This is a genomic window from Gemmatimonas sp., from assembly GCF_031426495.1.
Lineage (GTDB): Bacteria > Gemmatimonadota > Gemmatimonadetes > Gemmatimonadales > Gemmatimonadaceae > Gemmatimonas.
In genome coordinates this window covers 57,672-114,238 of record NZ_JANPLK010000051.1, presented here as the reverse complement: position 1 = coordinate 114,238, position 56,567 = coordinate 57,672, and the positions used below count along the sequence as shown (strand labels likewise).

General features: G+C 65.6%; 57 protein-coding genes and 1 tRNA gene (1 of these 58 only partly in view). 25 read left to right on the top strand and 33 right to left on the bottom strand.

Features of this window, described 5'->3' with window-relative positions; all coding sequences use genetic code 11:
• Window positions 1–977 carry the 3' portion of a M28 family peptidase gene (locus RMP10_RS14025; protein ID WP_310570841.1) on the top strand. 649 nt of this gene lie to the left of the window's left edge, so 977 of the gene's 1,626 nt are visible here — the last part of the coding sequence; its start codon lies beyond the left edge, outside the window; it ends in the stop codon at window positions 975–977.
• A 91-nt stretch (window positions 978–1,068) separates the two neighbouring features.
• Here the strand turns inward: RMP10_RS14025 and ruvA are convergent, their stop codons facing one another.
• The 5 genes from ruvA to RMP10_RS14000 form a co-directional block, all read right to left on the bottom strand.
• A complete protein-coding gene (gene ruvA / locus RMP10_RS14020) occupies window positions 1,069–1,665 on the bottom strand; it encodes a Holliday junction branch migration protein RuvA (protein WP_310570840.1) in 597 nt (198 codons plus the stop codon).
• On the bottom strand, window positions 1,662–2,198 hold the full coding sequence (gene ruvC / locus RMP10_RS14015; protein WP_310570839.1) for a crossover junction endodeoxyribonuclease RuvC: 537 nt from the start codon (window positions 2,196–2,198) through the stop codon (window positions 1,662–1,664). Before ruvC ends, ruvA begins: the two co-directional genes overlap by 4 nt.
• Window positions 2,195–2,938 (bottom strand): YebC/PmpR family DNA-binding transcriptional regulator, encoded by a 744-nt coding sequence (locus RMP10_RS14010; RefSeq protein ID WP_309670591.1) that lies wholly within the window; start codon window positions 2,936–2,938, stop codon window positions 2,195–2,197. Before RMP10_RS14010 ends, ruvC begins: the two co-directional genes overlap by 4 nt.
• A 280-nt stretch (window positions 2,939–3,218) precedes the next feature.
• Window positions 3,219–4,061, bottom strand: coding sequence for a DnaB-like helicase C-terminal domain-containing protein (locus tag RMP10_RS14005; protein WP_310570838.1), 843 nt, complete (start codon window positions 4,059–4,061; stop codon window positions 3,219–3,221).
• Window positions 4,058–4,453 carry a hypothetical protein gene (locus RMP10_RS14000; RefSeq protein ID WP_310570837.1) on the bottom strand — a complete coding sequence of 132 codons (396 nt, stop codon included), beginning with the start codon at window positions 4,451–4,453 and terminating at the stop codon, window positions 4,058–4,060. The genes RMP10_RS14005 and RMP10_RS14000 overlap by 4 nt, the downstream gene beginning before the upstream one ends.
• A 105-nt stretch (window positions 4,454–4,558) precedes the next feature.
• On the opposite strand from RMP10_RS14000, the gene RMP10_RS13995 reads away from it, so the two are divergent.
• The 6 genes from RMP10_RS13995 (at window position 4,559) to RMP10_RS13970 (ending at window position 12,012) form a co-directional block, all read left to right on the top strand.
• Complete coding sequence (locus RMP10_RS13995) at window positions 4,559–6,112, top strand: response regulator (RefSeq protein ID WP_310570836.1); 1,554 nt, start codon at window positions 4,559–4,561, stop codon at window positions 6,110–6,112.
• On the top strand, window positions 6,109–7,929 hold the full coding sequence (locus RMP10_RS13990; RefSeq protein ID WP_310570835.1) for an ABC transporter ATP-binding protein: 1,821 nt from the start codon (window positions 6,109–6,111) through the stop codon (window positions 7,927–7,929). The genes RMP10_RS13995 and RMP10_RS13990 overlap by 4 nt, the downstream gene beginning before the upstream one ends.
• A gap of 3 nt (window positions 7,930–7,932) precedes the next feature.
• Entirely contained in the window at window positions 7,933–9,009 is a 1,077-nt protein-coding gene (locus tag RMP10_RS13985) for a glycosyltransferase (protein ID WP_310570834.1), read from the top strand.
• Between the two features lie 2 nt (window positions 9,010–9,011).
• Window positions 9,012–9,944 carry an ABC transporter permease gene (locus RMP10_RS13980; protein ID WP_310570833.1) on the top strand — a complete coding sequence of 311 codons (933 nt, stop codon included), beginning with the start codon at window positions 9,012–9,014 and terminating at the stop codon, window positions 9,942–9,944.
• A gap of 72 nt (window positions 9,945–10,016) precedes the next feature.
• Window positions 10,017–11,168, top strand: a complete 1,152-nt coding sequence (locus RMP10_RS13975; protein ID WP_310570832.1) for an aminotransferase class V-fold PLP-dependent enzyme — start codon at window positions 10,017–10,019, stop codon at window positions 11,166–11,168.
• A 49-nt stretch (window positions 11,169–11,217) separates the two neighbouring features.
• Entirely contained in the window at window positions 11,218–12,012 is a 795-nt protein-coding gene (locus tag RMP10_RS13970; protein ID WP_310570831.1) for a GNAT family N-acetyltransferase, read from the top strand.
• Between the two features lie 201 nt (window positions 12,013–12,213).
• Here RMP10_RS13970 and ilvD read toward each other — a convergent pair whose 3' ends face one another.
• A complete protein-coding gene (gene ilvD / locus RMP10_RS13965) occupies window positions 12,214–13,923 on the bottom strand; it encodes a dihydroxy-acid dehydratase (RefSeq protein ID WP_310570830.1) in 1,710 nt (569 codons plus the stop codon).
• Between the two features lie 45 nt (window positions 13,924–13,968).
• A complete protein-coding gene (gene tyrS, locus RMP10_RS13960) occupies window positions 13,969–15,258 on the bottom strand; it encodes a tyrosine--tRNA ligase (RefSeq protein ID WP_310570829.1) in 1,290 nt (429 codons plus the stop codon).
• Between the two features lie 68 nt (window positions 15,259–15,326).
• Between tyrS and RMP10_RS13955 the strand changes: the two genes are divergently transcribed.
• The 3 genes from RMP10_RS13955 to RMP10_RS13945 are packed head-to-tail and all read left to right on the top strand — an operon-like array spanning window position 15,327 to window position 19,492.
• The gene (locus RMP10_RS13955) at window positions 15,327–17,483 is read left to right on the top strand and encodes a PBP1A family penicillin-binding protein (RefSeq protein ID WP_310570828.1); all 2,157 of its coding nucleotides are present in this window, start codon (window positions 15,327–15,329) and stop codon (window positions 17,481–17,483) included.
• Window positions 17,484–17,490: 7 nt separating this feature from the next.
• On the top strand, window positions 17,491–18,858 hold the full coding sequence (locus RMP10_RS13950) for an amidohydrolase family protein (RefSeq protein ID WP_310570827.1): 1,368 nt from the start codon (window positions 17,491–17,493) through the stop codon (window positions 18,856–18,858).
• Window positions 18,859–18,913: 55 nt separating this feature from the next.
• Window positions 18,914–19,492, top strand: coding sequence for an HNH endonuclease (locus RMP10_RS13945; protein ID WP_309670605.1), 579 nt, complete (start codon window positions 18,914–18,916; stop codon window positions 19,490–19,492).
• Window position 19,493: 1 nt separating this feature from the next.
• On the opposite strand, the gene RMP10_RS13940 is transcribed toward RMP10_RS13945, so the two are convergent.
• The 6 genes from RMP10_RS13940 to RMP10_RS13915 all read right to left on the bottom strand — a co-directional run bounded on the left by RMP10_RS13940 (window position 19,494) and on the right by RMP10_RS13915 (window position 25,722).
• Window positions 19,494–20,126, bottom strand: coding sequence for a hypothetical protein (locus RMP10_RS13940; RefSeq protein WP_310570826.1), 633 nt, complete (start codon window positions 20,124–20,126; stop codon window positions 19,494–19,496).
• 38 nt (window positions 20,127–20,164) lie between these two features.
• Window positions 20,165–21,949 (bottom strand): BamA/TamA family outer membrane protein, encoded by a 1,785-nt coding sequence (locus RMP10_RS13935; RefSeq protein ID WP_310570825.1) that lies wholly within the window; start codon window positions 21,947–21,949, stop codon window positions 20,165–20,167.
• A 175-nt stretch (window positions 21,950–22,124) separates the two neighbouring features.
• On the bottom strand, window positions 22,125–23,519 hold the full coding sequence (locus RMP10_RS13930; RefSeq protein ID WP_310570824.1) for a sigma-54 dependent transcriptional regulator: 1,395 nt from the start codon (window positions 23,517–23,519) through the stop codon (window positions 22,125–22,127).
• A 12-nt stretch (window positions 23,520–23,531) separates the two neighbouring features.
• Window positions 23,532–24,101, bottom strand: a complete 570-nt coding sequence (locus RMP10_RS13925) for a hypothetical protein (RefSeq protein WP_310570823.1) — start codon at window positions 24,099–24,101, stop codon at window positions 23,532–23,534.
• Window positions 24,098–24,562 (bottom strand): hypothetical protein, encoded by a 465-nt coding sequence (locus RMP10_RS13920; RefSeq protein WP_310570822.1) that lies wholly within the window; start codon window positions 24,560–24,562, stop codon window positions 24,098–24,100. Before RMP10_RS13920 ends, RMP10_RS13925 begins: the two co-directional genes overlap by 4 nt.
• A complete protein-coding gene (locus tag RMP10_RS13915) occupies window positions 24,559–25,722 on the bottom strand; it encodes a HAMP domain-containing sensor histidine kinase (protein ID WP_310570821.1) in 1,164 nt (387 codons plus the stop codon). Before RMP10_RS13915 ends, RMP10_RS13920 begins: the two co-directional genes overlap by 4 nt.
• 193 nt (window positions 25,723–25,915) lie before the next feature.
• On the opposite strand from RMP10_RS13915, the gene RMP10_RS13910 reads away from it, so the two are divergent.
• The 3 genes from RMP10_RS13910 to RMP10_RS13900 are packed head-to-tail and all read left to right on the top strand — an operon-like array spanning window position 25,916 to window position 30,408.
• Window positions 25,916–27,544, top strand: a complete 1,629-nt coding sequence (locus tag RMP10_RS13910; protein WP_310570820.1) for an AMP-binding protein — start codon at window positions 25,916–25,918, stop codon at window positions 27,542–27,544.
• A 3-nt stretch (window positions 27,545–27,547) separates the two neighbouring features.
• Window positions 27,548–29,824 carry an NYN domain-containing protein gene (locus RMP10_RS13905; RefSeq protein WP_310570819.1) on the top strand — a complete coding sequence of 759 codons (2,277 nt, stop codon included), beginning with the start codon at window positions 27,548–27,550 and terminating at the stop codon, window positions 29,822–29,824.
• A gap of 14 nt (window positions 29,825–29,838) precedes the next feature.
• Entirely contained in the window at window positions 29,839–30,408 is a 570-nt protein-coding gene (locus RMP10_RS13900; RefSeq protein ID WP_310570818.1) for a DNA-3-methyladenine glycosylase, read from the top strand.
• A 45-nt stretch (window positions 30,409–30,453) separates the two neighbouring features.
• Here RMP10_RS13900 and RMP10_RS13895 read toward each other — a convergent pair whose 3' ends face one another.
• The 8 genes from RMP10_RS13895 to tdh all read right to left on the bottom strand — a co-directional run bounded on the left by RMP10_RS13895 (window position 30,454) and on the right by tdh (window position 37,580).
• The gene (locus tag RMP10_RS13895; RefSeq protein ID WP_310570817.1) at window positions 30,454–31,638 is read right to left on the bottom strand and encodes a SpoIIE family protein phosphatase; all 1,185 of its coding nucleotides are present in this window, start codon (window positions 31,636–31,638) and stop codon (window positions 30,454–30,456) included.
• 20 nt (window positions 31,639–31,658) lie between these two features.
• Window positions 31,659–32,579 carry a patatin-like phospholipase family protein gene (locus RMP10_RS13890; protein WP_310570816.1) on the bottom strand — a complete coding sequence of 307 codons (921 nt, stop codon included), beginning with the start codon at window positions 32,577–32,579 and terminating at the stop codon, window positions 31,659–31,661.
• Window positions 32,580–32,589: 10 nt separating this feature from the next.
• Window positions 32,590–33,438, bottom strand: coding sequence for a patatin-like phospholipase family protein (locus RMP10_RS13885; protein ID WP_310570815.1), 849 nt, complete (start codon window positions 33,436–33,438; stop codon window positions 32,590–32,592).
• Window positions 33,435–33,788, bottom strand: coding sequence for an STAS domain-containing protein (locus RMP10_RS13880; protein WP_310570814.1), 354 nt, complete (start codon window positions 33,786–33,788; stop codon window positions 33,435–33,437). Before RMP10_RS13880 ends, RMP10_RS13885 begins: the two co-directional genes overlap by 4 nt.
• A 2-nt stretch (window positions 33,789–33,790) precedes the next feature.
• Window positions 33,791–34,276 (bottom strand): ATP-binding protein, encoded by a 486-nt coding sequence (locus RMP10_RS13875; protein WP_310570813.1) that lies wholly within the window; start codon window positions 34,274–34,276, stop codon window positions 33,791–33,793.
• Entirely contained in the window at window positions 34,269–35,282 is a 1,014-nt protein-coding gene (locus RMP10_RS13870) for an ATP-binding protein (RefSeq protein WP_310570812.1), read from the bottom strand. Before RMP10_RS13870 ends, RMP10_RS13875 begins: the two co-directional genes overlap by 8 nt.
• A 65-nt stretch (window positions 35,283–35,347) precedes the next feature.
• Window positions 35,348–36,544 (bottom strand): glycine C-acetyltransferase, encoded by a 1,197-nt coding sequence (locus RMP10_RS13865; RefSeq protein ID WP_310570811.1) that lies wholly within the window; start codon window positions 36,542–36,544, stop codon window positions 35,348–35,350.
• Window positions 36,545–36,557: 13 nt separating this feature from the next.
• The gene (gene tdh, locus RMP10_RS13860) at window positions 36,558–37,580 is read right to left on the bottom strand and encodes an L-threonine 3-dehydrogenase (RefSeq protein WP_309670622.1); all 1,023 of its coding nucleotides are present in this window, start codon (window positions 37,578–37,580) and stop codon (window positions 36,558–36,560) included.
• Between the two features lie 734 nt (window positions 37,581–38,314).
• On the opposite strand from tdh, the gene RMP10_RS13855 reads away from it, so the two are divergent.
• Window positions 38,315–38,635: a hypothetical protein gene (locus RMP10_RS13855; protein ID WP_206044394.1), complete on the top strand. Its 321-nt coding sequence runs from the start codon at window positions 38,315–38,317 to the stop codon at window positions 38,633–38,635.
• Between the two features lie 104 nt (window positions 38,636–38,739).
• Here RMP10_RS13855 and RMP10_RS13850 read toward each other — a convergent pair whose 3' ends face one another.
• Together RMP10_RS13850 and RMP10_RS13845 are read right to left on the bottom strand one after the other, a co-directional pair.
• Window positions 38,740–38,916: a hypothetical protein gene (locus RMP10_RS13850; RefSeq protein WP_171225541.1), complete on the bottom strand. Its 177-nt coding sequence runs from the start codon at window positions 38,914–38,916 to the stop codon at window positions 38,740–38,742.
• A gap of 239 nt (window positions 38,917–39,155) precedes the next feature.
• Window positions 39,156–39,866 carry a hypothetical protein gene (locus RMP10_RS13845; protein ID WP_310570810.1) on the bottom strand — a complete coding sequence of 237 codons (711 nt, stop codon included), beginning with the start codon at window positions 39,864–39,866 and terminating at the stop codon, window positions 39,156–39,158.
• 261 nt (window positions 39,867–40,127) lie between these two features.
• Here RMP10_RS13845 and mutM point away from each other — a divergent pair, with 261 nt between their 5' ends.
• Window positions 40,128–40,916 (top strand): bifunctional DNA-formamidopyrimidine glycosylase/DNA-(apurinic or apyrimidinic site) lyase, encoded by a 789-nt coding sequence (mutM, locus tag RMP10_RS13840; RefSeq protein ID WP_310570809.1) that lies wholly within the window; start codon window positions 40,128–40,130, stop codon window positions 40,914–40,916.
• Here the strand turns inward: mutM and RMP10_RS13835 are convergent.
• The 8 genes from RMP10_RS13835 to RMP10_RS13800 all read right to left on the bottom strand — a co-directional run bounded on the left by RMP10_RS13835 (window position 40,913) and on the right by RMP10_RS13800 (window position 48,050).
• The gene (locus RMP10_RS13835) at window positions 40,913–42,025 is read right to left on the bottom strand and encodes a glycosyltransferase family 1 protein (RefSeq protein ID WP_310570875.1); all 1,113 of its coding nucleotides are present in this window, start codon (window positions 42,023–42,025) and stop codon (window positions 40,913–40,915) included. The two genes, mutM and RMP10_RS13835, sit on opposite strands and share 4 nt — an antisense overlap.
• A gap of 11 nt (window positions 42,026–42,036) precedes the next feature.
• On the bottom strand, window positions 42,037–43,113 hold the full coding sequence (locus RMP10_RS13830; RefSeq protein WP_310570808.1) for a glycosyltransferase family 1 protein: 1,077 nt from the start codon (window positions 43,111–43,113) through the stop codon (window positions 42,037–42,039).
• A 2-nt stretch (window positions 43,114–43,115) separates the two neighbouring features.
• Window positions 43,116–44,300 carry a class I SAM-dependent rRNA methyltransferase gene (locus RMP10_RS13825; protein WP_310570807.1) on the bottom strand — a complete coding sequence of 395 codons (1,185 nt, stop codon included), beginning with the start codon at window positions 44,298–44,300 and terminating at the stop codon, window positions 43,116–43,118.
• Window positions 44,297–45,319, bottom strand: a complete 1,023-nt coding sequence (gene mltG, locus RMP10_RS13820; RefSeq protein ID WP_310570806.1) for an endolytic transglycosylase MltG — start codon at window positions 45,317–45,319, stop codon at window positions 44,297–44,299. Before mltG ends, RMP10_RS13825 begins: the two co-directional genes overlap by 4 nt.
• Window positions 45,320–45,781 carry a Holliday junction resolvase RuvX gene (gene ruvX / locus RMP10_RS13815; protein WP_310570805.1) on the bottom strand — a complete coding sequence of 154 codons (462 nt, stop codon included), beginning with the start codon at window positions 45,779–45,781 and terminating at the stop codon, window positions 45,320–45,322.
• 22 nt (window positions 45,782–45,803) lie between these two features.
• Window positions 45,804–47,102, bottom strand: coding sequence for a transcription termination factor Rho (gene rho / locus RMP10_RS13810; RefSeq protein ID WP_345785798.1), 1,299 nt, complete (start codon window positions 47,100–47,102; stop codon window positions 45,804–45,806).
• Window positions 47,096–47,169: transfer RNA gene (locus RMP10_RS13805), tRNA-Arg, on the bottom strand. Before RMP10_RS13805 ends, rho begins: the two co-directional genes overlap by 7 nt.
• Window positions 47,170–47,225: 56 nt before the next feature.
• Window positions 47,226–48,050, bottom strand: a complete 825-nt coding sequence (locus tag RMP10_RS13800) for a helix-turn-helix domain-containing protein (protein WP_310570803.1) — start codon at window positions 48,048–48,050, stop codon at window positions 47,226–47,228.
• A gap of 135 nt (window positions 48,051–48,185) precedes the next feature.
• Between RMP10_RS13800 and RMP10_RS13795 the strand changes: the two genes are divergently transcribed.
• Window positions 48,186–48,338 carry a hypothetical protein gene (locus RMP10_RS13795; RefSeq protein WP_310570802.1) on the top strand — a complete coding sequence of 51 codons (153 nt, stop codon included), beginning with the start codon at window positions 48,186–48,188 and terminating at the stop codon, window positions 48,336–48,338.
• Between the two features lie 17 nt (window positions 48,339–48,355).
• Here RMP10_RS13795 and RMP10_RS13790 read toward each other — a convergent pair whose 3' ends face one another.
• Window positions 48,356–49,558 carry a hypothetical protein gene (locus tag RMP10_RS13790; RefSeq protein WP_310570801.1) on the bottom strand — a complete coding sequence of 401 codons (1,203 nt, stop codon included), beginning with the start codon at window positions 49,556–49,558 and terminating at the stop codon, window positions 48,356–48,358.
• 99 nt (window positions 49,559–49,657) lie between these two features.
• On the bottom strand, window positions 49,658–49,900 hold the full coding sequence (locus tag RMP10_RS13785) for a hypothetical protein (protein ID WP_309670837.1): 243 nt from the start codon (window positions 49,898–49,900) through the stop codon (window positions 49,658–49,660).
• Here RMP10_RS13785 and RMP10_RS13780 point away from each other — a divergent pair.
• The 9 genes from RMP10_RS13780 to RMP10_RS13740 all read left to right on the top strand — a co-directional run bounded on the left by RMP10_RS13780 (window position 49,893) and on the right by RMP10_RS13740 (window position 55,802).
• A complete protein-coding gene (locus RMP10_RS13780; RefSeq protein WP_310570800.1) occupies window positions 49,893–50,672 on the top strand; it encodes a hypothetical protein in 780 nt (259 codons plus the stop codon). The two genes, RMP10_RS13785 and RMP10_RS13780, sit on opposite strands and share 8 nt — an antisense overlap.
• Entirely contained in the window at window positions 50,653–50,922 is a 270-nt protein-coding gene (locus tag RMP10_RS13775; RefSeq protein ID WP_309670835.1) for a hypothetical protein, read from the top strand. Before RMP10_RS13780 ends, RMP10_RS13775 begins: the two co-directional genes overlap by 20 nt.
• A gap of 441 nt (window positions 50,923–51,363) precedes the next feature.
• Window positions 51,364–51,711, top strand: a complete 348-nt coding sequence (locus RMP10_RS13770; protein ID WP_310570799.1) for a hypothetical protein — start codon at window positions 51,364–51,366, stop codon at window positions 51,709–51,711.
• Window positions 51,712–51,758: 47 nt separating this feature from the next.
• Window positions 51,759–52,106 carry a hypothetical protein gene (locus RMP10_RS13765; RefSeq protein WP_310570798.1) on the top strand — a complete coding sequence of 116 codons (348 nt, stop codon included), beginning with the start codon at window positions 51,759–51,761 and terminating at the stop codon, window positions 52,104–52,106.
• A gap of 175 nt (window positions 52,107–52,281) precedes the next feature.
• On the top strand, window positions 52,282–52,500 hold the full coding sequence (locus RMP10_RS13760) for a hypothetical protein (RefSeq protein ID WP_310570797.1): 219 nt from the start codon (window positions 52,282–52,284) through the stop codon (window positions 52,498–52,500).
• 107 nt (window positions 52,501–52,607) lie between these two features.
• Entirely contained in the window at window positions 52,608–53,393 is a 786-nt protein-coding gene (locus tag RMP10_RS13755; RefSeq protein WP_310570796.1) for a hypothetical protein, read from the top strand.
• Window positions 53,394–53,472: 79 nt separating this feature from the next.
• Entirely contained in the window at window positions 53,473–53,649 is a 177-nt protein-coding gene (locus RMP10_RS13750) for a hypothetical protein (RefSeq protein ID WP_309670830.1), read from the top strand.
• Window positions 53,650–53,965: 316 nt separating this feature from the next.
• Window positions 53,966–55,120, top strand: coding sequence for a hypothetical protein (locus RMP10_RS13745; protein WP_310570795.1), 1,155 nt, complete (start codon window positions 53,966–53,968; stop codon window positions 55,118–55,120).
• Window positions 55,107–55,802 carry a thioredoxin domain-containing protein gene (locus tag RMP10_RS13740; RefSeq protein WP_309670841.1) on the top strand — a complete coding sequence of 232 codons (696 nt, stop codon included), beginning with the start codon at window positions 55,107–55,109 and terminating at the stop codon, window positions 55,800–55,802. The genes RMP10_RS13745 and RMP10_RS13740 overlap by 14 nt, the downstream gene beginning before the upstream one ends.
• Window positions 55,803–56,567 lie beyond the last annotated feature (765 nt).

The window sequence follows — 56,567 nt, the reverse complement described above, 5'->3', positions numbered from 1 at the left end:
AGGGCGTGACGCAGCGCGTACCGACGTTCTACAGCGACCTCAAGGCCGCTGGTGCCGTGGCCGTGTTCGAGTCGAACTACTCGCAGTATCCCGGCGTGAACAAGATTTTCGGATCGCCGCGCAACGCGGCGTTGCCGACGTTCGATGTGGGATGCGAAGACTACGGCATGCTGTTCCGCCTCGCGCAGAACAAGCAGGGCCCGAAGGTGCGCGTGATGGCCGAATCGGAAGCGCTCGGCGACAAGCCGGTGTTCAACGTGATCGCCGAGATCAAGGGCGCCACCAAGCCCGACGAGTTCGTGGTGCTGTCGGCGCACTTCGACAGCTGGGAAGGACACTCTGGCGCGACCGACAACGCCACGGGTTCGATCACCATGATGGAAGCGTTACGCATACTGAAGACGGTGTATCCCAAGCCGTCGCGCACGATTCTGGTCGGTCACTGGAGCGGCGAAGAGCAGGGGCTGAACGGTTCGGGCTCCTTCACCGCCGATCACCCCGAAGTGATCAAGGGGCTGCAGTTCGCGTTCAATCAGGACAACGGTACGGGACGTGTGGTGAGCACAGGTCCGGGGCTGCACCCGGAAAACGGTCCGCGCCTGGCGCAGTACATGAGCCAAATGCCGTCGCAGCTCACGCAGTACATCCGTCTCTCGGGCCCGTCGGGTATCGGCGCCGGATCGGACGACGCGTCGTTCCGTTGCTGGGGCGCCCCGGCGGTCGGACTGGGTGCGTTGAACTGGGACTACAGCAACAGCACGTGGCACACGAACCGCGACTCGTTCGACAAGATCATTCTCGATGACTTGAAGCACAACGCGACGCTCACCGCGATGTTCGTATATCTCGCCAGCGAAGACGCCGAGAAGAGCTCGCGCGTGCTGGTCGATCCGATTCCCGGTGGCCGCCCGGGGCAGGGGATTACGGTGCCGAATTGCGGCAAGCCACAGCGGGACGCAACACAGTACCGGCGGTGATTGCTAGGGAAGGGGTACGGAGTAAGGGGTGCGGAGTAAGGGGTACGGAGTAAGGGGTACGGGCTACTCCCGACCCCGTACGCCCTACCGCCTACTTCGCCGTTAGCCTCGAGAGCGCCGCCCTCACCACCGCCCCCACATCTCCACCACCGCCCGCGTCCACCACCGCCCGTACGGCGCGATCGGCTTCGAGTTGGTTGTAGCCCAGCGCGATGAGCGCACGAATGGCGTCGTCGGCGACGGGGCTCTTCGCGGCGCCGGTGGCTGTCGGCGCCGAGCCTACGGTGTCCATCTTGTCGGCCAGGTCGAGAATGATCTGCTCGGCCTTCTTCCGACCCACGCGCGGCACGCGCATGAGGGTCGTGATGTCCTTCTCGCGCAAGGCACGGACCACGCGCTCCGGCGTGAGCGACGAGAGAATGCCGAGCGCGAGCGCCGGGCCGACGCCCTTGGCCACGAGCAGCCGCTGGAAGACGGCGCGGTCGTAGCGATCGGAGAAGCCGTACAAGTGCCACGCATCTTCGCGCACGGCGAGATGCGTGTGCAGCGTGATCGTCGCCCCTTCCGGCGGTAACGACTCGAAGACCGAGAGCGGAATGAGGCACTCGTAGCCCACACCGCCCGCCGTGAGAATTTCTACCCGATCGAGTTCGCGGTGGACGAGCGTGCCGGATACCAGTGCGATCATTTCGCGAGCTTGGAGAGGGGAAGACGCAGCGGCGGAAGCTCGGGGAGCTTCGGTCGCGACGACATGAGACACGCACAAAGCGCGGCGGCGACGCCATCGGCGGCGTCGGCGGGCTGCGGTGCCGACTTGAGGCGCAGCAGGCGCGCCACCATGAATTGCACCTGCTCCTTCGTGGCCGCGCCGGTGCCGGTGATCGCCTTCTTGATCTCGGCCGGCGGATACTCGCAGATCGTGAGGGCGGCCTTCTGCGCGGCGAGGAGAATCACGCCGCGCGCATGACCGAGCACGATCGTCGTGCGCACGTTCTTGGCGTAGAACACGTCTTCCACCGACATCGTGTCGGGACGGTGCCGCGCGAGAATTTCCTCCACGCCTTCGGAAATCTCCAACAGGCGCTGCGGCAGCGGATCCTTCGCGGTCGTGCGGATGACGCCGCACTCCACGAGAGTGGCGATGCGGCCGTCGAAGGCGACCACACCGTACCCCGTGACGGCGGTGCCCGGATCGATCCCGAGCACCAGCGACGGGCTCACGCCTCGGCCATGGCGTCGTCGTCCATCTCGAAGTTCGCGTCGACCTTCTGCACGTCGTCGAGTTCTTCGAGCGCTTCGAGCAGCTTCATGAGCTGGTCGGCCGCCGCGCCTTCCACCTTTACCGTGCTTTTGGGCACCCAGGCGAGTTCCGCGTCGGCCACTTTGTACTTCTTCGACTCGAGGCCTTCCTTCGTCGCGTGCAGCGCACCGGGATCAGTGGTGATCGTGAACTCGGTGTCGTCCCGCACCACATCATCGGCGCCAGCCTCGAGCGCGGCTTCGATCAGCGTATCTTCGACCACACCGTCGGCCGACACCGACATCTGCCCCTTCCGCTCGAACAGATAGGCCACCGAGTTGCTGGAGCCCATGTTGCCATTGTTGCGCGACAGCTTGTGCCGCACGTCGGCCACGGTGCGCGTGGGGTTATCGGTCACCGCCTGAATCATGATCGCGACGCCGCCGGGCCCGTAGGCCTCGTACAGCACCTCGACATAATCCACGCCTTCCAGTTCGCCCGTACCCTTCTTGATGGCACGGTCGATGTTGTCCTTGGGCATCGACACCGCCTTCGCGTTGTCGATGGCGGTGCGGAGCCGAGGATTACCGCCCGGATCACCGCCGCCAAGCTTGGCAGCCATGGTGATTTCGCGGATCAGTCGCGTGAAGAGCGCTCCGCGCTTGTTGTCGGTGGCCGCCTTTGCGCGCTTGATCGTCTTCCATTTGCTATGTCCTGCCATCGCCCTGCCCCGTGAATGCGGATATGGGTGCTGTCAAACCGATGTCGGGGAAAATAACGAGACGTGGGGCAGGGGTGTAAAAAGCCCGATAGCCCATTGCCCAAAGCCCAAAGCCCATGGCCCAAAGCCCATGGCCTACAGCCCAAAGCCCAAAGCCCAAAGCCCATGGCCTACAGCCCATGGCCTACAGCCCAAAGCCCAAAGCCCTTTGAAGGCTATCGGCCGTGAGCCATGGGCCGTGAGCCATGGGCCATGGGCTAAAAACCGAAAGGCCGTGAGTCTAAAACTCCTCCAGTACATCCTCGAATCGACTGAACCGCTGGTCGAAATACAGATCGACATATCCCCTCGCCCCATCCCGGTTCTTCAGCAGCAGCAACTCCGCGGCGCCGGACACGCCGAGATCGGCTTCGTACAGCTCCTCGCGGTAGAGCCCGAGCACCAGATCGGCGTGGGTCCCGATCGCTCCGCCCAATCCGAAATCCGTGAGACGGGGACGGCGATCGTGGCGCACGCGGTCGAGCTGCGGCAGGTGTGTCGTCAGCAGCACCGCCACATTCCGCCGCAGCGCGAGTCGCTTGAGCGCAAGCACCGCGAACCCCAGTGCTTCGTCGCGACCCGAATCACGATCCAGCAGGCATTCCAGCGGATCGACCACCACCACCGAGGCGTCGGGCGTGGCTTCTACGGCACGATCAATGGCGGACATGGTGCCCGAGGTGATCGTTTCGATGACCGGGGCACGGTCGCGCAGCGTGACCGCGACCGTGGCAAGGCGGGCGCGTTCTTCCTCGCTGACCACACCAAGTCGCATCGATTCCAACGACACCTTCGCCCCCATGGCAAGGGCGCGCTCGTAGGCGCGCTCGGCCTGCATTTCTCCCGTTAACAGCAGGGCGCGGGGGAAGACGCGCAGGGCGATGGCGAGTCCCAGCGCCGAGCAGCCGGCGCTGTCGTCTCCCCCGACCACGATCAGATCGCCGCGGCGAAAGCCCCCGCCAATGGCGCGATCGATCGATGGGAATCGGGTGGGGACAATAGCGGGGTCGACGTCGCCGACGCTGGTCCGGTCGAGGCGCGCCACGACGCGGGTCAGCGGCGAGATATCGGTGCGGTGGGTCATGAGCCCGCGAGCAGGCGCGCGAGCTTCTCGAGTTCCTGCACCGAGGGGCCGTCGAGATGCGTGCCGGCGGCCGCGACGAGGCTGCGGATCGCGCCCGCCACCTGTAGCGAGGTGCCCGTGGTTGACTCGACGCAGCGGGCAAACGGCACGCGCGTCGTTGCCGGGAGTGCGAGGGATGCCAGCCACACCTTGGCGGCGGCGGCGCGGGTGACCCGTTCACCGGGATGGAGCGCGTCGGCGGTCATCACGCCCTGCGCCAACCGGGCGGTCATGAGCGCGGCCAGGGCTACCTCACGTCCGCCACCCAGCGGCAGGCGTCCGGCCAGCGACGCGAGAGCAGGGAACGGAAAGCGCAGCGGTTCGAGCGCGTAGGGAAGGGATTCAGCGTGCACAGTCCGAATGTAACGCGTCCGATTGCGTCCGGCGCGGCGCGGTAGCCGGGGCCGACGCCGCTGGACCGTAGTCCCGCCGCTCAGGTACCTTACAAGATGGCGCTGATGGCAAAAACGATTCTCTGGGTGGACGACGAAGCGGAGCTTCTCGAGCCGCATCGACTCCTGCTCGGAGACAAGGGCTATCACGTCGAGACGGCGACGAACGCGGACGACGCGCTCGAGCTGCTGCGGCGGCGCCCGTACGATTTGGTGCTGCTCGACGAGCAGATGCCCGGCACGCGCGGATTGGATGCCTACAAGGACATCCGCGAGATGCTGCCGACCATGCCGGTCGTGATGGTGACCAAGAGCGAGGAGGACGCCACGCTGAAGGAAGCGATCGGCGTGAATATTCGCGATTACCTCGTGAAGCCGATTACACCGCGGCAGGTGCTCACGGTGGTTACCCGCATCCTCGAAGGTCCGCTGATTCGCTCTCAGGCGCTGGCCCGCGCTTTCGTGGAACGGTTCCGCTACATCGAGACTGAGCGCTATGCCGGGCTCGATTGGCGCGGCTGGATCGAGCGCTTCGCGGAACTGATGCAATGGGACGTCGACCTCGCCGCCGCCGGTGAAATGGGGCTGCACGAGTCGTTGCGCGGGCTGTATCCCGATATGCATCGCGAGTTCGCCACGTTCATGCGCACCGAGTATCCGCGCTGGCTCCGTGAGCTCGAAGGCGACCGGCCGCCGCTGTCGGTGGATGTCGTGACCGAATTCGTGATGCCGGTGCTGGCCCGCGATCGCAAGGCGATCTTCGTGGTCATCGACTGTTTGCGGGTGGATCAATGGCGCGTGCTGGAGCCGTTGCTGGCCCCGCTATACGACGTGGAAACCACGCACTACTACTCGATTCTGCCCACCGCCACGCCCTACGCGCGCAATGCGTTGTTCAGCGGGCTCTTTCCCGGGGAAATCGCCGCGCGCTTTCCCGACTGGTGGGGCGAGAAGGACGACGAAACGCTCAACATGCACGAGCGCGACTTGCTGGTGGCGCATCTCGAGGAGCTGAAGGTTCAGGCGCCCGTGCGCTACCACAAGATCACGACTGCCGCCGATTCCGACGATCTCGAGCGCCACTTGCCGGGCGCGATCGCCGGTGAAGGCATTCACGCGTTCGTGTTCAACTTCGTGGACATGCTCACGCATGGTCGAAGCGAATCGATGATTCTGTTCGAAGTCGCGCGTGACGAAATCGCGCTGCGGGCCATCACCAAGCAGTGGTTCGAACGGTCATCCCTGTTCACGCTGCTCAAGGAAGCGTCGCGCCGCAACATCTCGGTGGTCATCACCAGTGATCACGGCGCGCTGCACTGTAATTCGCCGGCCACCGTCTTCGCCAAGCGTGATGCCACGGCCAACCTGCGCTACAAGTTCGGCGAGGATCTGCGGGCCGAACGGCCCGAGCAGGCGCTGTTGTTCACGAATCCCGATGACCTGCGCTTGCCGCATCGCGGCCCCGGCAACAACACCCTCATGGCCGCCGGCGATACCTTCTTCGTGTATCCCACCAAGCTGCGTGAGTACCAGAGTCGGTATCGTGGATCGTTCCTGCACGGTGGTGTGACGCCGGAAGAGTGCATCCTGCCGGTCGCCCTGCTCACGCCCAAGCGATGAGCGGTACCACGGGGTTGTGGGGACGGTTGTGGGGCTTCGTACGCCCACATCGCTCGAAGCTGGTGGGCGTGGTGTCGCTCAACCTGCTCGCCGCCGTGTTCGACGTCTTTTCGTTCACGCTGCTGATTCCATTTCTGAATGCGTTGTTCGAACAGCCACAGCTGATTCCTGGCAATAAGGTCGTGTCGGCCATTCTCGGCACGACGATCGGCTTCCTGCTCGATCCCGCCGATCAGATGGGATCGCTGCGCAACGTGATCGTGCTGGTGTTGCTGGCCGTCACGCTCAAGAACGTGCTGGTCTGGCTGAGCGGGCAGATCGGGGCGCAGTTGCAGGAGTTCGTGGTGCGCGATTTGCGCGATGCGATGTATGCGCATCTGCTACGCCTGCCGATGAGCTGGTTCACCGCCAATAAGGTGGGCCAGGTGATCTCCCGCATGCTCACCGACACCACGAACGCCAAGGCCGTGGTCACCGAGCTCGTCACGCGCTCCATCTGGAGTACGGCGCAGGTGGTGTCCACCATCGCGATCATGTTCGCCGTATCGTGGAAGTTGTCGCTGGCGTCGTTGGTGGTGGTGCCACTCACGGTCCTCTCGCTGCAGCCCGTGCTGCGAAAGTTGCGCAAGGGACATCGTCGCATGGGCAACGAGCAGGGCGAGATCACCAGCATGGTGCAGGAAGTGGTGAGCGGCATCCGTCTCATCAAGTCGTACGGTGCGGAGGTGCGCGAAGAACAGCGCTTCGTGACGCGCAATGCGGCCTTCGCCAAGGGCTATGTACGCATCGGTCGACTCGCGCTGATGTCGGGCCCGGTCACGGAAACGCTCGGCGCCGTGATGGCCGTGGCGATTCTCTGGTTCGGTGCGCGACTCGTGCTGGTTGAGAAGTCACTGGACGGGGCGCTGCTGGTGACCTTTTTGATCTGGGTGATGCGTCTGCTGCAGCCGCTCAAGCAGCTCTCCCAGGTGCCGGCGGCGGCGCAGCAGTCGCTGGCCAGCGCCGAGCGGATTTTCGAGGTGCTCGACTCTCCCACGGAAACGGCGGCTGATCGCGGCACGATTACTGCGCCGACCTTCGCGACTTCGCTCGAATTCGAGCACGTGACGTTCGCGTACGGCGACGATGCGCCGGCGCTGTCCGATATGTCGTTCTCGGCGCGCAAGGGCGAGGTGATCGCGCTGGTCGGTGCGAGTGGCGCGGGCAAAAGCACGCTCATCGATCTGTTGCCGCGCTTCCTCGAACCCACCAGCGGCCGCATCACGCTCGACGGTGTCGACCTGCGCCGCATCACGCTTGACGCGTTGCGCGCGCTCACCGGTATCGTGAGTCAGGATACGGTGCTCTTCAACGACACCGTGCGCGCTAACGTTGCCTTCGGTCGCACGCAGGTCACGCAGGAGCAGCTCGACGCGGCCGCCCGCGCGGCCAATGCGCTGTCGTTCATTCAGGAACTGCCCGAAGGCTGGGACACCAACCTCGGTGAGCGCGGCTCGCGCTTGTCGGGAGGACAGCGACAGCGCCTGGCCATCGCGCGGGCGCTGCTGTCCGACCCGCCCATCCTCATTCTCGACGAGGCCACGTCGGCCCTTGATGTGGAGAGCGAGCGGCTGGTGCAGGAAGCAATCGACCGGCTGCTCGAAGGGCGCACGGTGTTCGTGATCGCGCACCGACTGGCCACGATTCAGCACGCCGATCGTATTCTCGTGCTCGAGCGCGGGCAACTGGTAGAGCAGGGCACGCATGCCGACCTGCTGCTGCGCAACGGCGCGTATGCCCGCCTGCATGCGCTGCAATTCACTCGCGGCAGCGAGTGATCCGTGCGCGTCCTCGTGCTCACTACGGCCGCGTCCTGGACGCCTGACGTTCGCCTGCTGATCACGCTCGGCGCGGAACTCGCGGCGCGCGGTGACATCGTGACCGTAGCCTGCCTGAGTCACGGCGTGCTGGAGCGCTCCGTCGAAGCCACCTTCCCCCGATTGCCCGTGCGCGGCATTACGGGTCAGGGCGCCTTTGCGCGTATTCGCAGTGCACGCGGTATCGTGGCCGCCCTGCGCCCCGATGCGGTGCTCGTGCAGAGCGAGCCCGATGCCCTGCTCGCCGCGATGGCTACCGGTCGGCGCGGTGGTGTCGTGCGACGGTGGGTCGTCGGTGAAGATGCCGCCGATCGAAACCCCGTCGCACGCACGTGGCGTACGCGATGGGCGGGCGCGCGTACGCGCCTTACATCGTGGGGACGCGATCCGATCGCGGTGAGCTGGCCGGGGCCCTCGTCACTGCGCGCCCGTCGTGATGCGCCCACGGGTACAGTCGTTCCAACCGCGTTGTGGATCGTTCCCCCGTCCGAGCACGACGAACGCACCGCTGTGGCACTGCGGGCGGCGGCGCGGCTCGTGGGACGGCATCCGTCGCTGCGTATTGTCTTGCTGGGGGACCTCGCCGCGTTGCAGTCCACGCGCGTGCATGCAGCCTCGCTCGGCCTGACGGCATTCGTGCAGGTGGCGCCGCTCGACGCGCTGTTGCTGGCCGACGAGGTCGAGGCCGCCGCCGTCTGGGTCACCGCCGACGGCGACGAGGGTGCGATTGCCACCATCGCCGCCATGCAGCGCGGTGTCCCCGTCGTGGTGCCAGCGGCTATGCCGTTTGCGTCGATAGTGGCATCGCGCATTACCGGCTTCCTGATGTCGGATGCCGACGTCCCGGCGATTGTCGCCGAATTGGCTCGGTTGATGTCGGACCGCCACGAGTACGACGCCATGGGCGATGCGGCGAGGGCGCGCGCGTCGCGACATCACGACTGGCAGCGATTCGTGGATGACGCGGCCGACGTATTGTCGAGGGCCTCGGGTTCGCGTGTCGCGTCGGCGGCGATTCGCCCGTCACTCACCACGGCCTGACGGTGACGTCCGCCACCGAGAGCGGCGTCGGCAACGCCACCGGAAACGCTACCGGAAACGCTACCGGAAACGCTACTGGCAACGCTACCGGCAACGCGGCCTGGACGCGTCTGCGCGACGACCGGCGCGCGCGACTCGGGCTTGGCGTCATCGCGCTCCTGATGGTGGCGGCGCTGCTGGCACCGCTCATCGACGGCGCCGATCCGATTCAGATCAACCTGCGCCATGCGCTCCAGGCACCGAGTGGCGCACACTGGCTTGGTACCGATGCGCAGGGACGCGATGTCTGGTCGCGGCTGGTGCATGGTGCCCGTATCTCGCTGCTGGTGGGGCTCGCGTCACAGGGGATCTCGCTGTCGATCGGTCTCGTGCTGGGGCTCGTGGCCGGGTATCGCGGCAAGTGGACGGAGGAGGTCATCATGCGCCTCGCCGACGTCACGCTCGCGTTTCCGTCGTTGTTGCTGCTGATCGCCATGGCGGCGGCGTTCGAGCCCTCGTTGACCGTGGTGTGCGCGGTGATCGGCGTCGTGGGCTGGGCCGGTATGGCGCGGCTGGTGCGCGGCCAAGTGCTGGTGGTGCGCGAACTGGAGTACGTGCAGGCCATGCGCGCCTTGGGCGCACGCGACCGCCGCATCCTGTTGCGCCACGTGTTGCCAAATGTGATCGCGCCCGTCGTGATCGCGGCCACGCTCGGCATTGCCGGCGCGATCATGGCCGAAGCGGCGTTGTCGTTCCTCGGCCTTGGTGTGCAACCGCCGACACCAAGCTGGGGCGCGATGATCGCCGATGGCCGCGATCTCTCGCAGCTGCGCAACGCGCCGTGGACAAGTCTCGCCCCGGGTCTGGCCATCGGTGTGGCGGTGCTCGGTTTCAATCTGCTCGGCGATGCCTTGCGCGACGCGCTCGATCCGCGCGGCGCCCGTCGCGTGCCGTAGACAGATACATAGACAGATTCATAGACAGATCCGTCGTCTTCCCCGCACTCGGGCTTTTCCGAAGAGCATCCCATGACCACATCGCACGACGCCGCCGCACTCCGCGCCCGCGAGTACGCCTGGATGGCCGACGATCCAGCGATCTTCCTGAATGCCGCGAGCGTGGGGCCGATGCCGGCCGCCGCGGTCGAGGTGGCGAATACGTGGAGCCGAATGCGGGCGCAGCCGCACTTGCTGCCGTTCCAATGGATGCTCGATGCGGCCTCCACGGCGCGCGCGCAGTTTGCGGCGCTGGTCGGTGCCGACGCCGACGAAATCGCTCTCATGCCCAACACGACGTACGGGCTGAATCTCGCCGCCCGCGCGCTGCCCTTGCGACCCGGCACGATTCTCACCTTCGACGGCGAGTTTCCGAGCTGCGTCTATCCCTTTCAGGCGCTGGGGTCGCGCGGCATCAACCTCGAGCTCATTCCGCGGAGGCACGGACTCCCCGACGAGGATGCACTGATCGCCGCCATCGCGCGCCCCGACGTGGTGGCCGTGGTCGTCTCCTGGGTGCAGTTCGCCACGGGGTTTGTCGCCGATCTCGCCCGTATCGGTGCCGCCTGCCGTGCGCGCGGCGTGTTCTTCATCGTGGACGGCATTCAGGGGTGCGGCGTGCGCCCGATCGATCTGCACGCCCTGCCCATCGACATCTTCGCCAGCGGCGCCCAGAAGTGGCAGCTCAGCCCATGGGGCACCGGCTTCGTGTACGTGCGGCGCGAGCTGGTCACCGCCATCGATCCGATCGACGTGGGATGGGCGTGCATGAAGTCGTCCACCGACTACACGCGTCTCACCGACTACGACTACGACTTCTTCGACGATGCGCGGCGCTTTGAGGTGGTCACGCTCGCCTATCACGACTTTGCGGTGTCCAACGCGTCGACGCGGATCCTGCTCGACCTCGGGGTGGACGCGGTGTCGGCCCACATCACGTCACTTGGCACGCGGATCGTCGAGTGGGCGCAGTCGCGCCCCGACGTCCGGTTGGTGACGCCGGCGGACCCCGCTCGCCGAGCCGGGGTGATTTCGTTCGCCTCCGAGTCTCTGGGCGCGATGGCCAAGCGGCTTAGTGCGGCACACATCACGCATACGGTCCGGGAAGGCGCGATCCGACTGGCGCCGCACTGCTACAACACCATCACCGAGATCGAGCAGGTACTGAAAATTCTTGACAATTAAAAGGCTGCCTATTGGACCCTGAGTCCGAACCTGCCATGTTTGCAGTACGATGTCGAACTCTTCCAAAGACCTTCGGTCCTCACTCGCCACACGCAGCGTGGCGGACGCGCTGCGGTCCTGTGCGATGCCGCTCGGATGTCCGGTTGGCTTTCTCGAGCGACATCGGGTCGCGACCGTCCAGCGACTCGGCGACGACCAGCCGGTCGTGCGGACATTCGTGCGTGACGCGGTCGGCCTGGTGTCGGTGCCCTGCGAGGACGAGATCGACCTTGGCCTCGATCCGTCTGAAGTCCAGGAGCTGATCGCCATCACGCGCCTCGAGGCTTCGCCAGGCTCGGTGATCGAACTGCGTTCCGCGCGACTGACCGTGAGCGAGGACCCCGCTGCCGTCGCACTGCTCGACGAGTGCACGATCACTCCGGTCCCGTGGATCGCGGGCATGCTGGTGTACGATCCTCGCCGCGATGTACTCGACATGCTGCGCCACGATGTGTCGCCGTCGGAGTGGAACGAAGGCGGCGGCAACGTCGACTCGCCCCACCGGGTTGGCGCCCTTCAGGGCGGCGTGCTCGTGGCGTTGGCCACCGTCGATGCGCCGGAAGGACGGCTGGCTCGTGTACGCGTGCTGGTGTCGCCCCAACATCGGCGGATGGGCTACGGCCGCGCCGTGCTCCACGCCCTCGTGCGCCACGTGCTGAAGCAAGGCCTCATTCCCGTCGTGCGTCTCGCCGTGGGTGATTTGGCAGCGCGGGCATTGGCCAGCACCGTCGGTTTTGTAGCGTTCGCACGCGCGTTGACGCTGCATGTGCATCATGTGGATGCGGTAGTGTCGGCGGAGCGTTGAGCGGCCGACGCACACGGGAAACTGAAAACTGAGAACTGAAAACTGCAAACTGCAAACTGCAAACTCCCTAGTAAGCAGGGAGGAGGGTATCAGGACCGAGGAGGCAGGTGAACGGCGCGCAGGTCAACCTGCGTACTCCCCCCTGACACCCTCCCCCCTGCTCACTAGGGAGTTTTCAGTTACGGCGTCAGCCGACCACCCCTAACTCTCAAAATAATTGTGCGTCTCCGCCGCCCCGCCGGGATGCACCACGGCGCCGTACCGCGCCGGACTCACCGTCTGCGCGTAGCGCCAGATCGCGCCCGACTGGAAATTGTGCCGCCGCGGCTCCCATACCGCTCGACGAGCGGCCAGTTCTTCGTCGGACAACCGTACCGACATCGTGCCGGCGTTGGCATCGATGTCGATAATGTCGCCATCGCGTAGCAGGCCGATCGGGCCGCCCAGCGCGGCTTCCGGGCCCACGTGGCCGATGCACAGCCCGCGCGTGGCGCCGCTGAAACGGCCGTCGGTAATGAGCGCGACTTTGTCGCCCATATCCTGTCCGTAAATCGCTGAGGTGGTGGACAGCATCTCGCGCATGCCCGGTCCGCCGCGCGGGCCTTCGTAGCGGATGATGATCACGTCGCCGGCCTCGTAGCGGCGTTCGGTGACCGCCGCGAAGGCGTCTTCCTCGCTGTCGAACACACGCGCCGGGCCGCTGAACAGGCGCGTATGCAGTCCGGCCACTTTCACGATCGCGCCATCGGGCGCGAGGTTGCCGCGCATGCCGATCAAACCGCCGGTCATGGAGATCGCGCGCGATACCGGCATCACCACGTCTTGCCCCTCAGGCAGTATGACGTCGGCCAGGTTCTCGGCCAACGTGCGCCCTGTCACCGTGATGCAGTCGCCGTGCAGATATCCGCCATCGAGCAGCGCCTTGAGGATGATCGACACACCGCCGATGTCGTGCACGTCCTTCGCGAGGTACTTGCCGCCCGGCTTGAGGTCGGCCAAGAGTGGGGTGCGCGCGAACACTTCAGCCACATCGAACAGGTCGAACGCGATCCCGGCTTCGTGCGCCAGCGCCGGCAGATGAAGCGTGGCGTTCGTGCTGCCGCCCGTTGCCGCCACCACCGCCGCCGCATTCTCGAGTGACCGGCGCGTCACGATCTGGCGCGGGCGCGGACCATCGCGCAGCAGGCGCATCACCGCTTCACCGGCGCGTTCGGCGTACACGTCACGTGACTCCAGCACCGCTGGCGGACTGGCCGATCCCGGCAGCGCGAGGCCGATCGCTTCCGACACGTAGGCCATGCTGTTGGCGGTATATTGGCCGCCGCACGAACCGGCGCCCGGGCAGGCGACCTTCTCGAGTGCGGTGAGCTCGTCCAACGTCATCTTGCCCGCCGAATGCTTGCCCACGCCTTCGAACACGTCGAGCACCGTGACATCGCGTCCCTGATAGCGCCCCGGCATGATCGAGCCGCCGTACAGGAATACCGACGGCACGTCGAGGCGCACCATTGCCATCATGAGGCCGGGCAACGCCTTGTCGCAGCCGCCGATGGCCACCAGCGCGTCGTAGGTGTGGCCGCGAACCGTAAGCTCGACCGAGTCGGCAATCGTTTCGCGACTCACCAGCGACGACTTCATGCCGGCGTGTCCCATGGCGATGCCGTCAGTCACCGTGATCGTGGTGAACTCCCGCGGCGTACCGCCTGCCGCCGCCACGCCACGCTTGGCCGCCTCGGCCTGTCGGCGCAGCGAGATGTTGCACGGTGCCGCCTCGTTCCAGCTGGAGACGACACCGACGATCGGCTGCGCGATCTGTGCTTCGTCGAGGCCCATCGCGTAGTAGTACGAGCGATGGGGTGCGCGCTCGGGGCCTACGGTCGTATGACGACTCGGGAGGTTCGACTTATCCATGCGGTTGGGTACTCGGAGGGGTGGAGACCAGTCAGCAGGACGCGCTTACGGGACCTGCACCAACCCGAATTCGCGCGCGCCCTTCTTGAGCAGCAGATGACGGCCGCGTAGGAGCCGGTCTTCGCTGATCAAACGATCGGCCGCCGACAGCTTCGTACCGTTAATGCTGACGCCACCCTGTTCAAGCAGTCGCTTCGCTGCCCCGCGCGATGCCGCCACGCCGAGTGCCGTCAGACACTCGTATACGTCGATCCCCCCGGAAAGCGCTGGACCGTCGGCGGGCGCAGTGTACGTCACGAACGGAATCTCGTGTCGCAGCGCGTCGAGCGCCGCGTCGGACAGTCCCTGCGGATCGGCCTTCTCGAACAACAGTGCCGACACTTCCTGCGCCACCCGCGCCGCCTCGGCTCCGTGCACGCGGGTGGTCACTTCCGTGGCCAGCGCGCGCTGCGCCTCGCGCGTCTCGGGTGTGGTGCGTACCGACTGATCGAGCGCTTCGATGGTGTCGCGATCCAGCAGCGTGAAGAAGCGCAGGTAGCGCGACACGTCGCGGTCGTCGGCGCCGATCCAGAACTGATAAAACTTGTACGGTGACGTGCGCGCCGGATCGAGCCACACCGAACCGCCGCCGGTGCTCTTGCCGAACTTCGAGCCATCGGCGTTGGTGATCAGCGGGAAGGTGAGCGCGTTGGCGTCGCCATTAGTGGTGCGGCGAATCAGTTCCAAACCGGCCGTGATGTTGCCCCACTGATCGCTGCCGCCGATCTGCAGCGTCACGCCCTCGCGCTGATGCAGCTCGAGGAAGTCGTGGGCCTGCAGCAGCATGTAGGAGAACTCCGTGAACGACAGCCCGCTTTCCAGGCGCGACTTCACGGAGTCCTTCGCCAGCATGTAGTTGATCGAGAAGTGCTTGCCCGTGTCGCGCAGGAAGTCGAGCAGCGACAGCTTGGTGAGCCAGTCGGCGTTGTTCACCAGCTTGGCGGCGTTCGGTCCCTCGAAATCGAGGAACTTGGCCAATTGCATCCGGATCGCTTCGGCATTCTCGGCGATCGTTTCCAGCGTCTGCAAGATGCGTTCGCTACTCCGGCCGCTGGGGTCGCCAATCATGCCCGTGCCACCGCCCACCAGCGCGATGGGTCGGTGGCCGGCCCTTTGCAGATGGACGAGTCCCATGACGGGCACGAGGTTGCCCACGTGCAGGCTGGAGGCGGTGGGGTCGAATCCGCAGTAGCCGGTGACCTGACCCGCCGCGAAGGCGGCCGGAAGGCCTTCGGTGTGCTGGAACAGCAGCTCGCGCCAGGCGAGTTCGGAAATCGGGGCTGATGGCTCGGACATTCTCACAAGTTATCGCGGGTCCGGCTCTTGGCGCGCCCCCGCGTGAGCGGGTAGCCTTCAGACAACCTATGGCTCTCTCCTCTGTTCTTTCGCGGCGCCCGTGGCTGGGGTGGCTGCTCGTGGTTGGGATTTTCGGCGGCATGGTCGGTGCCGGCGGGCTGCTTGGCGCTTGGAGCGTCATCTGCCGGGACGGACGCTGTCCGTCGATCGCCTCGCTCGAGAAGTATGTGCCCCGCCAGACCTCCAAGGTGTACGCCGCCGACGGCCGGTTCATCACGGAACTCGGTCTCGAGCGTCGCACGCTCGTACGGCTGCAGGATATCCCCAAGCATGTGCGCGATGCGGTCGTCATCACCGAAGACCGCCGGTTCTACTCGCACTCGGGCATCGACTACTACCGCGTGTTCGGTGCGCTCGCCCGCAACGTGAAAGCCGGCAGCTATGTGCAGGGCTTCTCTACGATCACGATGCAGCTGGCCCGTAATGTCTTTTCCGATCGCATTTCCCGCGAGAAGACGCTGCTGCGCAAGATCAAGGAAGCGCGCGTGGCCCGTGCCATCGAGCAGCGCTACACGAAGGACAAGATCCTCGAGCTCTACCTGAACCAGGTATACCTCGGCAACGGCGCGTACGGCGTGGAAACCGCGTCGCAGCGCTACTTCGGTAAGCCGGTGCGCGAGGTCAGTGTGGCCGAAGCTGCCGTGCTGGCCGGATTGCTGAAGGGCCCCGAGCGCTACAACCCGCGCCGGTTCGCTGATCGTGCGATCCTGCGCCGCAACACGGTGCTCGAGCTGATGCGCCGCGAAGGCGCGATCAACGACGCCGATGCCTCGCTCGCCAAGGCCTATCCGCTGCAGCTGGCCGAGCGCACCGAGTCGGGCGACGTAGCACCGTACTTCGTGGAGTGGGTGCGCCAGGAGCTCGAGGAACACTTCGGCAAGGGACTCTACGACGAAGGGTACAAGGTTTATACATCGCTCGATGTCGACATGCAGGGCGCCGCCGAACGCGCCTTGGAGAACCAGCTGCAGGCCATCGAGGCCGGACGTCACGGTAAGTACTCGCATCTCACCTACGAAGCGTATCTCGCACGGTCGGCCGAGGGCGGTGAGCGTGGCGCGGCCAACTCCCCGTATCTGCAGGGCGCGTTCGTCGCGGTTGATCCGCGCAGTGGTGCCGTGCGCGCCATGGTTGGTGGCCGTGACTTCGGCGACTCGAAATTCAATCGCGCGGTGCAGGCGCTCCGCCAGCCGGGTTCGACCTTCAAGCCGATTGTCTACGCGACGGCCGTGCACGAGGGGTTCAGCCCCGGGCAGATCGTGGACGACTCGCCCATCTCGCTCGACCAGATGAGCGGCGAAGCATGGACGCCGCAGAACTACGATATGAAGTTTATGGGCAATATGCCCATGCGGAAGGCGTTGTATCAGTCGCGCAATCTGGCCGCGATCCGCACCGGCATGGCGGTCGGCGCCGGAAGTGTGATTTCCATGGCGAAGCGCTTCGGCATCACGACGCCCATTCCGCCCTATCCGTCCATCTTCATCGGGTCGGCCGACGTGTATCCGGTGCAGATGATCGCTGCGTACTCGGTGTTCGCCAACCTTGGCCTGCGCACGACACCGCACGCGATTTTCAAGGTCGAAAACGCCGACGGCAAAGTGGTGTGGCAGCCCACGACGGAGCGGGAAGCGGTGCTGTCGCCTGAGGAAGCGTGGCTGATGGTGAGCATGATGAAGGACGTGGTGGTGCGCGGCACCGGTGCGCGCATCTGGAGTTCTGGCTTCCGTGTGCCCGCCGGTGGGAAGACGGGCACCACCAACGACGGCGCCGACGTGTGGTTCATCGGCTACACCGCCGACCTGGTGGCCGGCGTCTGGATGGGCTTCGACAAACCGCAGAAGATCAAGTCGAATGCACAGGGCGGTGAGCTGGCGTCGCCGGCGTGGGCGTCGTTCATGACCGAGGTGTATCGTCGCAAGCCGCAACCGCCGGACTGGCCGCGTCCCGACGGCGTCGTGGTGCGCGAAATCGATGCGCTCACCGGACAGCTCGCGAACAGCAACTGCATGACGGCGCTTGCCACGGAGTTTTTCGTGCAGGGCACCGAGCCGACGGGCACGTGCACCGATCCGGCGCCGCGCACGCTGCTCTCGACGGACAGTGTCGCCAAGCTGCGCGCCAAGGCGGACTCCACGAACCCGTTCAAAATTCCGCCGCAGTGAGTGTAACGTGAGTGCGCCGACGCTGTACACGGCGGACTGGGTGTTGCCGATCTCATCGGCGCCGATCCGCCACGGTGCGGTGCTCGTCGAGGCGGGACGCATCGCGTTCGTGGGTGCCGCGAGCGCGGTCGCCTTGGACAGCAGCGTGGTCCGCACGATCGCTTTGGGCAATGCAGTGCTCATGCCGGGCCTCGTGAACGCGCATTCGCATCTCGAGCTCACGTTGCTGCGCGGCTTTCTCGAGGGGCTCGACTTCCGCGATTGGCTGCGCACGCTCACCACGGTGCGCCGCGATCTCATGAGCGAGAGCGTGCTGCTTGATGCGTCGCGGGCCGGCATCCGGGAAGCGCTGCGCAACGGTATTACCTGCTTGGCCGACACCACCGATTCCGGCGCGCCACTCACCGCGATGCGCGAGTACGGCGTGCGCGGCGTGGGCTACCTGGAAGTATTCGGCCCCGATCCCGCGCAGTGCGACGGCGCGATCGCGCAGCTTGCGGCCCGCGTGGGTGAGGCGCGCGCTCTCGATACGGCACTCGTGCGCGTGGGGGTGTCGCCGCACGCGCCCTACACCGTATCACGTGATCTCTTCGCGGCCACGGCCGCGCTGTCGCGGCGCGAGTCGCTGCCGATGGCAGTGCACGTGGCCGAGAGCGCGGCCGAGATGCTGTTCGTGCGAGACGGTGCGGGACCATTCGCCGACCGGCTGCGGGCGCGCGACATCATGGTGGCACCGCAGGCCGAGTCGCCGATTGCGTTGCTCGAGGCGGCCGGCGTGTTGGCGGCCCGGCCGCTGCTGATTCACGTGATTCAGGCCGACGACCGTGACATGGCGCGCATCGCCGATGCCGGCGCGACCATCGTGCACTGTCCGATCTCCAACGCGAAGCTGGGCCATGGCATCGCGCCGCTGGATCGCATGCTGGCGCACGGCATCCGCACCGGACTCGGCACCGACTCGGTGGCCAGCAACGATCGCATGGATCTGCTGGGGGAAGCCCGTCAGGCCACGCTCTTTGCGTCACTGCGCGTGGGCGCCCCCGACGCCATCTCCGCCCACGAGGCGCTCGCGCTGGCCACGCGGGGCGGGGCCGAGGCGCTGGGCCTTGGCGCGCGCATCGGAACGCTGGAAGTGGGCAAGGACGCCGACCTGGCGGCCTTCCCGCTGGATCACGACGACGCCCAGCCGCTCTTCGATCCCGCCGTGGCCCTCGTACACGCGTTGGCCGGCAAGGTGGAAGCAGTGCTGGTGACCGTCGAGGGACGCGAACTGGTCGCGAACGGCACCATCGCCCAGCGCGATGAGACGTTGCCGTTACGTATCGGGGCGTGGCGCGATCGCCTGCAACAGTGGCGACAGGCTTCTACCGTATGATACTCTTCTCCTAGCGGACCCATCGACCTTAACACTGTAGAGTGGAGGGTAGGGCGTGATCGCCGGATGTCTCGCACTGAATGCGTCGTATGAACCCCTGACCATGGTGCCGCTTCGGCGAGCGCTACGGCTGGTGATCGACGGCAAGGCGGAAATCGTCGAGGCCGACACGGGCATGCCCGTGCGTTCGGAACGACAAGCATTTCCGCGCCCGGCGGTCATCCGCCTGACCCGATTCGTGCACGTGCCGCGACGATTCCGTCGCCAGGTCACGAACACGTTCCTGTTCGCCCGTGACGACTATCAGTGTCAGTATTGCGGGCGTCGCTCTACTGAGCTCAAGCCGCGGGAGTCGCTCACGCGCGATCACCTGATCCCGATCTCGCGCGGTGGCTCGAACGAGTGGACGAACGTGGTGACGGCCTGCAGTGGCTGCAACACGAAAAAGGCGAATCGTATGCCCTCCGAAATCGGCATGACGCCGCTCCACGCCCCGTCCGAGCCGCACTTCGTGCATCTCAGCTGGGCGGTGCGGCGACTGACGCCCATTCAGGCGCAGTACATCAAAGTGTTCTACGGCGAGGAGACGCTGCGCGAACTCGAGAAGATCGAGGGCGCCGTCGTCACGGCCTAAGTCAGTACGTCACGGCGGGACTCTTCGCCTCGAGCCGTCGCACTTCACCGCCCAGCAGGCGGCTCGCCAACGACCGTACGCCGCGGGTGAGCGCGGTGCCGGGACTTCGCTTTCCGCGCACCGCCGGCGAGGCTTCGCCGCGCAGCCACCGCTCGAGTTCGTCGAGGTCGCTCACGTCGAGCGTCTGCAACTCGGCTTGCACCGCCACGTAACTCTTGCGTCCGCGTGGTGGTGCGGTGAGCGCGGGGAGGTACGGTAGTTCGCTGGCGGCGCGCGCGTCGGAAAAGCGCACGTAGCTGCCCAGTGGCATCAGGCGTCCCGCCACGAAGCGCCCCACTTCGTACGTGCGGTCGATGGCATCGTAGCGCACCACGATGTCCCATTCGGCGCGGCCGAGCACGTCGTCAAACCAGCGGCCGATGGTCCACACTTCGGCCCGCACATGCAGGCGCGCCGGGAATCCGCTGCGCAGCAGTTCGTCGAACGGTTTCTCGGTGAGCACACCACGGATCGCCACCTGCGGCGGGAACGACGTCGGTGCTACCCGAATGTCGATCTCCGGGCGCGACTGCGCCGACGCCGTTCCACCAACTCCCGTCAGGAGTAGCAGAACGGCGACCAGCGTGCGAACCATCGAATGCACCGACCGCGACGCGTGTGGCAATTCGAGAATCAGAAGCGGCGACTGAGCCGCATGTAGACATTCGGAGACAGGCCGCTCTCCGAGACCGCCTGCGCCACATACACGCCGAAGTTCCCGAAATCAAAGCCGCCGCCCAGATCGGTGCGCCACGACTTGATGTCGGGCACGCCGCCCTTTGGGTAAACCAGGTTGTCGCTGTCGCGCGGACCGACCAGCCACCCGCGCCCCGAGTTCGCGAACACCACCCAAGCGCCGTCGGCCTTCACGCGACCGAACACCCAGCGCCGATCACCAAGATCGTCGTCGTCGCCAAACAGATTCACCCGGAAGTCCCCCTTCCACTCGATCTGCAGCAACGCCATGCGATCGCACAGCGCCGGTCGGCCGAGTGCCGCGTACGCCTGTTCGTCTCCCGTGGCGCAGGTGCCGACGTCGGTGTCGCTGAGCTGACGACGGAAGTCGAAGCCCGGCAGTGCATCGATGCCGCTCACCGAGAACCGGCGCTGCGCCGGCAGCGGGTCGCCGCTGACCCACCCGCCCAGCACGGCGCGCATGTTCAGTGAGCCGTTGGGGCCGAGGCGGTTGTAGCGGCGCAGGTCGAGCAGGGCACGGGAATACACGACGTCATTGCCCAGCGCCGGCACCGGGTCGAGGGAGATGTACCGCGCCAGATCGCCATCCCCGCGCTCATATTCGCCGCGCAGATACCAGCCGGCGCGCGGATCCTTCGGACTGTTCCGCGTATCGAACGTGGCCGACACGGTCAGCAGCTTCATCACGCCGTCCTCGGCTAGCGGATTCACTCGCCACGGCACCTTGTCGTTCACGATCGACAGTACGTTGCGCGCCCGCCGTGACCTCCAGCGCTCTTCGCCGTACGACGCCTTCACCTCCGACCCTCGCCCGGCAAACAGGCTCACGTAACCCTGACCGCCATGACGCTGCCAGTAATCGCGGTAGTCGCGCGTGAACAGAAAGGCATTGAGTCCGACTTCGGTGTCGGTGAGCTGCCACTTCTCGACGGCGTCCACTTCGTCGAACAAGCGGCCGCCAATCGCCACGCCGGCACTATTGCCCTGGCGCACTTCGAACAGCACGCGGTGGCCAAGGTTCTCGCGCTTCCACGTCAGCGCATCGCCCGTACGGAAGATGCCGAACACCTCAGCACGTACGCGCGTGTCGCCGCTGCGGGCGCGAACGCGCGGACCCACGTAAATCGGCAGCCCTTCCACGCGGTTGTACGTGTGCGCCGTCGTGACCAGCAGGTCGCTCCGTGTCCGGCCGCTGCTGCGTTCGTCGTCCCGCATCCAGCTGGACCAGCGGGAGAAGAAATCGAGATCGGCCACCAGCGTGTCACCCACCTCGTGGTAGCGATACGCCGCGCTCCACACGCGAATTTCGCCGCCCACATTCGGGCGCTCGGGTGAGTCGAACGCGCCGCCGATTATCGTGAGCGAGCGCTCGATCCGCGCGCCATCCACCAGCGCGGCGTCGCCGTTGAGCACGACGACTTGGCCGGTCACTACGCCGGCCAACCGTGCGCGGCCGCCAAGGACGGCGAGATCGCCGCGCACGGTATCCGTTGGCGCCAACGCGAAGTCACCGCGCACGCGCCGGGTCGCCGGGTCGTTCCATACCGCCGTGACCTCGAGCGCCACCTCGCGCGGAACGCCGCCCAGCCGCCGTGCGCGTTCTGGGTCCCCGTCGCGATCCCGCTGGGCCGACGCCGTTGCGCACGGCAACGCCGTCCACATCACACCGAGCATCGCGAGGACCATTCTGGCCTGACCACGTGGGGTCATGGCTGTCTTCATCAGTTTCTCCTGCTTCAGGTTCACGGCCACCAAGGGCACGTCATGTACCACACGCGCCGCACAGGGACCCGCCTCGCACGAACGTCATCGATTCCGGACAACGGGTGTGTCTTCTCGATACGCGATACGAGCGCAGACACTCGAATCACACCAAAGGTTTGAACGGCGCGCGTCATCACTCGCCGGCCGATGCCAGGCCCAGTCGGCGCATGCGTCGATACAGATTGGGCCGATCGGTTTGCAAGCGTCGCGCGGCCTCGGCCACGTTCCCATCACTCTGCGCCAGCGCCGCCGAAATGAGTCGGCGTTCATAGGCATCGAGGGCATCGCTCAGTGGTAGGATCGGCAGCGTCTCGCCCGCCCGCTCTGCATTCTGGCTCGCGGGCACACTGAAGGGGTCTGCGGCCACGGTGGGCAGCACCTGCAACACTTCCCCACGCCCCACCACGCTGCCGGCGTGCAAGATCGCCAGCCGCTCGACGATGTTGGCAAGCTCGCGCACATTGCCGGGCCACCGATAACTACTCAGCGCACCGAGGGCGTCGTCGTGCCATTGCACGAGTGGACGTCCAGTGCGCGTGCGATGTCGCGCCGAAAAATGTCGCACGAGTGCCGGCAGATCACCCGGCCGGTCGCGCAGCGGCGGCAGCTGAATCGGGATCACGTTCAGTCGAAAGAACAGATCCTCGCGGAAGCTGCCGTCGGCCACGGCGCGCGCCAAGTCCTTGTTGGTCGCGGCCAGAATGCGCACATCGATCTTGATCGGCTTGCCCCCGCCCACGCGTTCGATTTCGCGCGCTTCGATGGCGCGCAACAGCTTCGCTTGTGCTTCGGCACCGAGGTCGCCGACTTCATCAAGGAACAGCGTGCCGGTGTGGGCGAGCTCGAAGCGGCCGAGGCGTCGATCGGTGGCGCCAGTGAACGCGCCCCGCTCGTGGCCGAACATCTCGCTTTCCACAAGATCGCGTGGAATGGCTGCGCAGTTCACGCGTATGAACGGGCGATCGCGTCGCGGACTGGCCAGGTGCAGCGCTGCGGCCACGAGTTCCTTGCCTGTGCCCGATTCGCCCGTAATAAGCACACGCGCGTCGGTCGGACCCACGCGCGCGATGAGTGCGCGCACGTCATGCATCACCGGTGACTCCCCGACCATCTCGCCCGAGATGCCGAGATCTTCCCGTAGGGCCGCAGCGGCGCGACGCGCCTGACGCAGCTCGAAGGCCGACGCGAGGGCCAGCAGCACCCCCTCGGGGGTGAGTGGCTTCTCGAGAAAGGTGAAGGCGCCAAGCTTGGTAGCCCGCACCGCATCGGTGAGTGCGGCGCGACCGCTCATCATGACGACGGGCATGTCGGGGCGACGTTCCCGCAGTTTCTGCAGGAGCGCCAGTCCATCGAGGTCGCCCGGCATCATGAGATCGACCAGCGCGACGTCCGGCTCGTTCGCTTCCGCGAGGGCGAGCCCGGTGGCCCCGTCGGCGGCATCGCGCACGTCGTATCCCTCGGCGCTCAGCAGGGCGCCGACCATCCGTCGGATGTTCGGTTCGTCGTCGACGATCAGGACACTGGGCATGGCGGCTGCCGACTACCGGTTGGCGTCGAGCGGGACCGCGGCCGAACGCTGTTCCAGCAGCTTCGAGGTGAAGCGCTGCGCTTCGCTGAGACGCTCCATCTCCACGGCCACGGTATCGATGTTGCGCTCCATCGCGTCGAACCGTTGCGCCAGCTGCGCCTCGAGCGCGTTGTCGGCACGCGCAGCGCGACCGCGACGGTCGATGGCGCGCGCGATGGCGCGGGCAATCGGCCAGCCGATGAACACGGCGATCACCGAGGCCGCCAGCGCCCAGGACATTTGCACTAACCCCGGCGGTACGACATCCCGGAGCGGAATGGTCGTGGTGTTCTCGCCCTGTGAGAGCACGACGTTGCCGTCCTTCACGTTGATGCGCACGTTGTCGCCGCTGCCGTCGCCGGTGAAGACGATCGTGCCGGGAGGGAGCGGCTCGGCCGGAGCACGCGCGGCGTCGGCATCAGCCTGCTGTGCATCGCGCGTGGCCTGTTGTGCATCGCGCGTGGCCTGTTGTGCATCGCGAATCGTCTGGGCGATTTCTGCCTGCAGGCCCTGTGAGGCCGGCTGATGGCGCACGCTCTTCATAAAACCCGCTCCGCTTCAAGCTTGGTTCGGTCCGACAGCAGCTTCGTCGTGAAGCGCTGCCCTTCACTGATGCGTTCAACTTCCACCGCCACCGAATCGACTGCCCGCTCGATGGCTGCGAGCCGCTGCGCGACTTCCGGAGAAAGGGCGGCCGGCGTGATCATGGCGCGCTTCTCGATTCTGCGCGCAACGGCACGCGCCAGCGGACCGAAGACGACCACCATCATGATCATCGCTCCCATCGCCTGCACGATGTCCACGACGCCGTTGGGGAGGCTGCGCTGCGCCCGCGCGGGCGGCGGCTGGATGGCGGTCGTGGTCATGCCGTCGACGCTTAACAAGGCCTTCCCGTCGGCCGACACCTCGATGCTGCGTCGCGTGCCGTCGGACGACGGCATCGTGATGAGCAGGCGATCGCCGAGCGGTTGAACGTTCACCGCTGTGGGTTGATTCTGGGTCATGCCGTGGTCTCGCGAATGGGGAGGCGCAGTATGATCTCGGTGCCCTGGCCAAGCGCGCTTGTGGCGTCGATGAATCCCTGATGGGCTTCCATCGTCTGTCGCGCGATGGCGAGCCCGAGTCCTGTGCCGCCAGGCTTGGTCGTCACGTACGGGTCGAAGATGCGCGCCAGCGCGTCGGGGGCGATGCCGCAGCCGCTGTCGCGGATCGTGATCGTGACATGGGGAGCCGCGTAGCGCAACGCGATGTCGATCTGTCCCGACGCACCGCAGGCATCGACGGCGTTCATCAGCACGTTCGTCACGGCGCGAACGAGCGGTTCGTGGAAGCCGTGCACCAACGGCAACGCGTCGTCGGCGGCGATCGCCACGGCGAGCCGCTCGGGGACCGTACTGCGCGCGACGCGGGTGACGAGCTCCGACACATCGATGTCGGCCGCCGGCCCATCGGGAAGACGGCCGAACTGGGCAAAGCTCTTGGCCATCGTTTCCAGACGCGCGGCCTCCTCGGCCAGCACTTCCACGGTGTCGCGCAACTCCTCGGGGGCGGAACGCCGCAGTCGGTCGACTGCAAAGCGGATCGGCGTGAGCGGGTTCTTGAGCTCGTGCGCAAACCGGCGGGCCGATTCGCGGAACGCCTCGGCGCGCTCGGCCTCGAGCGCCCGTCGTCGTCCCGTTTCGAGTTCCTGAGCCATGGTGCGCATCCCCGTTCGCAGTACTTCGAATTCCGGTGCGCCGCGGCGCTCCGGTTGCCCCGGGATGGGCCGCCCCGTGCGGATCAACCCGGTCCATCCCACCAGTTCATCGAGCGGACGGCTGAGCTGACGACTCAGATGTCCGGCCACGCGCGAGGCACCGACCGCCACCAACAGCACCACCAGCACCGCGCCCGTTACGACCAGACGCATCGAGCGACCGGCTACGAAATCGAAACGACGTGCCAACTCCACCGACTGGCGCAGTTCGGCTTCGTGCCGTTCCACCGCGGCCCGTTGCTCGACGGTGAGCGGCGCGGACCGCGTGGCGGACAGCGCCTGTTCGCCACTGAGCGCGATCCGCTCCCACGCCGATCGGGCCGACAACATCGAGAGGGCCCGACTGGCCGTACCGACACCCACCAACGCGACCGCCACGGTGGGGACGAGCGCGAACAGAATCAGCATGGCGAACAACCGTGACCGGAACGGTGCCCGGGACCCGGCGCGTGCGAGCCGACGCCGCTCCCTACGAGAGCCTTCGGAGGAGGGTTTCTCTCCCGGACGGTTCTGAGGGTTCGACCCGCTTTCGTCAACGGTCGGCTTCCGCATCTCGTTCATAGTCAGTAATTTACGTGGCTGTACCCGATCCCGGAGTGGAATGGCAACGTCGTGGTCCCTAGCCCCTTTGGTCGAGCAACGTGCGCAGGAGCATCCCGCACGCGTGCTCGCCACGAATGGTGAACGGACGTGGACCTATCAGCAGGTGGACGCCGACGCGTCCTCCCTGGCTGCTGCTTTCTCCGAATTGGGGCTTGGCACGGGCGATCGCATAGCGGTCAACCTGCCGAACGGCGTCGAGTGGATCATCGCCACGTTAGCGGCCGCGAAGTTGGGCGCTGTCGTGGTGCCGGTCAGTCCGCAGCTCAGCATTCACGATCTGCGCTACCAGCTGCGACACGCTGAAGCGAGCGCCGTCGTCACCATCGAGAAATGGGACGGGGTCGACTTTCTACAGCGCTTCGAAGAATTACTCGGCGATCTGCCCGACCTGCAGTACGTGGTCACGGTAGGCGACGAGGACCTGTGGTACGACGACCGGATCTTCCAGTTCGAAGATCTCGTCTCGAGCGGCACCGGACGATCGGTTCCGCGACCAGCGGTGTATGACGAGACGGCCGACCTGGCCGTCATGTACACGTCGGGAACGATGGGCAAGCCGAAGGGCGTGCCACTGTCGCACCGGGCGCTGGTGGAAAACGCGGTGCGTGTGGCGGAGATCCTCGAGATTTCGCCGGACGACCGTGTGCTCGGAGCGGTTCCGTTCTTCGCCATCTTCGGCTTCGGCATCATGCTGGGCACGATGGCACGTGGAGCGACGATCGTGCTGCAACCGTCTTTCGACCCGGCGCGCGCCCTCGCGCTCATCGCCGACGCGAAGGTCACGGTGCTGCACGGCGTGCCCACGCAGTATCACCTTCTCATGCGTGAGGAGTCGTTCGACCCGTCGCGACTCACGTCGCTGCGAGCCGGCGTCATTGCCGGCAGTTCGGTGGACGAGGCGCTGGTGCGCCGGGTGCGTCGCTGGTGCGATGTGCTCGTGGCGTACGGCCTCACGGAAACCGGACCCGTGGTCACGATCACCCGCTTTGCCGACAACGACGAACGTCGTTTGAGCACCGTGGGCTGCGCCCTTCCCGGCGTTGAGATCATGGCGATGGATCTGATCACGGGAGAGCTGCACGGACCCGAAGCGGTCGGCGAGATTGCCGTCCGCGGGTCCAATCTCATGCGGGGCTATCTCCGCATGCCGGCCGAGACCGCCAAGGTCACCACGTCGGACGGATATTTCCTCACCGGTGATCTGGGGATCATCGATGAGGATGGCTATGTGAAGATCGTCGGGCGGCGGCAGGAGACGATTTCGCGCGGGGGCATGCAGCTCTACCCGCGCGAACTCGAGGATCGTCTGCGTGCGCATCCGGCAGTGGACGATGTCTGCGTGATCGGCGTGCCCCATGATGTCATGGGAGAGCTGGTGTGCGCGTGCATCGTGCCAGTAGAAGGGGCAGTCATCACGGGTGGCGAGATCAAACGCTTCGCCCAGGAAACGATGGCGGCCGACAAGGTTCCCGATTTCGTCCGCTTCTTCGATGTCTTTCCCATGACGGGAAGTGGCAAAGTGCGGCGGCGAGAACTCGCGCGGGCAATCGCGCTGAGTGCGAATACGATGAGCGCTTCGGCGCTGCATGGCAACGCGCTCGATCACTCCGTTTTGTATCCAGGCTAGTACATGAGTCGACATGACACCCGGTCCCGCAGTGCGGCACCGTCCCGTACCATCGCGCCGTTCCATCGTGGACCGCAGGCCGTCACTCCGATGACGTCGCCGAATGCCGCACCGCCGGCCCACGCACCGAACGCCGCGCTGCTCATCGATTTTGACAACGTCACGATGGGCATCCGCTCCGACCTGCAGGGAGAGCTCAACAACCTCCTCTCGTCGGACATCGTCAAGGGTAAGGTCGCGGTGCGCCGCGCCTACGCCGACTGGCGTCGCTACCCGCAGTACATCGTGCCGCTTACCGAATCGTCGATCGACCTGATCTTCGCGCCGGCCTACGGTTCGTCGAAGAAAAACGCGACCGACATCCGGCTCGCCATCGACGCCATGGAGCTCGTCTTCACGCGCCCCGAGATCGGCACCTTCGTGCTGCTCTCCGGTGACTCCGATTTCTCGAGCATGGTCATCAAGCTCAAGGAATACGGCAAGTACGTGATCGGCGTCGGTATCCGTGAGTCGTCGAGCGACCTGCTCGTGATGAACTGCGACGAGTACTACTCGTACAATGCGCTCGCCGGCCTCACCAAGACGGGCGACGACGAGTCGACCCGCTGGGATCCGTGGGAGCTGGTGACCGAGTCGGTGAATCGCATGAAGCGCAACGGCGACGTGATGCGCAGCGACCGTCTCAAGCAGGTCATGCAGGAAATCGACTCGTCGTTCGACGAGAAGAACCTCGGCATGCCTAAGTTCTCGCGCTTTGTACAGGACGCGGCCCACAAGGGGCTGCTCAAGGTCACGAAGCTCGACAGCGGCCAGCTTGAAATCGACACGCCCGATGGCAGCATCGCTCCGGCGTCGAGCGCGAGCGCCGCGGCGCCCGCCGAACCGCGTCGTGATGAAAGCGATCGTGAGCGCGACGAACGTCGTGGCCGTCGTGGCCGCCGTGGCCGTGGCCGCGATCGTTTCGACCGCACCCCGGTCGACGGCGAAGTGCGCGACGCGGCGCAGGATGCCGCCGACGACGAGCATGATGCCGCCGACGATGCGATGGACGCGGCGGAGCAGGTCGGCTTCGCGCCACTGCTCGACATGGCAGCCGTTGACGTGCCGGCAGACGCCGATGCGACCGGTGAGCCGGGTGTCGAGGCGTCGGATGATGCCGCCGGCGAAGGTGAGCGGGAAGCGCGTCGTGGTCGCAACCGTCGTGGCCGTGGCCGCGATCGGTTCCGCGATCGTGAAGGGCGCGAGCCGCGTGTTGACGCCGACGCCGCGGCGCAGGCCGATGGCGCGGTGGCTCCGACGTTGCTCGAGCCGGTGTTCGTCGAGTCGAAGCTCGTCGAGCCGGTGTTCGTCGAGTCGAAGCTCGTCGAGCCGACGTTCGTCAAGGCGCCGGCCGCAGCCACCCCGACCTTCGGTTCAGCGGTGGCAGGTCACATCGGCAGCAGCGGTGAGCGGCTCACGCGCAGCGAGGCGTTCGACCTCGTGCGACGTGCGGTCGAAGCGCTGGTGCAGGGCGACGATTCCACGAGCGCCAGCGAGGCGCGCACGAAGGCGTTCGAACTCCTGGGCCGCGACAGCGAGTCGTTGAGCTCGCGCATGTTCGAGCGGATCCTGCAGGACGCGCATGACGCGAACATGATCGACCTCCGTCGTCGTGGAAACGACTTCGAAGTCGCTCGGGCCGCCGATGCCGCGTCGATCGTGGAGCAGCTCAAGACGGTGGACGACGCGCAGAAGGCCGAGTTGAAGGCGGCCGCGGCGCTGCTGCCGCAGGCGCCGCGTGGTATGGGTGCCCGTGGTGTCGCTCCGCGCGGTGGATCGCGTGGGCGTGCCCCGGCCGGTCCGCCGGCCGACCTGCTCATGTTCGGCGTCGTTGGTGCCCGTCCGGTCGGAGCGGTTGCTCCGGCCACGAACGGCACGACGGCGGCCGCGCCTGCTCCGGCGGCGGCTCCGGTCGCACCCGTGGTCGTGCCGACCGCTCCGGTGGTGGTCGACGCACCAGCCGCTCCGGCTCGTGGTCGTGGTGGCAAGCCGGCCGCCAGAAAGGAGACGCCGGTGAAGGCGGCTCCGGCCAAGGCCGCTCCGGTGAAGACGCCGGCGCCTGCCGCCAAGAAGACGGTGGCCAAGGCTCCGGCCAAGGCATCGACTGCACCGGCGAAGCCAGCGCCCAAGGCCGCCAAGGCCCCGGCCAAGGCCGCCAAGCCAGCGGCCAAGGCTCCGGCCCCTGCCGCCAAGAAGGCGGCGGCCAAGGCTCCGGCCAAGAAGGCCGCGAAGAAGCGGTAAGCAGAGCGAAGGTGATGTTCGGCGCCCCACTGCCGGCCGGGTTTTACGACCGGGATCCGGCAGTGGTGGCCCGCGAACTCCTCGGCGCCGTGCTACGGCACGAGGATGAACTGGGAGCTGTCAGTGGCCGGATCGTGGAGACCGAGGCATACCTCGGACCTCACGATCCGGCTTCGCATTCGGCCGTGGGCCGGACCGCTCGCACCTGGCACATGTTCGGCCCACCCGGGGTCGCGTACGTGTACTTCGTGTACGGCATGCATTGGTGCGTGAATGCCGTGACGCGCGAAGAGGGCTACGGCAGCGCCGTACTCATTCGCGCCCTCGAGCCGCTCGAGGGGATCGAGCGCATGCGGGCCCGACGACCCAAGGCGCGCCGCGACGCGCAGTTGTGCGACGGCCCCGCCAAGCTCTGTGCCGCCCTCGGCATCGATCGCACGCTCGATGGTGCGGTCCTCACGGGAGGGTCAGCGCTGACGATTCACGCGGGCGCGCCGGTCCCGGACGATCGTGTGGTGGTGGGCCCGCGGGTGGGGATCAGCAAGGCGGTGGAGTGGCAGCTCAGATTCATAAAGGCGAAGTAAGGGGTCGGGAGTACGGAGTATGGGGTACTCCCGACCCCGTACCCCCTACCCCGTACTTCGCCGTACTGCCAACAACGTCACGTCATCTGCCGCCGGGTCCCCTGCGGCGTGTACATGCACGGCGTCGAGTACGCGGTCCAACAGTCTGTCAGCGCTATCGGCCGGCGCGGTGAGCAGCGCGTCGGTGGCGTCGTCACCGAACAGCATGCCGTTGGGCGCGCGGGACTCGGTAATGCCGTCGGTGAGCACCAGCAATGTCTCGCCGGGCTCCAGGATGATTGTGCGCGCGATGAACGGAATCTCCGGCAGCATCCCGACCGCCGGGCCGGTTGGCGGCAGCATCGTGCGAACGCTGCCGTTGGCGCGCACCACGCGCGGTGGCTCGTGGCCGCCGTTCACGTACGCGATCGTGCCGGTGGCCGGATCGAGCGCGCCCACGAACAGCGTCGCGAACATGTTGGCGCGACCGTGGGTGTTGGCGATGTAGTCGTTCGTGACCGTCACCGCATGCAGCACGCGCGACTCCAGCATCTCGACCGTGTGCGAGCCGACCTGCGACGCGCTGACAGCGCGGATCAGCGAGCGGAACAGCGCCATGAATAGTGCCGCCCCCACGCCTTTGTCGCAGACATCGCCCAACACCAGCGCCACCGCGCCGTCGGGCAACCGGAACGCGTCGTAGAAATCACCGCCCACTTCACGGGCGGGCTCGAATCGCGCCGCGAACTCGTAGCCCGGCACCGTGGGCAAGCTCTCCGGCAAGAAGTCGCGCTGAATGCGCGCGCCGACTTCGAGATCCTTCTGCATGCGACGCGAGCGGGCCTGCTCGCGATCACGCAGTCGCTTCTTCTCGAGTGAGGCGCCCACGCGGGCGCGCAGCAACACGGGGTCGAACGGCTTCGGCAGGTAATCCTCGGCGCCGAGCTCGATGCACTTCACGACGGTTTCGAGTTCGGTGTTGGCCGAGATCATGATCACCGGGATGTGCCGCGTGGCGTCGCTGGCCTTGAGCGCCGTGAGGGCGCCGATCCCATCGAGCACCGGCATCATCACGTCGAGCATGATCAGATCCCAGCTCGGATCGCGTGTGAGATCGAGCGCTTCCTGGCCGTCGTTGGCGGTCGTCACGACATGGCCCATACGCTGCAGGCGACGCGATAGCAGATCGCGGTTCACCTCGACGTCGTCGACCACCATGATGCGTGCCGGGGCCGACCGGTCGTCGGTCATCGACTGGCTGCTCGGATTCGTCACAAGCCCGGCGTTGGCAACGGGCCGGCCATCGAGGCCTGCAGCAAGCGCCGCAGGTACGGCATCTGTTCTTCAGCGGCGCGCTCGCCTTGTTCGATGAGATACGGGATGTGCTTCCATTCGGTGAGGCCGATGTGGCGATCGAGCATGGGCATGATCGGCAGCACTTCGGCGTGATGCGCCACACTATAGAAGGCGAAGGTGGCGCGGAGCAGGTGATTGGTCACGATCGTCGACGTCCGCCCCAGCGCGTTCACCAGCGAGCGCACCTCGGCGTTCATCTGACTTTCGAAGCCCATCGCCAGGATGATGTCGCAGCCTTCGCGGATCGCGACGTCGATCGGCAACGGGTTCGAGGCGCCACCGTCCACCAGCAAGCGGCCGTTCACTTCCCAGGCGCGCAGCAACATCGGGATCGCGACACTGGCCCGGGTCGCGTCGGTGATGCGCCCGGAATCAAGCACCACCTTCTCGCCGGTGCGAAAGTCGGTGGCCGACTGTAGCAGGGGGATCTTTGTATCGGCAAACGTGCGCTCGCCGAACAACGACTCGAGCACCTTCCACACCTGCCGATCGTCCACCATGCCCACCTGTTCATGGTATCCCATGAACATCGGGGCGATGGCGCGAAGCAACGAGCGATAGTGCAGCTTGGTGAAGAGATCCTTCCAAAGCACCAGCGTTTGCCGCTCGATGTCGGCGGCGCTGTCACCGAGGGCAAAGAGCGCGCTGTAGATCGCGCCGCCGCTGCACCCTACTGCCACGTCCACCGGAATCTTCTCGCGCTCGAGCACCTTGAGGAGGCCGACCGCGGCCGTGCACTTGATGCCGCCGGACCCGATCACGAGGCCAATGCGCGCCCGGCGTTCGCCGAAGTCGCCCAGCGAACGTTCGCCGGTGGAACCGAGTCGGATGGACATCAGCGGGTCGTCATGTGGGAATCGCGCTCAGCAGTCGGCGCAGATACGGCAGCTGTTCGCGCATGGCCGCGTCGCCTTCGTCGACCAGCAGTGGAATCTTGCCCGTGTCGAACAGGCGGATACGCTGCGAGAACTGCGGAATAACGGCGATCACTTCGCTATGGTGGGCGAGTCCGTGAAAGGCGAACGACGCCTTGAGCAGGTTGTTCGTCATGATGCTGCTGAGCTGAAACGCAAAGCGTCCGCCCGACGTGACCCGCTCTTGATACGGACTCTCGAAGCCCATGGCGATGATCACATGCGCGCCTTCGCGGATCGCCACGCCCACGGGTAGCGGGTCGGAGAGAAAGCCGTCGATGCAGAGGCGGCCGTTCACTTCCCACGGGGCGAAGGCGAACGGAATCGCGATACTCGCGCGCACCGCGTCGGCGATACGCCCCTCGCTGATCGTGACTTGCTCACCGGTACGGAAATCGGTGGCGGTGATGTAGAGCGGGATCTTGCAGTCGGCGAAGGTGAGATCGCCAAAGGCCGTGGTCAACCGCTCCCACACGAGATGGTCCTTCTTGAGGCCGAACCGTTCAGTGAATCCCAGCAGCTTGGGGAAGAGCATGCGCATGAGCGCGGCGCGATCGGGCTGCGCGGTCACGTCGCGCGTCCAGAGGGCGGTGCTCATCGCCGCCGCTTCCTCGGCGTTCTTGCCCAGCGCGATCGCGGCCGCGTAGATCGACCCGCCGCTGCAACCGACCACGAGGTCGATGTCGATGGATTCACGGGCGAGGCATCGCTGCAGGCCGATGGCCGCAGCGCATTTCACGCCGCCGGAGCCGATCACCAGCGCAATGCCGGTTCCTGTCACTTGCTGCCGCCCATGTTGGCGAAGCTCGCGACCGCGCTGTCCACGTCGGCGAAGCACTTCAGGATGCTGGTGAATCCGCTCAGCTCCAGCACCTGTCGCACATTAGGTCGGATATCGGAAATCCGCAGATCGCCGCCGCGCTGACGTGCTTCCTTGAGCGTCGACAACAACACCCGGAGTCCAGCGCTGCTCGTGTATTCCACGGCGCCGAAGTGGGCGACCAGTCGCGTGCGTCCGGCCCCGACCTCGTCGAGCAGGGCGGTGACCAGCGTGTCGGCCGTCAGTGCATCGATGCTTCCGGCTACCGCCACGATCGTGACATGGTCCTGCTGCGTGATCGATATCTGCATGGTCAGACGGGTCCTGAAGAGGAAGCGCTGGCGGCGCCGCGCTTGATAAGCGTCAATCGGTTCAGCATGCCCTGCTCGGTGGACGCCGAGTCGTAGTGCACTTCGTCCACCATCTGCTTCACGAGAAACCAGCCGAGACCACCGATCGGGCGGTCGATCCAGTCGGAGGTGAGGTCAGGAGCCGGGGCGTCGGCGGGGTCGAACGGGTGCCCACGGTCTTCCACCACAATGATGGCATCATCTTGGCTCCGCCGCACGGAAACGCGCGTCGGACCCGGAGCCATGCCGACCGTCTCGTGGTCCACGGCGTGCTCCACAAGATTGGCGCACACTTCGTCCACCGCGAGCACAATCGCATCCGTCGCGCCGGCGCACCCCAGCTCCTCCAGCGCCACGCGCAGGAACTGCCGGATGTCGCCCAGCCGGTCGAGGGTGAGCGGCGACAGCGCGAGGATACGCTCCGCGTCGTGGTCCGTTGGTTCAGCCATGGAGACTCTTGCCGGTCGCGAGAGGGATCTGGAACATGCGGGTCTGGAAGGAAATCGGTTCGGAGTCGTCCACTTCGTCGCCGGCCGCCGACTCGATGGAGTCGGGCGCTGGCCCCTTGGCGGGAAGCATGACGGTGAACGTCGAGCCGCTGCCGGCCTTCGATTCCACTTCGATGTCGCCGCCCATCATGAGTGTGAACCGTCGGCAGAGTGCGAGCCCGAGTCCGGTGCCGCCATGGTCGCGCTGCGTGGTGGCGTCCGCCTGCGCAAAGGCCTGAAAGAGTCGGCCGAACTGTTCGCGGGAGAGTCCGACGCCGGTGTCTTCCACGCTGAGCGCGAGGAAGTCCTCGCCGTGTCGTTCGGTGCGCACGGCGCGCAGTGTGACGGTGCCGTTGGTGGTGAACTTGCCGGCGTTGGAGAGGAGATTGAGCAGCACCTGACGCACCTTGCCGGGATCGGCCGTCATGGTGCCCACGTCTTCCTCGCTGTGCACCACGAACTGATTGCCCTGCTTCTTCACGACCGGCGCGACGGTGGCCTCCACGTCGCGCAGGAGCGTCGCGACATCGACCGGCTCGAGATTGAGATCCATGCGCCCGGCTTCGATCTTCGAAAAGTCGAGCACGTCGTTGATCAGTCCCAATAGATGCTTGCCGGCGCCGGTGATCTTTTTGAGGTCGGCCGCGATTTCACCGGGCGTCATGTCGGCCGCGTCTTCCTGCAGCATTTCGCTGTAGCCGATGATGGCGTTCAGCGGGGTGCGCAACTCGTGGCTCATGTTGGCCAGGAACATGCTCTTGGCGCGGCTGGCCGACTCCGCCTTCTGCTGCGCCTCGGTCGCGGCATCGCGCGCCGCGCCGAGGGCGTTGATCGAGTCGTCGAGTTCCGTGCGTTGTCGCACACTGTCACGGTGCAAGCGGGCCTCGCGCGCACGGAAGTACGCCACAAGCGCCGCCACGGACAGCGATAGGATGATACTGGCCAGCAGGAGGGAGGCTGGGGACACGATGGTACCGATTCAGGTGATCCGATCCCAAAAGGCATTTCTCTGCGCAGCGCACGCAGAGGGAACTACTGGAGCAGCCCGACCAACTTTCCCACTTCCTTGAAGGCTGAAATAACCGCGTCGAGGTCATCCTTGCTGTGCGCCGCGCTCACCTGACAGCGCACGCGCGCCTCCCCCTTGGGCACCACCGGGAAGCCGAAGCCGGTCACGAACACGCCGCGGTCGAGCAGCATTTCGCTGACCTTGATGGCCAGCGCCGTCTCGCCCACGATGATCGGTATGATGGGCGTCTCACCCGGAAGCGGCTGGAATCCGGCCTCCTGAATTGCCGCGCGGAAGTATGCCGCGTTGTCGTGCAGCTTGGTGACCAGCTCGGGGTGTGCCTCCGTGTATTCAATGGCGGCCAGCGAACTGGCGGTCACTGTGGGCGGGAGTGCATTGGAGAACAGCTGCGGCCGCGAGCGCTGCGTCATCATGTCGCAGAGCGCCGCCGGGCCGGCAATGAATCCGCCGGCCGCGCCGCCGAGTGCTTTGCCGAGTGTGGAGGTAATAATGTCGACCTCGCCCATCACCCCGAAATGCTCGGCCGTCCCGCGTCCGGTTTTTCCCAGCACGCCGGTGGCGTGCGAGTCGTCCATGACCACGATGGCGTCGTGGTCGCGGGCGATCTGCAGAATTTCAGGGAGCTTGGCGATTGAGCCTTCCATCGAGAACACGCCGTCGGTCCAGATGATCTTGCGCTTGGCGCCATGCGCACCGCGCAGCTTCTCACGCAGGTCGTCCATGTCGCTGTGCTTGTAGACCGCCGTCGTGCACTTGGTGATCGACTTGGCCAGACGCACCGAGTCGATAATCGAGGCGTGGTTGAGCGCGTCGGATACGACGAAGTCCCCTTCGCGGGCGATCGTGGGCGTGAGCGCTTCGTTGGCGTTCCAGGCCGACACGTACGAGAGCGAGGCTTCGGCGCCCACGAACCGGGCGATCGCGGTTTCGAGATCGCGATGCAGCGTGAAGGTGCCGCAGATGAAGCGGACCGAGGCCGTGCCAGCGCCGTACTGCTCGAGCGCGTGAATGCCGGCCTGAACCACGGCCGGTTCGTTGGCGAGGCCGAGGTAGTTGTTGGACGACAGGACAATGACTTCGCCGCGTCCTTCCATCCGCACTCGGGCGCCCTGCGGCGACTCGAGGTAGTTGAGACGCTTGTATGTGCCGGCGGCCTTGAGCGCGTCGAGCTCGGCCTGCAGTTCAGTCTTGAGTGACATGGGGAAGCCCGGTCTACAGCTGGAAGATGATCTTGCCGGCGTCGCCGGACTTGATCAGGTGCATCGCGTCATCAACCGCTTCGAGCGGGAGGCGGTGCGTGATCACAGGGGTCGGATCGAAGTTGCCGGAGGCCACGAACCGCGACATCTGGTGCCAGGTGTCGTACATGCGCCGGCCGACCACGCCGTAGATGGTGAGGCCCTTGAAAATGATCTCGGTGGCGAAATCGATGTCGATCGACTTGGACGGAATGCCGAGCATGTTGACGCGGCCGGCGGGGCGGCAGAGCGCGAACGCTTGGTGCACGGCCGAGGGAACGCCCGACATTTCCAGCACGACGTCGGCGCCGTTGCCGTCGGACGCTTTCATGACGGCCGCCTTGGCGTCGTCGGGATGGACGGCGTCGTGGGCGCCCATGGTACGGGCGAGCTCGAGACGCTTGGGGTTCACGTCGGTGGCGATGATACGCGCGGCACCGGCGGCTTTGCAGATGCCAACGGCGAAGGCGCCGATCGGACCGCACCCGGTGATCAGCACGACCGCGCCCGGAATGTTGGCGGTAAGCGCGGTGTGGAAGGCGTTGCCCATCGGGTCGTGAATGCCGCCGATGTCGTAACTGATCGAATCGTCGAGGTGCCAGACGTTGGTAGCGGGCATCGCGATGTACTCGGCGAAGCAGCCGTCACGGTCGACGCCGATGATCTTGGTGGACGGGTCGGCGTGCGCGTTGCCGGTGCGGCTGAACAGCGAGCGCTCGTCGACGATGTGTCCCTCGGCGGTGACGCGGTCGCCGACCTTCACGCTCTCGACAAAGCTGCCGACGGCGACGACATCGCCGGCGAACTCATGGCCGCAGATGAACGGCGGCTTGCAGCGTCCGGAAGCCCAGGCGTCCCACTCGTAGATGTGCACGTCGGTGCCGCAGACGCCGGCGCTGCGCACGCGAATGAGCACCTCGTCGTCGCGGATCGTAGGCTCAGGCACCTCGGTCAGCGTCAGTCCACGACCAGCCGTTTGCTTCACCAGCGCTTTCATGTCACTCCCAGGAGAGATCGTCGTGCGGTCAGAACGCGAAAAGTCGCACGCGCGCGGAGCGCGTGGAAGTCCGGATTTCGACGTCCGATTTTGGATTCGGGTGATGTAATCGCGCGCGTTCTTTATACGCGCTATTGCGCACTTGAATTATCCACGCGTATATTCGCGTGAATTCAACGACTTGCGTGTTCTGTCCACATCCGGGTGTCCGTGGTTCCCGCTACACGGCAACAGGGTGCGCAATCCTCATCGGCAACGCGTGGCCATAAAACGGCACGAGTTCCTCGAGCAGTCCACGGTCGCTTCGGCGACCACCTCTGGCGTGGCGAACCGCAGTTCGGTTCAGGCCACGGTTTCGTCGTCGCTGCTCGCGCCTGTGCGCGGAGCGACGGCTTGCTCCGCTGTCGCCATGGCGATGCGTGAGCCGCGCAGTCTTCGTGTCGTCGCCTCCCACGACACCATCGGCATTCGATGTGGTATTCGTTGCCTCGCGCGCATCTCCCCCGTCCTTCGTGAACGTCCTGTGCGGCCGCGTTACGCGTTTTGCGTTTCTGCGCTGTGTGGTGCTCCTGCCTGGTCCCGTCGCTGGTCGACGCGGACATCCACCTGCACGACTCCTCTGGAGACCGTGTAGCGCATAAGACCGCGGTGCATGCGCCGCGCCTTGTGTGAGCTCACCTTTCCACCGGGGGAAAGGGAGTGCGATCCAACCCTCCTCGAGAGGATTTTTCGAAATGGCTCCTGCCAAGAAGGCCGCCAAGAAGGCGGCAAAGAAGGGTGGCCGTAAGGTCGCGAAGAAGGCGACCCGCAAGGTCGCGAAGAAGGGCGCAAAGAAGGCCGCGAAGAAGTCGGTGAAGAAGGCGGCCAAGAAGGCGACCCGTAAGACCGCCAAGAAGGCGACCCGCAAGGTTGCCAAGAAGGCTGCAAAGAAGGGTGCCAAGAAGGCCACGAAGAAGGCCGCGAAGAAGGGCGCCAAGAAGGCTGCGAAGAAGGGTGCCCGCAAGGCCACCAAGCGCGCCAAGAAGGTTGTCGCTCCGGCGCCGGTCGCCGCGTAATTACGCGTTCGTGCCGTTTGCAGGTGTATAAACGCGAAGGCGCCGGCATGTCTGCCGGCGCCTTTCACGTTTCCATGAGGTCCTTCAATGTCCTTCGATCTTGTTCAGGAGGCGGCGACGAACTCCGTCACGCGCTCGATCTCCAGCACCTCGTCGTCGGGCACCGGACCCCACACGAAGGCGGCGAAACGCGACGGACGATCGCCGGGTCCACCGTCGGCGATCACGATCCCCATGGGTTCGCGCTGTTGCAGCACGAGCACTGACTCTTTGAGACGCATTGTGGGTGATCCTCCACCCCGAGTGTGAGCACTGCAGAGTCGCACAGAAGCGACTCGTCGCAGTCTGTATAAGCACGCCCAGTGCCACCTGGTGCTAATTTCTAAAGTGTTGATATTAAACAACTTAAAAACGAACGCCGACGTGAGCCACGTCGGCGGTGTCCTACTGACACGTCACAAATTCAAGTTCTGTGTGTGTAAACGACACAGGCGCGTGCCGGTTCCCGACTCAGCGCCGCTTAGGCGACGGCGAAATCCTTCCGCGCCATGAATGTCTCGCGAAGTCCCACGGTCTTCTCGACGGAGATCGTCCAGCCGCGGTAGCGAGAGCGCAGCTCCTCGAGCGGGAAGCCATCATGCATGCTCTCGGTACCGGCCGCGATCGTTTCCACGAGATGCACGCCGCCGTCGACCGTCGCACTCTGCAGCACCTCGATCACGCGGGCGCGATCCTGCGTGGTGAGACCGGCAAAGGCGGTCGGTGAGCAGACCACGCCATGCAATTCCACGTCGGGCGCCCAGCCACCAAGATCGGCGCAGTAGCCACGAACGCGCTCGGTAAGCCCTGCGGCTTCAGCCGCCCGCACGACGCGCTCTACGGCGTCTTCGGCGGGCTCCACGGCGGTCACGGCACACCCGCGTGCCGCGAGATACAGCGCCGGGCCTTCCCGCTCCGCACCGGCCACCAGCACATGCCGATCGCTGGAGTCGGCGAGGGCGCGGACCAGCATCGCGTTGGGGTCGATGCCCCAGTGCTCGGGCGTCTGGTACTGCGCGAGCATCTTGAGCCGACGGCGCTTCCACGTGGCGTACGTGGGCAGTCGCAGACGTTTGGTGATCAGCCGGTCGACTTCCTGCCACACGACCATCTCGGTGAGCGCGATCTGATCCTGCTTGCGCAGCACTTCCACGGCTTCGTCGCCGATCTTGAGCAGCGCGCCGCGCGACACCGAGTCCTTGTAGTCCTCGATCTCACGTTCGACGAACAGCTCGTACTCGTACTTGAGCGATCGGGGAGATTGGATAGCAGTGCCCCAGAGGTGTGGATGGAATGTGGATAAAGTAGGTGTCGCCTGCCGGAACGCAAGAGGAAATCGGCGTCGTATTTGTGATCCTCGCACTTCCAAGTGTCTTTCGGCATTACAGTTGGGATGGTGCCGCGACAGTGCTACCGCGCGGCGCCTCCGTCCCGTCTCCTTTACCCCCGCCGTATGCCCGAGCTGCCCGAAGTCGAATTCGCCGCCTCGCGCCTGCGTTCGGCGGTCGCCGGCCGCGTGATCTCCCGCCTCGACGCCTTGCACCCGTCCCAACAGTGCCACCTACCGGAGGAGGCCAGACGGGCCGCCGAAGGGCTCACGATCGACCGGGTGGAACGCCGAGCCAAGATCCAGCTGGTGCATCTGCAGGGCGGGGCGATTCTCGAGGTGCATTTCCGGATGACCGGCGACTGGGAGTTCACTCGCGCGGGTGAGGCGCCCCCGCGCCACGAGCGGGTGCGTCTGGAAACGGCCGACGGCGTGCGCGTGTCGTTAGTGGACAGTCGGGCGCTCAGCGTGGTGCGACTGCACGCCGCCGGTGCCTTCGTGCCGCCGGCGATCGGCCCCGAACCACTCACCGACGACTTCACGGTCGACGGGTTTCGCACCGCGCTGGCGAGACGCCGCGGACCGATCAAGCCGGCGCTGCTCGATCAGAAACTGGTCGCCGGCGTGGGCAACATCTACGCATCGGAAGCGCTGTGGGAAGCGCGCGTGCATCCGGCCACCGGCGCCAACACGTTGTCGCGCGAACGCGTGACGCGCCTGCGCGATGCGGTGCGCCTGGTGCTCGAGACGGCGCCGACCGAGCGCTACTATGGGCGTGACGACGTGGACGAGAACGAGATCTGGCGCGTGTACGGCCGCGACGGTGAACCGTGTCGCCGTTGCGGCGCGACGCTCAAGCGCTTGCCGCAGGCCGGACGCAGCAGCTTCTACTGCCCGCGCTGTCAGCGACGCTAGACCGCACGCGACACACCGTGGGCTGCGGCGCGGTCGAAGCACGCCAGCGTGTCGGCCGCCGTCTTCGCCCAGCTAAATCGCGCGGCTTGCGCGTGTCCATCAGCGATGAGTGCATCACGCAGCCCCGGCTCCTGCAGCACGCGCATCATCTGCGCGGTCAACGCCCGCGCGTCGTTCCACGCAAAGCGCAGCGCCGCTTCGCCGGCCACTTCCGGCAATGAACTGGCGTCGGCGCAGATCACCGCGCCGCCCACGCGCATGGCTTCGAGCACCGGCAAGCCGAAGCCCTCGTAGCGCGACGGAAACACGAGCGCCGTGGCGCGCCGATACAGCGCCACTAACTGCTCGTCGGTCACGTATCCCACATGCGTGAGCCAGGGGGCGGCGCCGTACAGCGCGCGCGTGGCCGGCGACATCCCGGGACCGCACTGCACCAACGTGACAGTCATCCCGTGCGCATGCAGCAGGGCCATCGCCTCGTACAGCGTACGCAGATTCTTGCGCCCTTCCTGACCACCCACCGTGAGGAAGAACGGGCCGGAGGGCGTTGCCGCGTGCGCCGGAAGAGGGGGACGCGTTTCGGCGAGCGAGAGGTCGTCGAGTGGCAGGTCGTCGGCGGCCAGCAGTGTGACCGACACGCGCGACGGATCGACCTGCAACCGTTCCACGATCTCGCGCTTGCTGAACTCGGAAATGGTGAGCACGGCCGTGGCCATCGCGGCGGTGCGCTGATAGCGGCGGCGATACTTGAGTCGCTTGAGCACGCGCCACCACTGATCATCCAGCTGCAGCATGGGCGCGAGGTCGAGCGTGCTTACCACCATCGGCCGGCGCGCCGCTTTCGTGATGAGATTCCACGGATACCACACGACGTCGGCGTCGGTCTGCGATAACGTATCGATGAGCGCGATACTGGTGCGCGCCGGAATCATCTCGTGCCATGAGGCCAACAATTCTATGAGTGGCGCCGCGTCGTCGAGACGCGACACATACATCGTGAAGCGCATGCCGGGTCGCTGCTGCACGAATTGCCGCAGCAGGTTGCGCACGTAGCGCCCGATCCCGCGGCGTTCGCCCAGCAGCTTGGTGGCTTCGATGGCCAGATGCATCGTCGACACCGTCAAACAACGCGACGGAAACAGGCGAGCGTCTGATCGGCCACGCGCGACCACGAAAAGCGCGACGCATGCACGATGCCGGCAGCGATCTGCGCCTCTCGCAACACGGGATCGTTCGCCAGTCGCGTCATCTGCGCGGCCAACGCCGCGGCATCCTCCCACGGAAACAGCAGCGCGGCGCTCCCCGCCACTTCCGGTAAGGCGCTGCTGTCGGCGCAGATCACCGGGCAGCCGGCGCGCATGGCTTCGAGTACCGGTAAGCCAAACCCCTCGTAGCGCGACGGCAGTACCAACGCCACGGCGCGACGATACAGCGTGACCAACTCGGCGTCGCTCACGAATCCCACGTGATGCAACCACGGCGCTTGGCCGGCGATCGCCCGCGTGTTCGACGACATGCCGGGGCCGCACTGCACGAGCGGAATACGCAGACCATTCGCGTAGAGCGCGTTCATGGCCGCATACAGCGTGCGCAGATTCTTGCGCCCTTCCTGACCGCCCACCGTCATGAAGAACGGACCGCCAAGGCCCGTGGCGTCGATCGGGCGCGACGCATCCGGGCCCTGGACGGGCAGATCATCGGCCGCGAGCGGCGTCACGGTGATGCGCGAGGCGTCAGCGCCGAGGTAGCGCACGATCTCGGATTTGCTGAACTCCGACACCGTGAGCACCGCCGCGGCGCGCTGCATCGTGTGCTGGTAGCGGCGCGTGAAGCGCAGCCGCTTGAGCAGCTTCCACCAGCGATGATCCAGCTGCAGCATGGGCGCCACGTCGTGCATCGTGACCACCATCGGTCGGTGCGGCGCGGCCACAGTGATGAAATTCCACGGATACCACACCACATCGGCGTCGGTGCGCGGCAACTCGCGCACGTGGGCCACGGTGGTGCGGTCGGGCAGGGCGGCGTGCAGCGTGGCCATATGTGCCCGCAGCAGCGCGATGTCTTCGTCGCGCCGCACGTACATCGTGAATCGAAGCGACGGGTCCCGCTCCACGAACTGCGGCAGCAGGTTGCGCATGTAGCGACCGATGCCACGACGCTCATGCAGCAGCTTGATGGCTTCGATCGCGAGATGCACGCTCAGCTCATCGCTTCGAGCAGGGCACCCTTGAGGTAGCCGGTCTCCGGCACGGTGATCAGTTCAGGATGATCCAGCGGCTGGCCGGTGATGGCGCGCAGCGCGAACGCGCGCCCGCTGTCGGCCGACGCATCCTGCAACATCTCGAAGAAATGCCCGCGCGACAGATGAAAGCTGCAGCTGGCGGTGAACAGCAGGCCGCCCGGCGCCAGCAAGCGCATGGCCTGCAGGTTGATGTCCTTGTACCCGCGGAGCGCGCCGTCGATGGCGCTCCTGGTTTTCGCAAACGCCGGCGGGTCGACCACGATCGTGTCGAAGCGACGGCCCTCGCGGTACCACGCGCGCAGGATATCGAAGGCGTCGCCCTCCACCGGCTCGATGTTGGTGAGTCCGTTACGCTCAGCATGCTCATGCACGCGTGCCAAGGCCGGCGCCGATACATCAAGCGCGAACACCTGGTCGGCCTTCTTGGCCAGATGCAGCGCGAAGCTGCCGTGATACGCAAAACAATCCAGCGCCTGACCGCGGGCCAGTGATCCGATCAGCACACGGTTCTCGCGCTGATCGAGGAACGCGCCCGTCTTCTGGCCATCCCACGGCGCGGCGAGATAGCGCACGCCGTGCTCCACCACTTCCACCGTACGCGGCACCTCGCCGTACAGCAGCTTCACTTCGCGCGGCAGCCCTTCGCGACCGCGCGCGGCGGGATCGTTGCGCGCCAGAATGCCTGTGCAGCCCGTGAGCTCCACCAGCGATGACACGATGGTGTCGGTCCAGGCATCCACGCCGGCCGACAGCAACTGCACCACCAGCACGTCGCCGTACTTGTCGACGACCAGCGACGGCAAGCCGTCGCCTTCACCGTGCACGAGTCGATACGCGTTCGCTTCACCGGCCAACGACGCTCGACGTGCGATCGCCGTGCGCAGCTTCTGGTGCCACCAGGCGGCATCGGGCGTGCGCGAGAGATCGGTCTCGACACGACGCAACGAGATTTCCGACAGCGGACTCCACAACGCAAAGCCCAACGGCGCGCCGTCGGGGCCTTCTATTGGCACGATGCCGGCGGGCTGCGACGGCCGGCGTTCGACATCGGAACGGAACACCCACGGATGTCCCCCTCGCAGACGCTGCACGGCGCGACGGGACACCACCGCGGCCCCTTCCATACGGGGAGCGCGACTCATCGTGTGCCTTGGCGCTTCGCCCGCTTGATGTCGGCGATCGCCTGCTGATGCTCGGCGAACGTGGTACGGAATTCGTGACCGCCATCGGCGCGCGCCACGAAGAACAGATACGGCACATCGGCCGGCGCCAGCGCAGCGGCAATCGATGCTTCACCGGGTGAGGCGATCGGGCCCGGCGGCAGGCCAACGTACTTGTACGTGTTGTACTTCGATTCCACGTCGAGATCCTTGTAGAACACGCGATCCACGTGTTGCGGGAGCGCGTACTGCACGGTGGGATCGGCCTGCAGCAGCATGCCCTTCTTCACGCGATTCCAGTAGACGGCCGAGATCAGCGCGCGCTCTTCAGGCTTGCGCGCTTCCTTCTCGACGATGGACGCCATGGTGATGGCATCGTGCCGCGAAATCGCCATCGCTTTCACGCGCGCATCCCATTCGGGCTTCCAGACAGATTCGAAGCGCTCGAGCATCGCATTCACCGCCTCGCGCGCCGTGGTGCCATCGGCGAACGCGTAGGTGGCGGGAAAGAGGTATCCCTCGAGCGACGCGGCCGGCACGTTGAGCTTCCGCCGCCACGTGGTGTCGGTCACGGCGACCCGCACGGAGTCTTCCGGCACCGACAGCGCTTTGGTCAGTACGGGCGCGATGTCGCGCAGATCGAAGCCTTCGGGAATGACCACCGTGCGCATGATGCCGCGCCCGGTGACGAGCGCGTCGAGCACATAGGCATAGCCGGCGCCCGATGGAAATTGATAGGTGCCGGGCTTGATGGTGCGCTCGCGTCCGGCGGCCGCCGTGTACCAGCGAAACAAGCGCGGCGATCCGATCACATCGTGCACCGCCAGTGACTCGGCGGCGGCGAGCATCGATGCGCCCTTGGGAATCATCACGCGCTCGCTGGACGTGGTACCATCACCACCGCCTTCGATCTCGCCGTACGCGTACCACGCGGCCACCACGAGGGCGGAGAGCAACAGGATACGGGTCAGGCCGCCGCGTGAGCGCGAGCGCCGTGCCATTTACGCCTCGACCAGCTCGCCCAGCGTGACGCCCTGCGCCGACGCCCGCAGCACGCCTTCCAGCAGAATGCAGGCGGCCAATGCGTCCACCTCTTCTTTGCGACCGCGCGTGCTGCCGCCCTGCTCCTTGATGCTGCGGAGCGCGGCCGACGTGGTGAAGCGCTCGTCGACCAAACGCACGGGGAGCGGCTGACGCGAAATCAGCTTGGCGGCCACATCGCGCACTTCGCGGCAGCGATCGGTTTCCAGACCCGCCGGATCGATCGGCAAGCCGAACACGTAGCCGGTCACGCCGAGTTCGTCGGCGCGGCGCATCAGTTCGGCGATCGGCGGCCGTTTGCCCGCGCGGCGCGTGATGGTGCCGGCGGACGACGCGAGCATGCCCAGTTCATCACTGACGGCCAGCCCGATACGCTTGTCCCCCCAGTCCACAGCGAGGAGGCGTCCGGTCGTAGCATTCATGGCGTGTAGGACATAGAGGTTTTCAGGGTTCCGCCATCTGTTCGAAGAATTCTTTGTTGTTCTCGGCGCGTTCCATACGCTTGATCAGGAACTGCAGCGCCTCGTCGGACGGCATGTCGGCCAGGAACGCGCGGAGTAGATAGATGCGCTGCTGTTCGAACGGCGTGAGCAACAGCTCCTCACGACGGGTGCCCGACTTATTGATGTCGATGGCCGGGAAGATGCGCTGGTTGGCCAGCTTGCGATCGAGCACGAGCTCCATGTTGCCGGTGCCCTTGAACTCCTCGAAGATCAGCTCGTCCATGCGCGAGTTCGTCTCGATGAGGGCGGTGGCCACGATCGTGAGCGAGCCGCCTTCCTTGAGATTGCGGGCTGCGCCGAAGAATGCCTTGGGCTTCTGCATCGCCGACGCTTCCATGCCGCCCGACATGATCTTGCCGCCCTGCGGGGCCACGGCGTTGTGCGCGCGGGCCAGTCGCGTAATGGAATCGAGCAGAATCACGACGTCCTGCCCCGACTCCACCATGCGCTTGGCCTTTTCGATGACCATGTCGGCCACCTGCACATGGCGGTCGGCCGTTTCGTCGAACGTGGAGCAGATGACCTCGGCCTTGGGACAGCTGGCCTGCATGTCGGTCACTTCTTCCGGGCGCTCGTCGATCAGCAGCACGATGAGCGTGATCTCGGGATGGTTCTCGATGATCGCGTTCGCGAGCTGCTGCATGAGGATCGTCTTGCCACCCTTTGGCGGGGCAACGATGAGGGCGCGCTGGCCCTTCCCGAGCGGGGCGATGATGTCGCAGATACGGGTTGCGACTTCGCCGTTGCTCCGCTCGAGGCGGATGCGTTCGTCGGGGTACTTCGCGGTCAGGTTGTCGAAGGCGCTACGCAATTTCGACTGCTCAGGGTCACCACCGTTGATGCGCTCCACCTTGAGGAGCGCGAGATAGCGTTCCCACTCCTTCGGCGGGCGGACTTCCCCCATCACCGTATCACCGGTGCGGAGGTCGAAGCGCTTCACCTGCGAAGGGGAGACGTAGATATCGTCCGGGCCGTGCAGATAATTGAAGTCCTGCGACCGGAGAAAGCCGTAGCCTTCCGGGAGGACTTCGAGGACGCCTTCACCGTACAGCGTCGTTTCGGCATCGAGCAGAGCCTGCTCGATACGGAAGATCAACTCCTGCTTACGAAGGCCGCTGGTACTCGTGACATGCAATGACGCGGCCAGCGCCAGGAGTTCAGGAACAGACTTCCGCTTCAGCTCGGCTACGTGCACTAGGCATGGGAAACGAGAGTGACCGCAGGCCGAACGGACGCGCATGGCAGGACTCGAACCTGCGACCTTCTGCTCCGGAGGCAGACGCTCTATCCAACTGAGCTACACGCGCAACGCCGGATCGTGGCATCCCCGAAGGAACACCGTTCGTCGGCTAGACGGGACAAGTTAATCCGCTGGTGACGACTGGGGCAAGGAAGCCTCGACGTATGGGCGTCGGTCAATTTCTTCACGGAACGCCCGGAGGGCCTGCGTGAACGCGCCGCGGGCCCGCAGGTGCGTGATGTTGGTGCCGGTATAGCGCCGCAGCGTCATGCGCAGATTGGCGGCCTCGTGGAAATCGAGCTGCGAGGCCACCGAGTCGAGCGTGTGTCCCGGCTCGTCGAGCAGCCCGGCCGCCACCAGAATCCGACACCACGTCAGAAATGGCCGCAGAGGCGGGAGTCGCGCTGCGGTGAGCCGGTTCTGCAGGGTGCGGCGTGACAGGCCGAACACGGCGGCCACGCCATCGCGGTCGAGGTGCTCATCGGAGTGCTCCAGCACGTATGACAGCAGGGGATGCAAGCGCTGCGGCACGACGTCGGCCAACGCATCCACGATCCGGTGACTGATGACGCGTTGGGTGGCCGAGGCCACGATCCGGGCGAAGACGTGGCGCAGTTCGTCGAGATCCTGGCGGACCAAGTCCTGTACGCCGGCGCGGGCGATTTCGAGCAGGTCCTGCGACTCGATGGCGCGCACATCGCACCAGGCGATCACGGGGTGCTGCGGAAACCCCTCACGCAGGCGCCGCAGTGCAAGCAGCGCCGGGGCATTGGTCCCGCCGCCCGCTTCCACGACGGTGAGTGCCACGCGACCACTGCTCACGGCGATCAACAGCTCGACCTCATCAACGCACGGCACAACCACCGCTCCCAAGGGAACGATGTTGCGGAGACGATCGATCGTCGGGGACGACGACGGGATCCATCCGATGCCGAGCTCAGGCGTCACGTTGCTCTTGGCGTGGAAAGGATCGATGGCATGGTGAAAAAGTCGTTGCCCACGGCGTTCGGTGATTGCCCACCGTGATGACGTACCCCCGGACAGATGCCCGTATCACTGGGTATCCCCTTCCCGGAGTATGACGTGATCGATTCCCGCCGCCTGCTGCTTGTTGCTCTGCTCACCATCGCCCCGCTCGTCGCAGCATGCCAGACGCCGACTGGCAATGACAACGGCGACCCGAACACGCCGCCGCCGGCGGATACGACGCGCAAGGATATGCGGCCGTGGGGCTGAGGTTGAAAAGTCACCGGCTACCGCAATGCGGTGAGTCGTTCGATGCCGACGCGAAGCGCCCGCTGACGAACCTTGGGAACCACCTTTACGGCAGGGGCTTCACGCGGCGCGCTGCGGCTCCAGCTGGCCTCCATCTCGTCGGCGCGGAACACGAACTCGTGATAACCGTGGCGCGCGGAGAGATCGCGACCGGCTCGGAGCATCGCGTGAGCCCCGTCCAGGTCATCGATTTCGTGAAGCGCACCAGCGCCATGGATGAGGACTTGCGCGGCGTCGTGCGCCTGGTTGGCGTCGCGAATCGCCCGTTCAATCGCCTCACGTGTCGTGGCCACCTGTTCACGCCTTTGGAGTTTGGCCGCCGCCCGGATCGCACCTCCCAAAACGAGCAATCGCATGCGCGGCACGCTGAGCCGCTCCAGCGCATGCGTGAAGCCGCGCAGGGCCGGTTCAGGAAAGCCGGCGTGCAGGGCCACGACTGAAAGCTCGAAGAGTGCGATATAGCGCAACTCCGAGTCTTCGGCACTCGCGTCGTGTAACTGCCATCCATACAACAGCGCATCGCCCAACTGCTGGCGATTGATGGCCAACGTAATGAGGCCCTGACAGGCCATCGTGTACGCCCCGCCACCGGGCACGGCTAAATTCAGCGCCTTGCGATAACTCGCTTCGGCCGCCGGTATGTTGCCGCGCATGTCACTCAACAGCGCGCGGCCGATGTGGCCGCGCGCAGCCAGTGGCGCATCACGTTCACGCGTGGCGCGCACCACGACCCGGTCGTAGCAGTCCTGTGCGGCGGCGAAGTCGTTCATCTGTCGCGCGATGCGCCCCAAATGCAACGTGGCCAGCGTGGCGGTGACCGCATCGGCGTGCGCCGTGAGTCGGCACACCGCTGCCACGGTGGTAAACGCCAACTCGTAGCAGCCGGCGATCTCCATGGCTTCGGCTGCCACGCGAAAACGCTCGGCGATGCGCGGAATCGGCACCGTAGGTTCCGGCAACGCATCGTGCACCATGCTGGGGCGCTGATCGCCGAACTCGGCCAACAGCGCCGTAGACTGGGCCAGCGCCTGCTCGGAAGGCGCGGAACCGCCTGCCAGCATATCGGCCGACTGTGCCACCGACAGCCATGACATGAGCTGTGCGCCGAGGTCGACACCACGATCCGTGGCACCGCCCGCGTCGGCCGCAAAGGCTTGCAGGGGAGAGAGAGGCTTACGCATAGAGCTCCGGAATACGTGACAATGTAAGGGTCAATACTGCCAATGCATTCATCCGCATGAATTCACGCATTTGGTGGCGTCGGCCCCCGCCCCGGTCGACTAGCTGGCGCGCGTCCATTCGGACTCGAGCTCGGTGAGGGTGTTGATCATGTGTCGCAGCGCGCGCACGCGTCGCAGGCGGGCCGTACGACGTTCCTCGTCGTTCGGCGCCTTCTCGATGTCCGAGATCGCCGCGTCGAGATCAGCCGTGATGGCGCGCAGGTCGCGGACAATACGCAGCGTCGGATCCCCTTTGTCGGACAGGGAATCGAGAACGGCACGGAGCGCGCGCGGCATGACCATGCCCCAACATGTCACGGTGCTCACCAAAACAACCGAACACGGTGGGCAACTACCGAACACCGTGGGCAACGACTTTCAGAAATCGGCGGTTTTCTTTCAGATCGGGGTCGACATCATGCATTTCAACGTGCCGGGCGCATCGATGATGCGACCGCGAATGGGCGTTTTCGCGAGTGCATCGGTCGCTGCGATGGTGGCGTGTGGGGGTACCGCGACTGATCGCGCAGGTCGCGATGGCGCCGCGGCCGACGGCGCGACCGCGATCAGCCTTATCGACAGCGTGGCGGTGGTGGAAACCGACAGCGTCTTCGTGGGCAAGCCGAATGCCATCGCGGTTGACGCGGCCGGGCGCGTGTACATCTCCGACATGTCGGAGAAGCGCGTGCTGCGGGTGGAGCGCGACGGCTCGGGGCTTGTGCCCATTACCCGCAGCGGCGGCGGCCCGCGTGAAGTGATGCGACCCACGTCGTTGGCGCTCGTCGGCGACAGCGTGCTGGCGGTGCAGGACGGCGGGCAGCGCCGTGCGACACTGTTCGACCGCACCACGACACAGCCACGACGGTCGATCGCGATGGGCTGGCCGAGTACGACTATTCGAGGGTGGCACGACGGCCTGCTGGTGGGCTCGCTGCCGGCCGACAGCGGGACGGCGTTCGCGCTGTTGACGGATAGCGCTACCGCACCGCAGCGCGGCGGATCCGTGCCGCGCATCTATAACGAGGAGCCCGCTCATCGCGCAGGCGTTCGGCAGCGTGGAAGTCGCGCGCGATGACCGCACCGTGGTGGGCGTGTTCGAAGCGTCGAACATGGTGTATCGCTGGCACCTGTCGTCGCCGTCCATCGATTCGGTGGCGCTGGTCGTCACCACGCGACGCGGCGCGCGCGCCGAGGTGATGCTGGAGCTGCTGCGCGATCCCTCGCAGGCGCCGGCGTCAGCCTTCACGTGGTCGTTCCCGATGCTCGTGGGCATGCTCGCCGGCGAGCGCTCGGCGGCGATCACGTACGACCCCGCCTTCGCGTAGGGCGACTTCACGGGGCCGGCGCACCCGCAAGTGGTGGACTGGCGTTCGCGACGCAGTTGCCGTGAAGTCCAGCTACCGGTCTCGGCGGAAATACCGGCGTGCTATTCGGGGCGTGGCGATACGCTCACGGCGCTGGTGCAGCATGCAGAGGGTGAGACCTCGGGCACGTGGATCGTGCGCTGGGTGATTGGGGCGGCGCGGTATTGAGGTGTCCGCGCCGGGGACGAGAACACGTGGCGCTGCGCGTAAATACGCGGCAAGCGAACACGGTGGGCAAGCGGAGAACATGGTGGGCAACGAGAATTGAGTATCTGCGAATTCGCTATTGCATACCAATGATTCCGCTTCAAAAATGAAGTCGCAATCGCGGCATCACGTATTGAATCCTTTGGTCTTGAACGGAGAAGCGAGTGGGTCGACTGGGAATCGGCGGGGGAATGCATGCTGCTTGACACCGGCGCATACGGTGAAGGCAAAGTCGAGCTGCATTGGGTGGAGCTCCGTGTTCGTATGGGTGCGCTGGCGGAACTGTTCGCCAAGTTGCGACTAGCGGTCACCGTCGCCGACGCCTGTGCAGCCCTTGGCGTTTCCGATCGCCGTGAGCTGTCGCGCGAGCTCGCCCGAAGCCGACTGCCGCCGTTTCGGTTGCTGAAGAACTGGTTTCAGGTCGTCGAGATGGCCGATCACTCAAAAGGCGGCATCTCGCTATGCAACTTGGCACTCAGTCGCGGCGAGTACCCCGTGGATAAGCGTACGGATTTACCACCTTTCCATGAGGCGGTGCGGTAGCGATCTGCGTTCGTTCGGTGGGTTCACGACGAACGAGAGGAGGGGCGATGGACATGATGGATAGCGAGGGGCAGCGACTCGCGACGCAGCGGGTGTGGAGTGAGGACAAGGGGCAGTGCATCGTGGCGGCGTGGCGACGGAGTGGCGAGTCGCCTGCGGCGTTCGCGCGACGCTACGGCATCGCGGTGCACCGACTCTACTATCGGATCACGACGACGGACGCGCACGGTCCCGTGCCCGAATGCGGACCGGTAGGGTTCCATCCCGGGCGCGTGCTGCCGGAGCGAGGCGACGCGGGTGACGCTGCACCGATGGAGATTCGGATGATTCGTGTTCGCGGTGTGGCGCCCGAGGCGATCTGCGCGGTGCCGGCTGCGCTCAAGCAGTACGGCTGAGATGTTCACGCTGTCCGGCGGCGATCCGGATCCACGTGGCCGCCGCGCTCTGCGACTTGCGACGCGGCGGTGATGGATTCCCCGCGCTCACGCCGAGCGTGATCGGCGCGGACCCCATGAGCGGCCATCTGTTTGTGGTCCTGAATAGGCGACGCGACCGCATCACACTGTTCGCGTGGGATTGCATCGGTTTATGGTCGAGTACAAGCGAGTGGAACGCGGCACGTTTCGACTGCCGATGGCTTTGCGGGCGGGGCAGCAGAACGTGGAAGTGGATGCGGGCGAGTGGATGCTCATGCGTGATGGACTCGATCTGTGGAATGGCCGTCGGCAGCCGCGCTGGCATCGGTCGCCACACGAGCCGCAACGTACCGCAGCCGTGCGGGCCGTGTGATCCTGCACGAGGGACATCGATGAACGCCGCATGCGCCCCGCGAAATGTGCAACACGAAGTACACACAGCGAAATGCGTACAGCGACCCCTCGTCCAATTCAACTGTCATGACTCCACTGCGAGACCGCCCACAGGGGACGCGCATCGACACGCGCCGTATGGTCGTGGCCGTCAGCACGCAGCTCTTCAGTCTGCTGCGTCTCCAGCTCGCAGCCTACGCGTTCGGTGATTGGCCGCTGCTCTGCCAAGCCGATTCTCTCGACGATGTCCAGCACGCCTTGCGCACAGGATGCGATGACCTGATCATCGATCCCGTGTCTTGGCCGAACGCGCACGGCATGAGCGACGAACAGCTGATGCAACTCGCGAGTGGATGGAAGGCATCACACCCTCGTACGCGTGCGGTCGTCTATACCGCCCCCGAGGCCAACAGCGTCGCGATCGTGCGGCGACTCCTCTCGCTGCTCCCGGCCATCTGGCGCGATGCGCCGCTGCAGGCGGCCATCGAGTCGATCGCGTCGACCGTCTGCGGTGCCCACCGGTGGCCGCAGGCAGATCGTCTTCGTGCCCTTCTGGATGACGTCAGGAGAAGCCCGGCGATGTGGACGACCAAGCGCATCGCCGCAGAGCTCTGCTGCAGTCAGAAGACGATCAATCGCTACCTCGCCGCCAGCGGCTTGCCGTCTCTTGCCCAGTCCATACGCGCCGCGCGTAGTGCGTACGCTCTGGCGCTGCTGAATCAGCGAGTGATCTCTGCCGCTGAGATCGCCGAGCTGTGCGGGTGGAGTGACCCCCGCTCCGTCCGCCGCGCCCTGAGAGCACAGAAGCTCCTTCAAAAGTTGGACGACGACTCTGTCCCTGTTTGGTCCTTGTCGACCCAATCGCCCCGTTGAATAGTCTGCGTGTTCACTCTGTCTGACATTCCAACACGAGAGGCCTATGCATCGGCGCATCAGGACGTTCGTATCTGCAGTGACCATTGCCGTCGGCGGCATGATCCTGCTCAATCCCAAGACCGCGCTCGCTGGAGAGGGGCAAACCTGCTGCACCTCAGCAAACGGGCAGGCGCAGTGCTGCGGCTGGCATTGCGAAGCAACCATGACGACTTGTGACGCCTGCACCGGATTCTGGAACTGCCTTCTTACCTGATCGACGCTTCTATTCACCTCTTCTAGGGAACGAGTATGACGACGAGACAGATGAAGCGGATGCGGGCGCTTGCGATGATGGTCATCGGAGCCGGCGCGTTCATGTTGGCGTCTCCGCGACCGGTGATGGCCGAGTCCGGCGATGTGTGTTGTCAGGTTGGCAGCGGACCGAGATGTTGCGGCGGCGCGTGTGAGGCCACCGCGACTAGCTGCGAGGCCTGTACCACGTTCTTGGGCTGCCTACTCTTTTGAGCGCGTGCCGCGTCCAGCTGCTTCGACATGCGTTCCGACTCGTCAGCGGGGCGCGTGTTGGATTGGTGAGTGGCTTGCTCGGCGTCGTGGCATGTAGCGCATCAGACACCGCACGCACGCGCACGAGCGAGCCTGCTGCAACAACGCCGGCGGTGGCAAGCTCGGACGAAGGACCGTCGTTGCGCATTGCACCGCTCTGGCAAACGGATGCGGAGGCGTCGTTCAGCTACATCATCGACCTCGATGTGGATCGGCACGGGGCCGTCTACGTGGCCGATGCCGCTCCGTTCAGCGTCACGGTGATCTCGCCGCACGGCCGAGTGCTGCGAACCATCGGACGTCCGGGCGCGGGCCCTGGCGAGTTCCGAGGCATCGGCAGTGTGCAGGCGGGCGAAGGCGATACGCTGTTCGTCTTCGACAACGTGCTACAGCGCATCAACGCCTTCCGATCCGGTGACGACAGTGTCGTGTACTCGCGCACGGTGACCAATCAGGGCTCCGGCTCGCCGGAACGGGTGTACCGCATTGGCGCCACGTCGCAGTTGCTGGCCACCTACATGGCGCCGGTCCGAGCGCAGGCATCGGATGCGCAGTTTGCCGACCGACGCATGGTGGTGCGGGTGCTCGGTACGGAAGGCACGCTGGTCCGCGACTCGTTGCTGACGGGAATCGGTCGCTCGAATCTCTTCCGCCGCATGGGTTCGATGATATCCGTGGGCACCAACGTCTTCGGCCGACAACCGATCGTTCGCTTCTCTGCCGGCAAGCGAGTCGTGTATGCGCGCACCGACACGGTGGCGGTCACGGTGGTAGCGCTCGATGGCAGCGAGGCTCGTCGGTGTGCCATGACCACCTCGCCCGTGGCCGTGCGTCCCGACGACCTCGCACGTGAACGGGAGCGAACCAGCGCCCGCCTGCGCGATGTGCTCTCCGATTCGATGCCGGTGGCGTGGCCGCCGCTCGCCGATGTCGTGGTCGATGAACACGACGGCGTGTGGCTCGGGCTCACCGGTGCCGGCGGTCAACCCGATCGCTGGGTGTGGTGCGATGTGGACGGCGTCGTGCGCGGCACGGTGCGCTTTCCTGCCGACATGCGCCTCGCAGCCGTCCGCGCGAACCATCTGTATACCATCGGAAGCGACGAGAATCAGGTGCCTTCCGTGTACGCCTTTCGTCTGCTCGACTCTCTCGCTGCGGAGCGTGGCCATGGCCGAAAGTAGCCGCTGGGGAACCATCTCGTCTGCGCTGCTCACGGTCTGCGCCTTGCTCGTCACCGCAGCGGTGGTGCGGCGGGAGTTCTTTCCTCCGGTACGCAGCGCACCGAAGAACCGTGAGCTGCGCGAGGCGCTTGAATCGTGGGGGGTCGGCAGACGAATGGGTCCGGAATCCGCACCGGTCGCGCTGCTTGTTTTCTCCGACTTCCAATGTCCGTTCTGCTCCGTGCTTCAGCAGAATCTCAAACGGATTCGTGAACGGTATCCCGACGCGATTCGCGTAGAGTATCGCCACATGCCCATCGAGAATCTTCACCCCTACGCCTTTGATGCCGCGTTAGCCGCCGAATGCGCGGGCGACCAAGATCGTTTCGAACGCTTTCATGATGCACTCTTCGAATCTCAGGATTCGATTCCCTCGGAGCAATGGAGCGCATTCGCACGCAAGAGCGGCGTTGCGGATGTGGCCGCCTTTGAACGGTGCGTCACCAGTCGGCGGTTCGACACGCGAGTAAAGGCTGACATGGCGCAGGCGCGTACTCTGAAGTTGAGTGGCACCCCGAGCGTCATCGTGGGCTCGACCCTGCTCGGTGGAACGCCCAGCGTCAGCGTCCTTGATAGCATCGTGCGCGCGAATGTTCCCTCGGTTGTTCCCGCCGTCGGCGGAAGGCGCCAACCCGCACGGTGAGTACCCGCACGCGCAGTCGCCGGCGCCCCGGCGCGGGACCAATAGAAACGAGTCGCTTCACTCCCTGTTTCGGCGACCTAGAATTGGTCGTGAAAAGTGTACCCGGCCTGCCGCCGTGACGTCGAAGCTCCGAAACGTTTCGATGATAAACCACGGCATGTCTGGCTAGGGGAGACGCGACGTCGCTGTTACGTCACCACCGTGCTCTATATCCGCATCGGCGGAGACAATAAACTCCGTCGGCAGGCGGTGTATTTGCCGTACGAAGAAAGCTGCGACCCCTCGCTCGCGAAGTGCTGCAAGGTAGGCGGCAAGGCTTTGTGCCTCCTGTCAGTGCCACCGCACCCTACTTTATCGCAGCAAATCTCCTCATTCTGCCACCGCCAGAAGAGTGGAACTATCAATTGACACTGGCGAACGCGGGAGCGAACCTTCCAGAATGGCAAATCGTCGATTCTTACTTGTTGATCGCACTGTAGCACGATCCAGTTGATGTTTTGCGACTCAGATCGATCCAGCTGAAAGACCGGCTTTAACATTGCCGGAGCAACAGATTGCGCAACATGAACTGTGTTCGCCATCAAACGCGCATCGCGCATGAGTGATCGCACGCGCCCGAGGACCGAGAAACTCAACCCATTGGTGATCGGCACCTTCGCGTCGCTTCCGATTGTGCCCCGCGCCGTTTTGAGAAACGCGGCCATCATCAGATTCGCTTTCACGTGAGTCGATTCGCCAGCGGTCCGTCTCCCTGCTGTGACCAGA

Coding starts and splice junctions, on each gene's coding strand:
- ruvA (WP_310570840.1), bottom strand. CDS start 1,665: ATGATCGCACTGGTATCCGGCACGCTCGTCCACCGCGAACTCGATCGG.
- RMP10_RS14010 (WP_309670591.1), bottom strand. CDS start 2,938: ATGGCAGGACATAGCAAATGGAAGACGATCAAGCGCGCAAAGGCGGCC.
- RMP10_RS14005 (WP_310570838.1), bottom strand. CDS start 4,061: ATGACCCACCGCACCGATATCTCGCCGCTGACCCGCGTCGTGGCGCGC.
- RMP10_RS13995 (WP_310570836.1), top strand. CDS start 4,559: ATGGCAAAAACGATTCTCTGGGTGGACGACGAAGCGGAGCTTCTCGAG.
- RMP10_RS13990 (WP_310570835.1), top strand. CDS start 6,109: ATGAGCGGTACCACGGGGTTGTGGGGACGGTTGTGGGGCTTCGTACGC.
- RMP10_RS13975 (WP_310570832.1), top strand. CDS start 10,017: ATGACCACATCGCACGACGCCGCCGCACTCCGCGCCCGCGAGTACGCC.
- RMP10_RS13970 (WP_310570831.1), top strand. CDS start 11,218: ATGTCGAACTCTTCCAAAGACCTTCGGTCCTCACTCGCCACACGCAGC.
- ilvD (WP_310570830.1), bottom strand. CDS start 13,923: ATGGATAAGTCGAACCTCCCGAGTCGTCATACGACCGTAGGCCCCGAG.
- tyrS (WP_310570829.1), bottom strand. CDS start 15,258: ATGTCCGAGCCATCAGCCCCGATTTCCGAACTCGCCTGGCGCGAGCTG.
- RMP10_RS13955 (WP_310570828.1), top strand. CDS start 15,327: ATGGCTCTCTCCTCTGTTCTTTCGCGGCGCCCGTGGCTGGGGTGGCTG.
- RMP10_RS13940 (WP_310570826.1), bottom strand. CDS start 20,126: ATGGTTCGCACGCTGGTCGCCGTTCTGCTACTCCTGACGGGAGTTGGT.
- RMP10_RS13935 (WP_310570825.1), bottom strand. CDS start 21,949: ATGAAGACAGCCATGACCCCACGTGGTCAGGCCAGAATGGTCCTCGCG.
- RMP10_RS13930 (WP_310570824.1), bottom strand. CDS start 23,519: ATGCCCAGTGTCCTGATCGTCGACGACGAACCGAACATCCGACGGATG.
- RMP10_RS13925 (WP_310570823.1), bottom strand. CDS start 24,101: ATGAAGAGCGTGCGCCATCAGCCGGCCTCACAGGGCCTGCAGGCAGAA.
- RMP10_RS13920 (WP_310570822.1), bottom strand. CDS start 24,562: ATGACCCAGAATCAACCCACAGCGGTGAACGTTCAACCGCTCGGCGAT.
- RMP10_RS13915 (WP_310570821.1), bottom strand. CDS start 25,722: ATGCTGATTCTGTTCGCGCTCGTCCCCACCGTGGCGGTCGCGTTGGTG.
- RMP10_RS13910 (WP_310570820.1), top strand. CDS start 25,916: ATGGCAACGTCGTGGTCCCTAGCCCCTTTGGTCGAGCAACGTGCGCAG.
- RMP10_RS13905 (WP_310570819.1), top strand. CDS start 27,548: ATGAGTCGACATGACACCCGGTCCCGCAGTGCGGCACCGTCCCGTACC.
- RMP10_RS13900 (WP_310570818.1), top strand. CDS start 29,839: ATGTTCGGCGCCCCACTGCCGGCCGGGTTTTACGACCGGGATCCGGCA.
- RMP10_RS13895 (WP_310570817.1), bottom strand. CDS start 31,638: ATGACCGACGACCGGTCGGCCCCGGCACGCATCATGGTGGTCGACGAC.
- RMP10_RS13890 (WP_310570816.1), bottom strand. CDS start 32,579: ATGTCCATCCGACTCGGTTCCACCGGCGAACGTTCGCTGGGCGACTTC.
- RMP10_RS13880 (WP_310570814.1), bottom strand. CDS start 33,788: ATGCAGATATCGATCACGCAGCAGGACCATGTCACGATCGTGGCGGTA.
- RMP10_RS13875 (WP_310570813.1), bottom strand. CDS start 34,276: ATGGCTGAACCAACGGACCACGACGCGGAGCGTATCCTCGCGCTGTCG.
- RMP10_RS13865 (WP_310570811.1), bottom strand. CDS start 36,544: ATGTCACTCAAGACTGAACTGCAGGCCGAGCTCGACGCGCTCAAGGCC.
- tdh (WP_309670622.1), bottom strand. CDS start 37,580: ATGAAAGCGCTGGTGAAGCAAACGGCTGGTCGTGGACTGACGCTGACC.
- RMP10_RS13855 (WP_206044394.1), top strand. CDS start 38,315: ATGGCTCCTGCCAAGAAGGCCGCCAAGAAGGCGGCAAAGAAGGGTGGC.
- RMP10_RS13850 (WP_171225541.1), bottom strand. CDS start 38,916: ATGCGTCTCAAAGAGTCAGTGCTCGTGCTGCAACAGCGCGAACCCATG.
- mutM (WP_310570809.1), top strand. CDS start 40,128: ATGCCCGAGCTGCCCGAAGTCGAATTCGCCGCCTCGCGCCTGCGTTCG.
- RMP10_RS13835 (WP_310570875.1), bottom strand. CDS start 42,025: ATGCATCTGGCCATCGAAGCCACCAAGCTGCTGGGCGAACGCCGCGGG.
- RMP10_RS13825 (WP_310570807.1), bottom strand. CDS start 44,300: ATGAGTCGCGCTCCCCGTATGGAAGGGGCCGCGGTGGTGTCCCGTCGC.
- mltG (WP_310570806.1), bottom strand. CDS start 45,319: ATGGCACGGCGCTCGCGCTCACGCGGCGGCCTGACCCGTATCCTGTTG.
- ruvX (WP_310570805.1), bottom strand. CDS start 45,781: ATGAATGCTACGACCGGACGCCTCCTCGCTGTGGACTGGGGGGACAAG.
- rho (WP_345785798.1), bottom strand. CDS start 47,102: ATGCGCGTCCGTTCGGCCTGCGGTCACTCTCGTTTCCCATGCCTAGTG.
- RMP10_RS13790 (WP_310570801.1), bottom strand. CDS start 49,558: ATGCGTAAGCCTCTCTCTCCCCTGCAAGCCTTTGCGGCCGACGCGGGC.
- RMP10_RS13780 (WP_310570800.1), top strand. CDS start 49,893: ATGACCATGCCCCAACATGTCACGGTGCTCACCAAAACAACCGAACAC.
- RMP10_RS13785 (WP_309670837.1), bottom strand. CDS start 49,900: ATGGTCATGCCGCGCGCGCTCCGTGCCGTTCTCGATTCCCTGTCCGAC.
- RMP10_RS13770 (WP_310570799.1), top strand. CDS start 51,364: ATGCTGCTTGACACCGGCGCATACGGTGAAGGCAAAGTCGAGCTGCAT.
- RMP10_RS13765 (WP_310570798.1), top strand. CDS start 51,759: ATGGACATGATGGATAGCGAGGGGCAGCGACTCGCGACGCAGCGGGTG.
- RMP10_RS13755 (WP_310570796.1), top strand. CDS start 52,608: ATGACTCCACTGCGAGACCGCCCACAGGGGACGCGCATCGACACGCGC.
- RMP10_RS13740 (WP_309670841.1), top strand. CDS start 55,107: ATGGCCGAAAGTAGCCGCTGGGGAACCATCTCGTCTGCGCTGCTCACG.